The organism is Proteus sp. TJ1640, assembly GCF_003144445.1.
Lineage (GTDB): Bacteria > Pseudomonadota > Gammaproteobacteria > Enterobacterales > Enterobacteriaceae > Proteus > Proteus penneri.
This window is the reverse complement of the sequence record NZ_PENY01000001.1, coordinates 173,015-225,272: the sequence shown is the minus strand read 5'-3', so window position 1 is coordinate 225,272 and position 52,258 is coordinate 173,015. Positions and strand designations below refer to the sequence as shown.

Here is a 52,258-nt window from a genome sequence, read left to right as displayed (position 1 = left end):
GCTCATCGCCGGTCAGTGGATGCGCATTATAGGGAGATCTCGGATTAGCGCAAGTGTTTATTTCAATTTTTTTTCTGTTCGCTTTTTTTTTCAACAAAATAAAGAAAAACGCTCTAATTTTATGCTGATGGCGTAAAATCCGAACAGCTTTCTCTAGCAGACTCACGTAAGATAGAAGATAAATTATGGTATAGGTAACCTTTATTATGCAATTTAGCGAACAACGTTCAGCTTCTCAAAAGAATCTTTCTTATATAGTTGCTGAAAAATTAGGTAAACAAATTCTTTCTGGTCACTATGAGCCTGAATCTTTATTACCTGGAGAAATAGAATTAGCAGAATTACTCTCCGTCAGCAGGACTGTTATTCGAGAAGCAATAAAAATGCTTGCGGCTAAAGGAATGCTTTTACCTCGTCCACGAATAGGTACCCGTGTTACGCCAATGCAAAATTGGAATCTATTAGATAATGATCTTCTTAATTGGTGGATAGACAGTGGTGAATTTAATAAGGTCAGCCATTATTTCCATCACGTTCGTTTAGCTATTGAACCTCAAGCCTGTTATTTAGCCGCATTTAATGCAACCGAAAGTCAAAAACAGTCTCTTGTTTTGTTTGGTAGAGAAATGCTGTTACTTGATGAGAATTTTGATAGACAACATTGGCTAGATATCGATACTCAATTTCACTATCTTATTTATCAAGCAAGTGGCAATCCATTCTTTGCCTCTTTCGGCTCATTATTTCTTTCTGCTTATAAAAAGTATTTTGATCTTATTGTGGGTAATGAAACTGTTCAACCGGAAACACATAACCAAATTGTTCAAGCTATTATTGATGGTGATGGAAATAAAGCACGCGACCTCTGTTTAATCTTATTAACAAGTGATTGAATAGTTTTAATACAAATTTTATAGGTTTTCTGTTTATAATGAAGCGATAATCAAAATATAGAATAAAGACGGTATATGCTTCATGTTGAAATCTGCCAAAAATATGTCTGGGTTGCCTTGGATTGCTGCAATGGCTTTTTTTATGCAAGCTCTCGATGCAACTATTCTTAATACGGCATTACCAGACATAGCAAAAAGCCTTAACCATTCTCCTCTCGCTATGCAATCGGCTGTTATCAGCTATACCTTAACTGTTGCATTATTAATCCCCGTCAGTGGATGGTTAGCTGATAGATTTGGAACGCGTAAAGTTTTTATTATTGCAGTTTCTTTATTTTCAGGTGGATCTTTATTATGTGCACTTTCTCCTAACCTTGCTTTTCTTGTTATTTCACGAATTATACAAGGTATAGGTGGCGCAATGATGATGCCCGTTGCACGCCTTGCTTTATTAAGAGCTTATCCACGTAGCGAATTACTTCCTATTCTCAATTTTGTCACAATGCCAGGATTAGTAGGTCCTATAGTAGGACCTCTTTTAGGTGGGGTATTAGTTACTTATGCCTCTTGGCATTGGATATTTATTATAAATATTCCTATTGGCCTATTAGGTATTTTCTATGCCATAAAGCATATGCCGAATTTTACTATGCCAAAACGCAAATTCGATTTACTGGGTTTTATTTTCTTTGGCTTTGGCTTAGTGATGCTTTCCGTTAGCCTTGATCTTTTTGGTGATAAAAATATTTCTCGCTATATCCCTATAGCCGTTATTTTAGGTGGTTTCTCTCTACTTGGTTTATATATTAATCATGCAAGACGCCACCAGCAGCCTCTGATCCCATTAAATATTTTTAAAACACGGACCTTCTCTGTCGGGATCGCAGGTAATATTGCTACAAGATTAGGAACTGGGTGTATTCCTTTCTTAATGCCACTTATGTTGCAAGTGGGTTTTGGCTACCCTGCAATTGTTTCCGGTATGATGCTGGCACCAATGGCTTTGGGCTCTATTTTAGCCAAATCATTTGTCACAAAGATCTTAGTGAAATTTAGCTATCGCCGAACGCTCTTTGCTATCACTATTATTATTGGTTTGATGATCGCTCAATTTTCACTTCAATCTCCTGACATGTCTATTTACTATCTTGTTATCCCACTCTTTTTATTAGGCGTGGTCATGTCGATACAATTTACGTCGATGAATACAATTTCATTGGCTGACTTAACAGATAATAATGCAAGTTCAGGAAATAGTGTTTTAGCTGTTACTCAACAGCTGGCTATTAGTTTTGGTATTGCTGTCAGTGCGTCTATCTTAGGATATTTTGATACTGAAAAAGTTGGCTCTACCGTTGATAACTTCCACTATACTTTTATTACGGTAGGTATTATTACATTACTGTCCTCCTTCGTATTTTTACTCCTCGATAAACATGATGGTGATAACCTAACGAACAAAAAGAAAAAAGCCTGATAGTTTTGTTCAAACGAAAAAGAGAGCATAAGCTCTCTTTAAGCTCTCTTTTTCTTTATATAGATAGAAAAAATACACTACAAGGATGATGCTAAAAAAGTATCCACTTCATGACGCCAAGGTACTGATGGCTGAGCGCCTGCTCGAGTAACAGCAATGGCAGCTGCAGCATGAGCAAACCTAATCGCTGGCATTATAGATTGCCCCTCTAATAAAGCGGTAATTAATGCGCCATTAAATGTATCGCCTGCTGCGATAGTATCAATAGCTTTCACTTTAAATGCAGGAACAATACAACCTTTACTATTTTGCTCGCTAACCCAAACTCCACGGCTTCCTAATGTAATCAGCACTGTTTTAATACCTTTATGATGGAGAGCATCCGCTGCTTGTTGAGCACTTTCATCATCTATGACTTTAATTCCTGTCAGATATTCAGTTTCTGTTTCATTTGGAGTAATAATATCGACAAGAGATAATAACTCATCAGGTAATGCTTGAGCAGGTGCAGGATTTAGTATTACTTGCACATTTTCTTGTTTCGCTATTTCAGCCGCTTTTAATACAGAATCAAGTGGCGATTCTAATTGCATTAACAGAGCATCAGCTTCTTTTATAATATTCCCATGGCGCTGAACGTAATTTGTATCTAATCGCCCATTAGCACCAGCATGAATACCTATAACATTTTCACCCTGTTGATTAACGAAAATCAACGCAACACCTGTTGCTACATCGTCAATTAACTCAATACTCTTGGTATCAATGTTATCTGTGATTAATTGAGCTTTGGCTTTTTTGCCAATATCGTCATTTCCTAAACAAGCAAGAAAAGAAATATTCGCACCACAACGCCCAGCAGCGACCGCCTGATTAGCTCCTTTACCGCCAAATACCATTTGAAATTGGTTACCTGAAATGGTTTCACCAGGAAGCGGAAAATGGGCGACATTAAGAATATGATCAGCATTAACACTACCTAAAATCACAAGTTTCTTCGCTTCCATGATTTTTCCTTACTCTCAATAATAAATTCTAAATACACTGAATAAATAACATGCAATATTTTAAACCGATCATCTCAGCAACATTAATGAAAAAACGTGATCACTATCGAAACGTTTCGCTAGTAAAACAAAAAAGAACCAAAATAAGCAGTAGGAAGCTGAATCGATTTTTGTTATAAACAATTTGTGTGCTAATAGAATGTTTGACTATATGTCAGCAATCCCTTTCTGATATTTTCAGGGAATAATGAAAATAAGTACCCATTATTAGGAGTGTTTATGCAACTTGCAGAGCGGATTTCACAACTTAGCCAATATCTTGAAACTGGGCTTTATGAGCGACAGTCAGCTATCCGTCTTTGTCTACTTGCAGCACTGAGTGGTGAGAGTGTTTTCTTACTTGGCCCTCCTGGTATTGCTAAAAGCTTAATAGCCAGAAGAATGAAAGAAGCCTTTAAAGAAGCTAAAGCTTTTGAATACTTGATGACGCGTTTTTCAACACCTGAAGAAATTTTTGGTCCTTTATCTATTCAAGCTTTAAAAGATGAAGGGAAATATCAGCGTTTGATTGAGGGATATTTGCCTGATGCTGAAGTTGTCTTTCTTGATGAAATATGGAAAGCAGGACCCGCTATTCTTAATACGTTATTAACGGCGATTAATGAGCGTAAATTTAGAAATGGAGAAACTGAAGTCAGCATCCCAATGCGCTTATTAGTTTCAGCTTCGAATGAATTACCTGATTCAGATAGTAGCCTTGAAGCGCTTTATGATCGAATGCTCATTCGTATTTGGTTAACAAAAGTTCAAGATAAGAAAAACTTTCGCGCTTTACTCGTTAATAAAGAAGTTGGCTCTTTCCATATTCCGGCCCATATTCAAATTACCACAGAAGAATTTTCACGCTGGCAATCAGAATTAGAAAAAATCACATTAGATGACCACTTATTTGATTTAATTTATCAACTTCGTGAGTCTTTAGATAAAAGTGATGCTGCTCCTTATGTTTCTGATAGACGTTGGAAAAAAGCAGTACGCCTTTTACAAGCTAGCGCCTTTTTTAATGGACGTAGTGCTATTTCACCATTAGATCTTATTTTATTAAAAGATTGCCTCTGGCATGACCAAGCATCATTTGCATTGTTAGATAAATTATTACAAAGCCTTTTAACAGAACAAGCTTACCACCAGCTAGAATTGATCAGAAAAACAGAGAGTTTGTGGGCTGAGTGGATGCAATCAACGAGAAGCAAACAAGATCAACAAGCTTTTCGTTTTGAAAAACAAAGTGGAATGTTTGGACGAAATGCACACTTTAGCCTATCAGATAAAATGCAGGCTGATAAATTCACCTTGTTTTTACATATCCCTCTACATATCCATAGTATTCAAGTTAACTTTATTACTCTAGAGAAAAAAGCATTAGAAAACTTTTTGGCTAAAGGGGATGAGTTATTAGCGCGTTTAAATGGTATTGGTTTCCCACAATCAATTAACGCACAAATACGCCAAGATGGTGTATTAGAAATTTTGGATGTGAGTCGTCGAACAACATCTCTTTATCAACAAAAAGAGACAGCACCTGCTGTTCCTATTGAAGATAACCAAGAGTGGCAAGATAAATTAAAAGATCTGGCTCAAGAAATTTATAGTGAGCAAGAAAAATTTAATCATCATCAACCGAATTTATTTATTAATAATGATTGGCTTATTTCCATTGAACAAAGTTTTGTTCAGCTTAATGAAAAATTATCGCAATTAAAAAGCCAAATAAAGTAATGATATTATGCTGACACTTTCAACATTAGATATGCTTTTAGCCATAAATGAAGGGCAGCTTATTGAGGAAGTTATTGTTGCTATACTTGCATCACCTCAATTAGCGGTGTTTTTTGAAAAACATCCAAGACTCAAAAAAGCCTTACTTAAAGATATCCACCAATGGAAAAAAAGCTTACAGCAAAGAGTAAAAGAGACGTTAGTACCTACAATGATTGCTGATGAATTTGCCCTTTATCAACAAACCCAGTCATTAGGTAATGCGATATTTAATCAACAAGTTGAACATATTCTTATTGAGTTAAATAAGTTAGATTCTTCTTTTATTGAAGAAGCCACTCAATTAATCAAAACAAACAAACCTTTTTCTCCAGCTCAACAAGCTTTATTTATGCAACACTGGCGGGTAAGTTTAATTTTCCAAGTCACTGCCTTACACAAAGCCTTATTTGACCAAGAACAAGAGCAACTCCTTGCTGAACTTCAAGAACGTTTAGCGCTAAGTGGAAGCTTAAGTAACACATTTTCAGAAAATGAACGCGCAGCTGGGCGTTTATGGGATATGAGTAAAGGTGTTTTAACAAAAACCCCTTTTGATGAGAAAATTATTCAACGTTATAGCGACTTTCTCGATCAACAACCCGAATTACATAAACTTGCAAGTTTGCTCGGTCGTAGCAAAACAGCTAAATCTCTTCCTGAAGAGAGCGTTATTTTTGAACCGATAACTATTGTTGAAAAAGCACCAGATACCACACCAGAGCAAGTCAATGGAATAGGACTTAGTGATGATATCTTACGTTTGCTTCCCGCAGAACTCGCCTTATTAGGTATTAATGAAATCGAACATGAGTTTTATCGAAAACTTGTAGAGAAGCAGCTCAATACCTATCGATTACAAGGCGATAATTGGCAAGAACGGACGGTATTACGCCCAGTAACTCATCATCATGATGAAGAAAGACCAAGAGGGCCTTTTATTGTATGTATTGATACATCAGGTTCGATGGGAGGATTTAACGAACAGTGTGCTAAAGCCTTTGGATTAGCATTGATGAAAATAGCGCTAGCTGATAATCGTTCATGTCATGTTATGTTATTTTCTACTGAAACTGTGCATTATCAATTGTCATCGTCTAATGGCCTACAAGAACTTATCAAGTTTTTGAATCAGTCATTTAGAGGAGGTACAGACTTAAGTGCTTGTTTAGATAATGTCGTAGAAAAACTAAATAGTCCAACATGGAAAGATGCTGATGCTGTTGTTATTTCTGACTTTGTTGCCCAAAGGTTACCCGAAAACCTAATCAACAAAATCAAAAAAAGCCAACAGCAACAGCACAATCGCTTCCATGCGGTAACCCTATCCAATTACGGTAAACCCAGTATCATGAAAATCTTTGACCATATATGGCGTTTTGATACTGGATTAAAAAGTCGCTTACTTCGGCGCTGGCGCCAATAATTACAGCATATCAGCGAAAGCTAAACGGGTGTCTTTTTCCCACACACCGCACTGTACTTGACCAATATGCTCTTTTTGTAGAAGTAGCATCACTAAACGCGATTGGCCAATACCACCACCAATAGTTTGTGGCATATCGCCATGCATTAATGCTTTGTGCCAATCAAGCTCTAGGCGCTTAGTATCATCGGTTAATGTTAACTGACGCATTAATGTTTCAGGATCGACACGGATACCCATTGATGACAACTCAAAAGCATCTTGTAATACTGGGTTCCAGACTAAAATGTCACCGTTTAAACCTTCAAATCCATCTTCGTTTGGTGTCGTCCAGTCATCATAATCAGGTGCTCTGACATCATGAGATTCACCACTTGAAAGTTTTCCACCAATACCAATTAAGAAAACGGCACCATATTCTTTTGCTATCGCTTTTTCACGACCTTTAGCATCAAGGTCAGGATAACGACGCAATAACTCTTCAGTGTGGATAAATTGAATTTGATCTGGCAGGAACGGTACCAGACCAAATTCTTCGCTGACGGCTTTTTCAGTTTCTTTTATTGCCTGATAAATTTTACCCACTGTCTGCTTAAGATAAGGAACTGTACGATCCTTAGCTTCCATCACTTTTTCCCAGTCCCACTGATCAACATAGACAGAGTGGATCTGAGTTAAGCGATCTTCGTCTGGTCGCAACGCTTTCATATGTGTATAAAGGCCCTGACCAGAACTAAATCCAAAACGACCTAATGTTTTACGTTTCCATTTTGCTAATGAATGGACAACTTCAAAGGTAGAATCTGGTAAAGATTTGACTTTAACTTGTACCGCCTTCTCATGCCCAGATAAGTTATCTTGAGTTCCATCACCAAGGCGACTTAAGATCGGTCCTTGAACTTCAATCAATCCTAATTCTTTTTCCAGCAGACGAGAAAAATATGATTTAACAAAGCTAATTTGCTGTTGAGTCTGAATGAATGATTTTTCCATTTTTATATCCCTAGTGGTGATGTCGTGTTTCGCTGATATAGATTAAGCAACAAAACAGACACTAAATTCAATATACTTCATTAAAAATAGCCTTGCTTGTTTTAAATCGTTAAAAATAGCACTATAAAAATGTATTATCGTTAAAAACAGGAGGAGTTTATGGACAATATTTATCAGATCGATAATCTCGATCGTGACATACTTCGCGCATTAATGGCGAATGCGAGAACACCTTACGCTGAATTAGCCAAAAAATTCGAAGTAAGCCCAGGCACAATTCATGTTCGTGTAGAGAAAATGAAGCAAGCGGGAATTATTACGGGAACACGTGTTGATATCAGTGCAAAACAATTAGGTTTTGATGTCTGTTGCTTTATTGGCATCATTTTAAAGAGTGCAAAAGATTACCATACAGCATTAGATAAATTAGATAAGTTAGATGAAGTCGTAGAGGTGTACTACACAACAGGACAATACAGCATTTTTATTAAGGTAATGTGTAAAAGCATAGAAGCACTACAAGATGTACTTATCAACAAAATTCAGACAATTGATGAAATTCAATCAACAGAAACATTAATCTCACTGCAAAACCCGATAATAAGGACGATCAAGCCATAAGGGTAAATTCTTATTTTTTTTTATAACCACATTATCCACAGGTAGATCCCAAGTGATTCACAGCGTACAATAGCGCGTCTTGAACATAAGGAGATCATTAATGAAAAAAGTCACTCTAATTAGTGGCAGTACCATGGGTAGTGCTGAATATGTCGCAGAACACCTTGCAGAGATCTTATCTGAGGAAGGTTTTGAGACTGATTTACACCATGGCCCTTCACTTAATGATCTTCCTAATGAAGGGATCTGGCTGGTGGTTACTTCCACACATGGTGCAGGTGATATTCCTGACAACCTACAGCCTTTTGCTGATGAGATTTCGGCAGACTCTATTGATCTTAGCAATGTCTCTTTTGGTGCTATAGGTATAGGAAGTAGTGAATATGACACTTTCTGTGGTGCGATCAGGACTTTGGATCAAAAATTAATAGAAAAAGGGGCTACTCGCCTTGGTGATCGTCTCGAAATTGATATTCAAAAGTATGACATTCCGGAAGATCCAGCTGAAGAATGGATAGCTTCTTGGAAAAATTTACTTTAATTTGCACAAAAAAACAGCAAACAGATGTGGATAACTCTGCTTAAAAGCAGGGGTTAACCCGTAGTTATCCATTGTATAAGGCTATATCAAGAAATGACCTGTGCATAAGTCATCATTTTGATCCCAGCTTATCAGCAGATAGATCACGGATCATTCACAGTATATGATCCTTTACAGTTTTATGATCTTTAAATAGAAAATCCACTTATCCACAGAGGATCGCTTCCTTAATAAAAGATCTAATAAAGAGATCTTTAAATAAAAAGATCTTTAAATAATTACCTGCGGATCTGCTCGCTTGTATCTGTCAAAAAGTTGAGTAGAATTCGTTTTCCCAATGCAACACATTCAGCATTCGTAACATTTAAGGTTCACACATGTTTTATCCAGAACACTTTGACGTCATTGTCATCGGTGGTGGTCACGCCGGTACAGAAGCCGCTATGGCTGCAGCTCGTATGGGGCGTCAAACCCTATTACTGACCCACAATATTGATACTTTGGGCCAAATGTCTTGTAACCCAGCTATTGGTGGGATTGGTAAAGGGCATCTGGTAAAAGAGATCGATGCGATGGGTGGATTAATGGCAACTGCAATTGACCATGCAGGGATCCAATTTAGAACCCTTAACGCAAGTAAGGGGCCAGCTGTAAGAGCAACAAGAGCACAAGCAGACCGTGTTCTTTATCGCCAAGCTGTTCGCACTACTCTTGAAAATCAACCTAATTTAATGATCTTCCAACAGCCAGTTGAAGATCTCATTGTTGAAAACGACCAAGTAACAGGAGCTGTTACTCGCATGGGCTTAAAATTCCGTGCTAAGTCTGTTGTTCTAACCGTAGGAACTTTCCTTGATGGAAAAATCCATATAGGTTTAGAAAACTACAGCGGTGGTCGTGCAGGTGATCCACCATCTGTTTCGTTATCACACAGGCTACGCGAATTACCTCTACGTGTAGGTCGTTTAAAAACAGGTACACCACCTCGTATTGATGCAAGAACGATTGATTTTAGCCAATTAGCCGTTCAGTTAGGTGATACTCCAATGCCTGTTTTCTCGTTTTTAGGTAATGTGGATCAGCATCCTGAACAAATGCCTTGCCATATCACATATACAAACGAAAAAACGCACGAAGTTATTCGTAATAACCTCGATCGTAGCCCAATGTATGCAGGTGTCATTGAAGGAATAGGCCCGCGTTATTGCCCATCTATTGAAGATAAAGTGATGAGATTTGCAGACCGTAATTCACATCAGATCTTTTTAGAGCCAGAAGGTTTAACGAGTAACGAAATTTACCCAAATGGTATTTCAACAAGCTTACCTTTTGATGTTCAAATGCAAATCGTAAATTCCATGAAAGGTATGGAAAATGCGAAGATCATTAGACCTGGTTATGCCATTGAATATGACTTCTTCGATCCAAGAGATCTAAAACAAACGCTAGAAAGTAAATTTATCAATGGGTTATTCTTTGCTGGACAAATTAACGGTACAACTGGTTATGAAGAAGCTGCAGCACAAGGTATGCTTGCAGGGCTTAATGCAGCTCGTTATGCCTTTGATCAAGAAGGTTGGTACCCTCGTCGTGATCAAGCATACATTGGCGTATTAGTTGACGATCTTTGTACTCTTGGTACAAAAGAACCCTACCGTATGTTTACTTCTCGTGCTGAATATCGCTTGATGTTACGTGAAGATAATGCTGATTTACGTCTAACAGAAATTGGTCGTGAATTAGGCATGGTTGATGATACTCGCTGGGCCGAATTTAGTGAAAAAGTTGAGCTTGTTGAAAAAGAGCGTCAGCGTTTAAGAGATATTTGGGTTCATCCTCAAGCTGATAATCTCTCAGAAATCAATGAATTGCTAAAAACACCATTATCCAAAGAAGCTAATGGTGAAGATTTGTTACGTCGCCCTGAAATGACTTACAACATACTAAAAAATATCTCTCGTTTCGCGCCTGGTATTGATGATTCAAAACCACAAGCAGCTGAACAAGTTGAAATCCAAGTTAAGTACGAAGGTTATATTAATCGCCAGCAAGAAGAGATCGAAAAGAAACAGCGTAACGAAAACGCGGCATTACCGATAGATCTTGACTACAAACAAGTGAGTGGGTTATCTAACGAAGTTATTGCGAAACTAAACGATCACAAACCTACATCAATCGGTCAAGCATCTCGGATCTCTGGTGTGACACCTGCTGCTATTTCCATTTTATTAGTTTGGTTGAAAAAACAAGGTCTATTACGCAGGAGCGCATCATGAGTGACTTACTTAATCGGCTAAAAAAGCTGGCTAAGCAAGCCAATATAGAGCTTACAGATATTCAAGCTGAAAAACTCACGGGTTATGTCGCTATGCTTGATAAATGGAATAAAGCTTACAACCTCACATCCGTGAGAGATCCGCAGCAAATGCTTATTCGTCATATTTTGGATAGTATTGTTGTGAGCCAATATCTTGAAGGTGAAAAATTTATTGATGTGGGGACAGGACCTGGATTACCGGGTATTCCACTGGCAATAATGCGTCCCGATCACCATTTTGTCTTATTGGATAGCTTAGGTAAACGCGTTCGCTTTATGAAGCAAGTTCAGCACGAACTAGGACTTGATAATATCGAGCCAGTTCAATACCGTGTTGAAGAATACCAAACAGAACAGCCTTTTGATGGTGTTATCAGCCGAGCATTTGCCTCCATGAATGATATGCTTTCTTGGTGCTCTCATTTAGTGACTGAAGAACACGGTCGTTTTTATGCATTGAAAGGACAAATTCATCAAGAAGAGTTAGATGAACTTGCTGATAATGGATTAAAAATGCCTGAAAAAGTGATTAGTTTATCTATACCTGAATTGAATGAACAAAGACATTTGGTGATTATTTAATCATTTTTTTGTGTCTCATCGATCATTTTTTCATTTTTTGTGCTCTGGCGATAATATTTACAATGTTATCGCCATTTGTTTTATGGGGAATTATAGAAAGTATTAAATTTTACCTTGTTGAAACAATAAAATAACATTTTATTATCTTTTATGTTAATTCACTTTGTAGCCTAAGTTTTCCTTATTTTATTTCCAAAATAAATTAATAATTCTGTGCATTATAAAAATATTGAATTTATTTTATTGAAAATGGGTCAATTCTTTTCTAATTGACACTAAATTGTTCATAAAACGGCAGTTAATTGTTAACTTAGTTATATATTTTATGAAATAAGCTTTATTTATACTTTTATATTTGTGATGTATGTCACGCTATTTATTTTATTCGGCTCTATTATTTTTACTCTTTTTGTTCTTAATCATTTTTCATAAATGGAACCTTGGTAATAAATTTAAATTAATCTTCACTTTTTCGCTACTTATTGATTGAATTCATTGCCACGCCCCGTATAATTTGCTCGTTTTTGTCACTTGACACTTTATAGCAAAGACAGTTTGATACATCATTCAGTAATACCTTTTACGATAGCTAGGTCTGGAGAATACAAACGTCATGTCTGTCTCCCTCTACAACGGGAAAGTTGCACTGAAACTGTTATTTTTGCAGTTTATGACTTTTGTTATTCTCAGTGCGAGTTTCTTATTAAAGAGTACAGACTGGAGTTTTTCGGCTTTTTTAGGCGGGTTGGCATGTTGGTTACCCAATATTGCTTTTCTTTTGTTAATGCGCTTACAAAAGGTCAACGAAGAAAAAGCTCCAGTTCGCATAAACTGGCTTTTTGCTTTCAGTGAAGGGTTGAAGGTTATATTATCAATAACCTTGCTGATTGTTGCTTTAGGAGTGTTTAAAGCGGCATTTGCACCACTGGTCATGACCTACTTAGCGGTGCTTGTTATGCAGGTCGTTGCACCAGCCGTCATTAACGGTTAGCGTTTTTAACAACAAAAGGGTAATTGGCATCATGTCTGCATCAGGAGAAGCATTAACCACTAGAGACTACATAGGTCACCACCTGAATAACCTTCAGTTGGACCTACGTACTTTCGAGTTGGTCAATCCCCATGCTGAAAATGCGCCATCATTCTGGGTGTTAAATATTGACTCACTTTTCTTTTCAGTACTGATGGGCGCTTTATTCCTATGGCTGTTTAGAAAAGTAGCAGTAAAAGCAACCAGTGGCGTACCGGGAAAATTCCAGACTGCAGTAGAAATGATCATCGGTTTCGTTGATAGCAGCGTCCGTGATATGTATCACGGAAAGAGCAAGGTCATTGCACCTTTGGCATTGACTGTGTTCGTTTGGGTGCTGTTAATGAATGCCCTGGATTTATTACCAATCGACTTCATCCCTTATATCGGTGAACACATCTTAGGGTTACCTGCGTTACGCATCGTTCCGACTGCGGACGTGAGTATTACTCTTTCGATGGCAATTGGTGTATTTATCCTGATCCTTTTCTATAGCATTAAGATGAAAGGCATAAAAGGGTTTACTAAAGAGCTGACTTTACAGCCTTTTAATCACCCAATTTTTATTCCTATCAACTTAATCTTGGAAGGGGTAAGCCTGCTATCAAAACCTGTTTCACTCGGTCTTCGACTGTTTGGTAACATGTATGCAGGTGAACTGATCTTTATTCTTATTGCTGGTCTGTTACCGTGGTGGTCACAGTGGTTATTAAGCCTTCCTTGGGCGATATTCCACATACTGATTATTACGTTACAAGCCTTTATTTTCATGGTTCTAACGATTGTTTATCTGTCGATGGCATCTGAAGAACATTAATTATTAACTCTTTGAAGAAATAACTGAAACAAACTGGAGACTGTCATGGAAAACCTGAGTATGGATCTGCTGTACATGGCTGCCGCTATTATGATGGGTTTAGCTGCAATCGGTGCTGCAATCGGTATCGGAATCCTCGGAGGCAAATTTTTAGAAGGTGCTGCTCGTCAGCCTGATCTGATCCCTCTTCTGCGTACACAGTTCTTTATCGTTATGGGTCTGGTTGACGCCATCCCAATGATTGCTGTGGGTCTGGGCCTTTATGTGATGTTTGCTGTTGCCTAATGATGGTAATGAGCAGTAAAAGCATCAAGTTAGTTTATAACCAAGAAAGAGGTATTGTGCTGTGAATTTAAATGCAACAATCCTCGGCCAGGCCGTCGCATTTGTCCTGTTTGTTTTGTTCTGCATGAAATTCGTATGGCCACCAATTATGGCGGCCATTGAAAAACGTCAAAAAGAAATTGCTGACGGTTTATCATCTGCAGAACGTGCTAAAAAGGACTTAGATTTAGCGAAAGCCGATGCAGGCGATCAGCTAGCGAAAGCAAAAGCAGAAGCTCAAGCAATCATTGAATCAGCGAATAAACAACGCACACAAATGATTGAAGATGCTAAAGCAGAAGCAGAGCAAGAACGTAGTAAGATCGTTGCACAAGCTCAATCCGAATTGGATGCAGAGCGTAAACGTGCTCGTGAAGAACTTCGTAAACAAGTCGCAATGCTGGCTATCGCAGGTGCCGAGAAAATTATTGAACGTTCCGTGGATGAAGCTGCTAATAGCGACATCGTTGATAAACTGGTCGCTGAACTGTAAGGAGGGAGGGGCATGTCTGAAATAGCAACGGTAGCTCGCCCCTACGCCAAAGCAGCTTTTGACTTTGCTGTGGAAAACCAGGCTGTCGATAAATGGCAGGTTATGCTGGCGTTCACCGCTGAAGTAGCACGCAATGAGCAGGTAACCGAATTACTTTCTGGTTCTTTAGCATCAGAAAAACTGGCTGACATCTTTGTTGACCTTTGTGGCGAACAATTAGATGGTCATGCTCAGAATTTAATTCGTGTTATGGCTGATAATGGCCGTTTATCAACGTTGCCTGAAGTATTGAGCCAATTTATTCAATTGCGCGCAGTACTCGAGTCAACGGTTGACGTTGAAGTAACTTCTGCCATTGAGCTAACTAAACAGCAGCTAGCTAACATTTCTGCAGCGATGGAAAAACGTCTATCACGCAAAGTGAAGCTGAATTGCAAAATTGATAAGTCTGTTATCGCAGGCATGATTATACGCGCCGGTGACCTCGTCATCGATGGCAGTATTCGTGGCCGTTTAGAGCGATTAACTGACGTCTTGCAGTCTTAAGGGGACTGGAGCATATGCAACTGAATTCCACTGAAATCAGCGAACTGATCAAGCAGCGCATTGCTCAGTTCAATGTAGTGAGTGAAGCTCACAATGAAGGTACGATTGTATCCGTTAGTGACGGTATCATTCGTATCCACGGTTTAGCCGAAGTTATGCAGGGTGAGATGATCGCACTGCCGGGTAACCGTTTCGCTATCGCACTGAACTTAGAGCGCGACTCTGTTGGTGCGGTTGTGATGGGTCCTTATGCTGACTTAGCAGAAGGCATGAAAGTTAAATGTACAGGTCGTATTCTGGAAGTACCTGTTGGGCGTGGTCTGCTTGGCCGAGTGGTAAATACACTGGGTGAGCCGATTGATGGTAAAGGTGCAGTAGAGCATGATGGATTCTCACCTGTTGAGATGATTGCTCCTGGTGTTATCGACCGTCAATCAGTTGATCAGCCTGTACAAACAGGTTACAAATCCGTCGATGCCATGATCCCAATCGGTCGTGGTCAGCGTGAATTGATTATCGGTGACCGTCAAACAGGTAAAACTGCTCTGGCTGTCGATGCGATCATCAACCAACGCGACTCTGGCATTAAATGTATTTATGTCGCTATCGGTCAGAAAGCCTCTACTATTTCGAACGTTGTTCGTAAATTAGAAGAACATGGCGCGTTAGAAAACACCATTGTTGTTGTTGCTTCTGCATCAGAATCAGCAGCACTGCAATACCTCGCTCCTTATTCAGGTTGCGCAATGGGTGAATACTTCCGTGACCGTGGTGAAGATGCCCTGATTATTTATGATGACCTGTCTAAACAGGCTGTCGCATACCGTCAAATTTCACTGTTACTTCGTCGTCCACCTGGACGTGAAGCATACCCTGGTGACGTTTTCTATCTGCACTCCCGTTTACTAGAGCGTGCTGCTCGTGTTAATGCTGAGTACGTAGAAGCTTTCACTAATGGTGAAGTTAAAGGTAAAACCGGCTCTCTGACTGCGTTACCAATTATCGAAACGCAAGCAGGGGACGTTTCTGCATTCGTTCCTACGAACGTAATCTCTATTACCGATGGTCAGATCTTCTTAGAATCTAACCTGTTTAACGCAGGTATCCGTCCAGCTGTTAACCCAGGGATCTCCGTATCTCGTGTTGGTGGTGCAGCTCAGACTAAGATTATGAAGAAACTTTCTGGTGGTATCCGTACTGCTCTTGCGCAGTATCGTGAGCTGGCAGCATTCTCACAGTTCGCTTCCGATCTGGACGATGCTACCCGTAAACAGCTGAACCACGGTCAGAAAGTGACTGAATTGCTGAAACAGAAACAGTACGAACCTATGTCTGTCGCACAACAGTCTTTATCACTGTTTGCAGCAGAACGTGGTTATCTGGAAGATGTTGAAATTTCAAAAGTTGTGCCATTTGAAGCGGCTTTATTAGCTTATGCCTCTCGTGAACATGCTGATTTATTGAAAGAAATCAACCAGACTGGTACTTACAACGAAGAAATCGAAGCGAAGCTGAAAGGCGTGCTAGAAAACTTCAAAGCGACTCAGTCCTGGTAATAACTATTCGGCCTAATAGTTAAACATTAGGCCGTCTGGTTCATGAGGAGAAGCAGAAATGGCCGGCGCAAAAGAGATACGTTCGAAGATCGCCAGTGTGCAAAACACACAGAAGATCACTAAAGCGATGGAGATGGTCGCCGCGTCGAAAATGCGTAAAACGCAGGAACGCATGGCAGCCAGCCGTCCTTATGCAGAAACCATGCGCAGTGTGATTGGTCACCTTGCGTTAGGGAATCTGGAATACAAACATCCATACCTCGAAGAGCGTGAAGTTAAACGTGTCGGGTACCTGGTTGTTTCGACCGACCGTGGTTTGTGTGGTGGTTTGAACATTAACTTGTTCAAAAAACTGCTGGCAGACATGAAAGAGTGGTCTGAAAAAGGTGTGCAGGTAGATTTAGCGCTAATCGGTTCTAAAGCCGCTTCATTCTTTGGCTCAGTAGGCGGGAATGTTGTTGGTCAAGTAACGGGTATGGGTGATGATCCAAAACTGTCAGACCTTATCGGTCCAGTCAATATCATGTTGCAGGCTTATGACGAAGGTCGTTTAGATAAACTGTATGTGGTGGCAAATAAGTTCATCAATACCATGGCTCAAGAGCCTAAAATTCTTCAGGTTTTACCATTACCACCAGGTGATGATGAAGAGCTGAAAGAAAAATCTTGGGATTATCTGTACGAACCTGATCCTAAGGCGTTACTGGATACTTTACTGCGTCGTTATATCGAATCGCAGGTTTACCAGAGCGTCGTAGAGAACTTAGCGAGTGAGCAGGCCGCCCGAATGGTTGCGATGAAAGCCGCTACAGATAACGGTGGTAACCTGATTAAAGAACTGCAATTGGTGTACAACAAAGCACGCCAAGCAAGCATTACTCAGGAACTTACAGAAATTGTGTCTGGTGCAGCCGCGGTATAACAGCTAGGTTTACGAATTACGTAGAGGATTCAAGATGGCTACTGGAAAGATTGTCCAGGTAATCGGCGCCGTAGTGGACGCCGAATTCCCTCAGGATAGCGTCCCTAAAGTATACGACGCTCTTGAGGTTATGAATGGTAAAGAAAAACTGGTGCTGGAAGTTCAGCAACAGTTAGGCGGTGGTATCGTTCGTTGTATCGCAATGGGTACATCAGACGGTTTAAGCCGTGGCTTAAAAGTTGAAGATTTAGGCCACCCAATTGAAGTACCAGTAGGTAAAGCAACACTGGGACGTATCATGAACGTTCTGGGTACACCTATTGATATGAAAGGTGATATTGCAACTGAAGAACGTTGGTCTATTCACCGTGAAGCACCAACCTACGAAGAGTTATCAAACTCACAAGAACTGCTTGAAACCGGTATCAAAGTAATGGACTTAATCTGTCCGTTTGCTAAAGGTGGTAAAGTAGGTCTGTTCGGTGGTGCGGGTGTGGGTAAAACAGTTAACATGATGGAATTGATCCGTAATATCGCGATCGAGCACTCAGGTTACTCTGTATTTGCTGGTGTTGGTGAGCGTACTCGTGAGGGTAACGACTTCTATCATGAAATGACAGATTCTAACGTTCTTGACAAAGTATCGTTAGTTTATGGTCAGATGAATGAGCCACCAGGAAACCGTCTGCGTGTAGCACTGACTGGTCTGACTATGGCTGAAAAATTCCGTGATGAAGGCCGTGACGTACTGTTATTCGTCGATAACATTTATCGTTACACTTTAGCCGGTACAGAAGTATCAGCACTGTTAGGTCGTATGCCATCAGCGGTAGGTTACCAACCAACATTGGCTGAAGAGATGGGTGTTCTGCAAGAACGTATCACTTCAACCAAAACAGGTTCAATCACCTCTGTACAGGCTGTATACGTACCTGCGGATGACTTAACTGACCCATCACCAGCAACAACGTTTGCTCACTTAGATGCGACAGTTGTACTGAGCCGTCAAATTGCTTCATTAGGTATCTACCCTGCGGTTGACCCACTGGATTCAACCAGTCGTCAGTTAGACCCACTGGTAGTTGGCCAAGAGCACTATGATGTCGCTCGTGGTGTTCAGTCTATCCTGCAACGTTATCAGGAACTGAAAGACATCATCGCTATCTTAGGTATGGATGAACTGTCAGAAGAAGATAAACTGGTTGTTGCGCGTGCGCGTAAGATCCAGCGCTTCCTATCTCAGCCATTCTTCGTTGCTGAAGTATTTACCGGTTCACCAGGTAAGTTCGTTTCCCTGAAAGACACTATCCGTGGCTTTAAAGGTATTCTGAACGGTGATTATGACCACCTGCCAGAGCAGGCGTTCTACATGGTTGGTACTATCGAAGAAGCAGTAGAAAAAGCTAAGAAGCTTTAATACGGCTGACGGGAGGTTGATATGGCCGATACATCGTTCCACCTGAAAGTTGTCAGCGCTGAAAAGCAGTTATATGACGGCGAAGTCAAACGAATTCAGGTAACTGGTAGCGAAGGTGAGCTCGGTATTTATCCGCAGCATACCCCGTTATTAACTGCCATAAAACCGGGCATGGTACGTGTCGTAAAAACATCGGGCGAAGAAGAGGTTATCTACCTTTCAGGTGGTATTCTCGAAGTTCAGCCGACAGGCGTCATTGTACTGGCAGATACAGCTATCCGTGGTCGTGATTTGGATGAAGCGAAAGCGTTGGAATCTAAGCGTAAAGCTGAAGAACACATTCAATCCTCTCATGGTGACGTTGATTATGCTCAAGCATCAGCAGAATTAGCCAAGGCGATTGCAAAACTACGTGTAATCGAACTGACTCGACGTTGATGTAAATAGGCAGTCTATGAATAAAAAAGCCAGTTGGTTCTTTGCTAACTGGCTTTTTTGCGTCATGAAATATTTTGTGTGACGAAATATGTAGTATTATTTGGCATAAACAGGTTTACTTGCCATTCTTTACGGGAGTTATCGGGTTAATTATGTCTAATTCAGCTAAAAGCGTTGTTATTCTTGCTGCGGGAAAAGGCACCCGCATGTATTCACAGTTACCTAAAGTTCTTCATAAACTTGCGGGTAAATCCATGGTTCAACATGTGATTGATACTGCAAAGTCATTAGGTGCTCAACAAACACACCTTGTCTATGGGCATGGTGGTGAACTAATGAAAGATAAATTAGGCTCACAACCTGTTAATTGGGTACTACAAGCAGAGCAACTAGGAACAGGTCACGCAATGCAACAAGCCGCGCCTTTCTTTGCTGATGATGAAGATATCCTGATGCTTTATGGTGATGTTCCACTTATTACCAAAGAAACGTTAGAGCGTTTAATTGACGTCAAACCAGAAGGCGGTATTGGTTTATTAACGGTTATTTTAGATAACCCAACTGGCTATGGTCGTATTGTTCGTGAAAATGGCGAAGTGACAGGCATTATCGAACAAAAAGATGCTTCTGAAGAACAACTCAAAATTACTGAAATCAATACCGGTATTTTAGTCGCCAATGGTGGTGATTTAAAACGTTGGTTAGGTAAACTCGATAATAATAATGCACAAAAAGAGTATTACATTACTGACATTATCGCGTTAGCGCATAAAGAAGGTCGTAAAATTGAAACGGCTCATCCTCGTCGCCATAGTGAAATGGAAGGTGTCAATAACCGTCTACAACTGGCTGCATTAGAGCGTATTTACCAAACCGAACAAGCAGAGCGCTTATTATTAGAAGGTGTTATGTTGCTTGATCCTGCTCGCTTTGATTTACGTGGCACATTAACTCATGGTAAAGATGTGGTGATTGATACCAACGTTATCATTGAAGGTAATGTGACATTGGGAAATAACGTTGAAATTGGTACAGGTTGTGTTCTAAAAAACTGTGTAATTGGTGATAATTCTATTATTAGTCCATATACGGTGATCGAGGATGCAAATTTAGCACAATCGTGTACGGTTGGCCCATTTGCACGCCTTCGCCCAGGTAGTGAATTAGCGGATAAAGCTCACGTTGGTAACTTTGTTGAGATGAAAAAAGCCAGCTTAGGTGTTGGCTCTAAAGCAGGTCATCTGACTTACTTAGGCGATACAGAAGTGGGAGCTAACGTTAATATCGGTGCAGGTACTATCACTTGTAACTACGATGGCGCGAATAAATTCAAAACCATTATTGGTGATGATGTCTTTATTGGTTCAGATACCCAATTAGTGGCACCCGTTACTGTTGCTAATGGTGCAACCATTGGTGCAGGAACAACACTCACTAAAAACGTGAATGAAAATGAATTAGTGATCAGCCGAGTTAAGCAAACTCATATCAGTGGATGGAAACGTCCAGTGAAGAAAAAACAATAATTTTAAGAGAAGGGCGTATATTTAATTAGCGCCCTTTTCTTGTACGCTATTATTCTAAAAACAAAAAATATCCCCACTTTCTACAATGGCTTGGGGAATAAACCAATCAGGTATAAGACATCCAAGTGCGAATAAACGCACAGTTTTAGGAATAACACAATGTGTGGAATAGTAGGTGCAGTTGCACAACGCGATATCGCTGAAATCTTAATTGAAGGCTTACGTCGCTTAGAATACCGCGGTTATGATTCTGCGGGTTTAGCGGTTGTGGATAATGACTGTAAAATGACACGTCTACGTGAAGCTGGCAAAGTACAAATGCTGGCTGAAGAGGCAGAAAAAACACAAGTGATTGGTGGTACAGGTATTGCTCATACACGTTGGGCAACACATGGTGAACCTTGTGAAGATAATGCGCATCCTCATGTATCGGGTACAATTGCGGTTGTACATAATGGCATTATCGAAAACTACCAAGAACTGAAAGCAGAATTAATTAAAAAAGGGTATCAGTTTGCATCTCAAACAGATACCGAAGTGATTGCTCACTTGGTAAACTGGGAACAGCGCCAAGGCGGTACGTTACGTGAAGTTGTACAACGCGTTATTCCTCAATTACGTGGTGCTTACGGTACTGTAATTATGGATAGCCGTACTCCAGAGTTATTAATCGCAGCTCGCTCTGGTAGTCCGCTGGTGGTTGGTCTTGGTGTGGGTGAAAATTTCCTTGCTTCTGACCAATTGGCATTATTGCCAGTGACTCGTCGCTTTATCTACCTTGAAGAAGGGGATATTGTTGAAATCACACGCCGTCATGTTCATATTTTCGATGTGAATGGCAATGAAGTTAATCGTGATACGATTGAATCTAACGTTCAATATGATGCGGGTGATAAAGGCGTTTATCGTCACTACATGCAAAAAGAGATCTACGAACAGCCTCTGGCGATTAAAAATACCCTTGAAGGTCGTTTAAAATCAGATTCGATTGATCTCAGTGAATTAGGCCCTAAAGCTGAAGAGATCTTATCTAAAGTTGAACACATTCAAATAGTAGCTTGTGGAACGTCTTATAATGCGGGGATGGTTTCTCGCTACTGGTTTGAGTCTTTAGCGGGTATTCCTTGTGATGTCGAAATTGCATCAGAATATCGCTACCGTAAACCGGCAACTCGCCGTAATAGCTTATTAATCACATTATCCCAATCAGGTGAAACAGCGGATACATTAGCGGCTCTGCGTTTATCTAAAGAGTTAGGTTATTTATCTTCTTTAGCTATTTGTAATGTGGCTGGCTCTTCTTTGGTTCGTGAGTCTGAATTTGTTTTAATGACTAAAGCTGGCGCTGAAATTGGCGTTGCATCAACCAAAGCATTTACAACACAGTTAACTGTTCTATTAATGCTGGTGGCATATATGGGACGAATTAAAGGTGTTGCAACACTAGAGCACGATGTTTCAACGGCATTACACGCATTACCAAGCCGTATTGAAAGCATGTTATCGAAAGATAAGGTGATTGAAGCGTTAGCTGAAGATTTCTCAGAAAAAAGCCATGCTTTATTCTTAGGTCGTGGCGACCAATACCCAATTGCGGTAGAAGGTGCATTAAAGCTAAAAGAGATCTCTTATATTCATGCAGAAGCTTATGCTGCGGGTGAATTAAAACATGGTCCATTAGCATTAATTGATGCGGATATGCCGGTTATCATTATTGCGCCAAATAACGAATTATTAGAGAAATTAAAATCTAATATCGAAGAAGTACGCGCTCGTGGTGGTTTACTGTATGTGTTTGCTGATCAAGACGCAGGCTTTGAAGAAAACGAAACGATGAAGTTAATTTCTTTACCGCATGTTGAAGAGCTGATCGCACCGATTTTCTATACCGTACCATTACAGTTGTTGTCTTATCATGTTGCCTTAATTAAAGGTACCGACGTAGACCAACCTCGTAACTTAGCTAAATCAGTGACTGTTGAGTAATATTATTTGATAGTCAATTGCTAATGTAGAAGAGTCATTAAAGTCTCATAATAAAATGGTGGCGATAACATTGTTACGCTACCATTTTTAAATCTAACATACTCCAAAATGTCTGTGGAAAAGAATCTGGTAGTTGTTGAACAGAGCAATGAGAACGTATTCATCGTTCAACTCTATATTTGATCTTTGTGATAGATCTACTCGTTATTAGCCACTTAAAAATTTATAAATCAAATTTAAATTTTCATAAAACTTTCATCATTGTCGCTTAATATCTAGTCAATCATCATAATTTGGCGTGGTAAGCGATATGTTACAGTTCACTACAAACTCACAAAATGGCTCAATGCCACATATTCGTGTAGAAAATATTCAAAAAAGATTTAATCAGTTTATTGCTCTAGATGGTGTTTCTTTAGATATTCAACAAGGCGAGTTAGTTTGCCTATTAGGGCCTTCTGGATGTGGCAAAACCACATTATTACGTTGTATTGCCGGATTAGAAACGCAAGATCACGGTAATATCTTTAATTACGATAACAACATCTCACACCTTCCACCACAAGCCCGTGATTATGGGATCTTATTTCAGTCATATGCATTATTTCCTAACCTGACGGTACAGCAGAATATTGCTTATGGTTTAGCAGGTCAGCCTCGTAATGTGATTAAAAATCGCGTTAATGAAATGCTTGAGCTCGTTGGTTTACAAGACCGAAAGAAAAAATACCCAGGAGAATTATCTGGCGGTCAACAACAGCGAGTGGCGCTCGCTCGTGCTTTGGCACCAGCCCCTTCTTTACTCTTACTGGATGAGCCGATGTCGGCATTAGATGCACAAGTGCGTGAACATTTGTGTGTTGAACTACGTAATTTACAGCAAAGCTTAAATATTACTACATTAATGGTCACTCATAATCAAGATGAAGCCATGTTGATGGCCGATAGGATAGCCGTTATGAATAACGGTAAGGTTGAACAGTATGGCAGTAGTGAAGAGATTTACAACCATCCACAAACGCCATTTGTTGCGGAGTTTGTAGGAAAAGGCAACTGGTTACCTTTCAATAGAAATCAGCATGGTGAGGCGATGATTGGCTCACGAGAAGTCCAATTAAAACATGCTGCGATACCTCATAACCAAGGGCGTATCTTTTGTCGACCTGAATCAATTGAAATTAATCCGATACAAAACAAACATAATCAATACGACGCCAATGTACAAAATGTGGTGTTTTTGGGGAGTCGTTGCATTATGAAGTTTGAATTAGACCATTTGCCGGGGCATTTATTACAAGCTGAGGTATCTGCTGCTGAGCTACATCGTATTCAAAACGGTAAAGTGAAAGTGACCTTACCAGCTAACGAACTACACATATTTGCGTAAGGTGGCTAGATAATGTCAGTGATAGTACCTACCAAATCTATTAATCGTTTAGATAGTTTTTTTGTTGCTGGTGGTAAGCTATTTATTATTTGCTTACTTACACTTGGCGTTTTATTGCCTTTATTAGCCATTTTCTGGCGTGGTTTTAGTCCTGATATATCACAAGGCGGTGGTTTTCAGGCTGCAATAAACTTGTTCACTAGTGCTCATTTTCTGTGGTTAGTTGGTAATAGTATTAGCGTTTCGCTAAGTGTTGCTGTTATTACGGTGCCACTGGCTTACCTGTTTGCTTATGCTTTACATCGCACCTTGATCCCCTTCAAATCATGGTGGCGTGGAATATCACTATTACCCTTACTTGCTCCCTCTATGCTACCAGGCATTGCATTGGTCTATCTATTTGGGAATCAAGGGCTATTACGTAGCTTACTTCCAGATAGTATTTATGGCTATTGGGGGTTAGTGTTTGGCGAGGTGATCTACACTTTTCCCCATGCACTTATGATCTTACTCTCCGCGTTATCTATGTCTGATGCTCGTTTATTTGATGCTGCATCTAGCTTGGGCGCTTCTTCTTGGCGCACTTTTCGTAGTGTCACTTGGTCATCGAGCAGACACGGGATCTTCGCTGCACTGTGTTTGGTATTTACGTTAACTATTACTGACTTTGGTATTCCGGTTGTAGTCGGAGGAGATTATCAAGTACTGGCGTTAGAAGCCTATAAAGCAGTACTTGGTCAGCAACAATTTGGTCGCGGTGCCTTAATTGGTATGTTGTTATTATTGCCTGCATTGTTGACCTTCAGTGTCGATGTTTGGTTACGTAAACGCCAACGTGATGCAATGAGTTCGCGCGCTCAACTCTATTTACCAAAAGCTAATTTTCAGCGTGACACGCTTTATCTAATATTTGTGATGCTGATCTGTGCACTATTTTTACTGGTATTTGGTACGGCGGTTTACTCCTCGTTTATTCAGTTCTGGCCTTATAACTTATCGTTTTCGTTACGTCACTATAACTTTGAAGGATTACCCGGTGGTTGGTTAGCTTATACCAACAGTATTATTTTGGCATTTTTCACCGCGACTATCGGCAGTTTGCTGATCTTTATGGGGGCTTACTTAATAGAAAAAACCGCTTCCCACTCTTGGCTTAACAATTTGCTACGTATGCTAAGTTTTGTACCGATGGCCGTTCCTGGGTTGGTGTTGGGATTAGGGTATGTATTTTTCTTTAATTTGCCAAATAATCCACTTAACTTTTTATACGGCAGTATGACGTTATTAGTGTTGTGCTCCATTGCACACTTTTTCACTACCGCCTATATGACGGCAAATACTGCACTGCGCCAGTTAGATAAAGAATTTGAGGCGGCTTCATTATCATTAAAAGCACCTTTATATCGTCACTTTTGGCGGATCACCATTCCTCTTTGCTTACCTGCATTATTAGATATTTATCGTTATCTATTTGTTTCTGCTATGACAACCGTTTCCGCAGCGATCTTCCTTTATAGTCCAGACACTATTTTAGCCGCGGTTGCGGTATTGAATATGGATGATGCAGGCAATATTGGTGGCGCGGCGGCTATGTCGACATTGATTTTAACCACCTCGGCAGGGGTATCGATATTGTTATCTATTGCTTCCAAAGGTGTTATTCGGCGTACACAAGCATGGCATCAGCGTGAAGCTAAGCCATAAATTTAAAGATCCAATACTCTCACATAGCAATACTAGGAAAATCGCATGATGTTAAAAAAACTGATACTTGCCACCAGCTTATTATTCTCTGCGGGGACGGTCTTTGCGGCGACTGAAATTACGGTATACACCGCAATAGAAAGTGAACAATTACAAGCTTATAAACAAGCACTTGAGGCTAAATATCCTGATATAAAAATAAAATGGGTAAGAGATTCAACTGGTATTATCACCGCTAAATTATTAGCAGAAAAAGATCGTCCTCAAGCTGATATTGTGTGGGGATTAGCCGCATCAAGTTTAGCGATATTAAAAGCGCAAAATATGCTTGAGCCTTATGCTCCGGCGCAATTAGATAATATTGATGTGAAATTTCGTGATAGCAATAATCCACCAACTTGGGTTGGTATGGATGTATGGGCGGCAACCATTTGCTACAACACCATAGAAGCAAAAAAATTAGGGTTATCTAAACCTGCTTCTTGGCAAGATCTTACTAAGCCAGAGTACAAGGGCAAAATCGTGATGCCAAATCCGGCATCATCAGGAACTGGATTTTTAGATGTCAGTGCTTGGTTACAACTATTTGGTGAACAAGATGGATGGGCATATATGGATAAGTTGCATCAGAATATTGGTCAATATGTTCATTCTGGCTCTAAGCCCTGCAAAATGGCCGCATCGGGTGAATACCCGATAGGCATATCCTTTGAATATCCGGCGATCCAATTGAAACGACAAGGGGCACCACTGGAAATCATATTACCGCAAGAAGGATTAGGTTGGGATATTGAAGCAACAGCCATCATCAAAGGCACTAATAAGCTAGATGCAGCGCAAAAATTGGCTGATTTCTCCACCACAGAGGAAGCCATGAAACTTTACAGTGCTAATTTTGCCGTATTAGCCAATACCAATGTGCCAGTAAGCCAAACAGAATTACCTAGTGATTATGCCCAACGTTTAATAAAAAATGATTTTATTTGGGCCGCTGAAAAACGCGACACCATCTTAAACGAATGGCGTAAGCGCTATGACGGTAAGAGTGCAAAATAATTATTTTTACTTCATTCATTTATGGATAGGGCGCGGTGCGCTCTATCTTGTTTAGGGTGTCATATGAAATTTGATATTGCTATTATTGGTGCGGGTATTATTGGTTTATCTCATGCGTATGCTGCGGCTCAGCGAGGTTTACGCGTTGCTATTTTTGAGCGTAGTTACACGCCTGTGGGAGCTTCTGTACGTAATTTCGGTCACGGATTAATTTTGGGTCAAGCGCCGGGTAAAATGCTAGATTTAGCGAAAAATAGCCGTGAGATTTGGGCAAATATGGCCAAACAAGCTAAGTTTTTAGCTCGCCAAAAAGGGACTTACCTCTTAGCGCGTACGCAGTCTGAACAAGCTGTTCTTGAAGCCTTTGTCGATGGTCGAGCTAAAACCTATGGCTATGATTGTGAATTACTTTCTAAACCACAATTAGCGACGGTTTATGGTGGACAATTACAACACCATCGCGCGGCGTTACATGGCAAAGAAGATCAGGTGCTGTTTTCACGAGAAGCCATTCCACAGTTGGTGGCTTATCTAGACAGTTTAGCTAATGTGAATAGCTATTTTTCAACATTAGTACGGGATATTGATATTGATACAGGAACATTGATCACCAGCAATGGAACATTTTGTGCAGAGAAAATTGTTGTCTGCTCAGGGCACGATTACCAAACATTGCTGGCTGATGAAATAAAAAAACTTGATCCGATAGTTTGTCGCTTGCAGATGTTGCGAGTGACCCCAGAGCAAAATATGGGATTAGAGCATGCGCTCATGACAGGGTTAAGTTGCACTCACTATGGGGCATTTGCTGATTTACCTGAAGCGCAGGCTTTAGCGAAAGAAATTAAAGCGCAATCACCATTACTTGAGCAGTATGGTATTCATTTATTAATTACCCCGACCCCTTATGGCGATCTTATTATTGGTGATTCACACGAATATAGCTTAGATGCACAGCCTTTTAACAGTGAAGAGGTTGATAACCTCTTGATTGAGTTAGCTGAGCACACATTAGGTTGCTCGATCCAAGTAAAAGAGCGTTGGCAGGGGGTCTATGGGGCAAAAGGAAAAGAGCCGATTTCGATTTTAACGCCGAGTGAAAAAGTCACCGCAGTATTGATGCGCACGGGGTTAGGAATGAGTGTCGGGCCCGGTTTAGGAGAGCAAAACATCCGTCAAATTTTTGATTAGCTCCTTTTGGGGATATAAAGAGATTGTTTGATCCTAACGATCACTTTACGAATCGACGCAAAAAGAGATGTTTATTATTTACACATCTCTTTTGAAATAACATATTCATTTGGTGTAACAGTAGATGACTTATAACATCTATAATAGCCTTTAGAGGTTAAATCGAGACCGATATAAATTGAAAAGAAAAAGCTAAATAATATCCATTTTACAGGTTCTATTTTAACCATAACTAATTTTTACCCACTGAGAAAAATGAACTTGGAAGCTAAGAAAAGTCAGATATAGAAAGAATATTAATATTAATAAAAAACAAAATATAGAAATATAAAAATTTTTGAGTGTTATTTTTATATAAAAGAAAACTTAGAAATTTTCTTATATTTGCTTTAAAAGAAAAAATTATCACAGAAGAGGTCTGTTGTAAGTAAAGCTAGATTTAATGTCAATTGATTTATATTATCTATCTACTAATTACGCCCATTAATCCTTTATTGGGCGTTGGTATTAGATAATAGTTACGGCTTTTGATTATTAGCGAGTCGCTGATTAATATCTTCTATCACCGCGGGTAAATCGGCAACAGTATCAATAATATAATGAGCACCTGCGATACGGAGTTTATTTTCTGCAATGCGCTTACGGCTTTCTATTTCTGCTTGTTCCATTGTTTGGTATTGTTCAAAGGTGGCACCAAACTCATTGCCTGAAACAGATAACCCGACAGTCCACATACCCGCATTTAGCCCTTCGGCAATACCTGTTACCGCATCATCGACTTTAACGCAGTGCGCTACAGACATCACGCCAAGTTCAATCACATTCTTTAATGCCATCCACGGGCCAGGGCGAGAGCCGGCGGCAATTTCATCGCTAGCAACCACACAATCAGGCTGATAACCATATTTAGCGGCTTCGGGCACTAATACATCCATCACGGCTTTAGGATAACCAGAGCAAGAGCCGATTTTAATCCCTTGTGCTTTAATGGTGGTGATTGCCTCAAGTACTCCCTCTATCGGTTTAGCAAAATGTACCACTTGTGCAATTTGTAAAGGCATAAAGGTGTGATAGATATGCTGTGCATCTTCTTCACTTGGCTCGTTACCAAATTGCGCGATCCAGCGAGTGTGAATATTAGGCTGGTTAAGTAACGTACGAATATGATCGATTTTACCCATTCCCATAGGGCCACGAGCTTCTGATAAACTTATTTTAAAGTTAAAGGCTTGAGCAAAAGCATCGACAAAAATTTGAGTGGGTGCAAAAGAGCCAAAATCTACCACGGTACCAGCCCAATCTAAAATCACTGCTTCAACTGATTTATTCATATGTTTAGACCTACTATGTGAAATCACTAAAAATGGCGAAATGGGGAGAACGTAGAACATTCAACCTTAAAAAATGCGTCATTGTGATGTCAATTTTAGAGGGGATTTATGACATAGGTATGTCATAACAATAAATACGATAGTGAAAGTGGGTTAGTTCTCAAAGTCATATACGAAAAAAAGTAAATAAAACTAATATAAAAAACGATATTAAGATCATAATGTAACGAATAAAAAGAGAGTGATTGTTTTTTATTAATCAATAAACTTTATTAGATAAGATAAAATATCTTTTATTATCATGAATATTTTATATTGTATGATAATTTTATTACCGAGTTTTATCGTGTTATTCTTTTTTAAAATAAAATTGATAATAAATATTTTTATTTTAATAAGAGAGCAATTTTTCTTAATTTAGTCTGTTTGAAGGTTATTTTATTGTTTTTATTGTTTTTTTGATAAGAAATAGTTTGGTTTTATTTTTGTTTTTTAGGTTTTATCAAAAAATAAATAAAATTTATTTAAAATAATTCTCTCTAAAAATAAGATAAAACAGTAAAAAGTATTTTATCTTTAACCTCTTTTTTATTTTTTAATGATCACATTATATTTAGATTGTTTTATCTATTCCTATCATGTTACTTCTAGCAGATCTTATTCTATTTAATTAATTGTTATTATGATTTTAAAAAATGGATGCAATAATATTAAATATATGTAAGGTTTAATGTGATGTTATTGATAAATAAATCCACATTTTATTTTAATGCTAATGCTTTTTATCAAGCATTTTATTGCAGTTGATAAAGGCTATCTTGATTTAAATATCTAGCTAAAAAAGACAAATTATAATTACAAGAGGTAAATCAAATGCAAAACACAATTAATTCACAATACGGTGAAATGGTTGATTTTTTGAAAGAATTAGTGAACACAGAAAGTGGCTCTTATGATAAAGAAGGGGTTGATGCAGTCGCTGATCTTTTAATTCAACGTTATGAAAAACTAGGTTTTGTTGTTGAAGTATTTGAAAATGAAAAACTAGGAAATAACTACCGCTTAGTTCATAAAGATGCCACTGATCCGCAAATCTTCATTGCGGCACATTTAGATACCGTCTTCCCTAAAGGAACTGTGGCAGCGCGTCCATTTAGTATCGAAGGTAGTCGTGCTTATGGCCCTGGCGTTATTGATATGAAAGCGAGTCATGTTCTGACTTATTACGCTATTAATGCACTTATGCAATCAGGCAATAATGCTTATAAGAATGTTGAAATTTTTCTAAATTGTGATGAAGAAATTGGCTCAAAAACTTCTCGTGGCCTGATTGAACAGTATGCCAAGAATAAATCTTATGCCTTAGTGATGGAGCCCGCTCGTGCCAATGGAGCGATTGTTAGTGCGCGTCGAGGTGTGGGAACTTATGAACTTTTAATTGAAGGTAAAGCATCTCACTCCGGTATTGCGCCAGAAGCAGGAATTAGTGCCATTCAAGAGCTTTCATACAAAATTCAGGCACTACATGCGCTTTCTCGCCATGATGAAGGTCTTTCTGTCAATGTCGGACTGATTTCTGGTGGTACATCAGTCAATACCGTTGCACCTAATGCTCGTGCTGAGATTGACGTTCGTATTTCAACCGATGAGCAAGGTGTTGAAATTGATAAGCTTGTAAGAGAAGTATGCAGTAAACCTATCTTAGAAGGGATTAAGCTAACACTTAATGGCGGTATCAATCGCCCTCCAATGGTTAAAACACCTGAAAGTGGTGCATTAATTGACATCATCAAAGAGCAAGCCCGTCTGCTTGATTTTGATATTGAAGATATTTCAACTGGTGGTGGTTCTGATGCTTCTTTTACCGCCGGAGTTGGCACGCCAAGTGTAGATGGCTTAGGCCCTATCGGTGGTTATCAACATAGTGATAAAGAGTATCTCGATTTACCGTCATTGACCGAAAGAACGGTGCTATTTGCCAATATTTTAAAGCGCTTGTCTCAATAAGGTGAATGTATGGATAAGAATAAAAAAATAAAATGGGCTATGCCTGATGCTTTTATTATTATTTTTGGCATCGTTATCTTAGCCGCTATTGCGACTTATTTAATCCCTGCAGGAACTTATGAACGTGAAACAGTTAATGGGCTAAATCGTGTTGTACCAGGTAGTTTTGGTTATGTTGATCAAAATCCAGCCTCATTAATGGATATTTTCTATGCTATCCCTGTGGGATTAAAGCAGTCAGCAAGTATTATTTTTCTGATCTTTATGATTGGTGGTGCGATTGCTATTTATGATAGAACACGCGCTATTGATTCAGGGATTAATGCATTAATTGTCAAAACAAAAGGTAATTACCAAGCGCTGATTATTACCGTTGCATTTATATTTGGGATGCTTTCATCATTAGGATTGGCCGCAAACGCAGTTATTGCTTTTATTCCAATAGGAATAGCCCTTTCGCGTTCGATGAAATTAGATGCCATAACGGGGGTTGCTGTTGTTTACCTCGGATATTATGCAGGAAATGCTGTCGGCGTTTTAGATCCTACTATTTTAGGTACAGCACAAACGTTAGCTGAAGTACCTTTATTTTCAGGTGTAATTTTTAGAATTGTATTATTCTCAGTTCTGATTATGGTCACTATTGCTTATATTGTTTGGTATGCAAGACGTATCGCTAATAATCCAACCAAAAGCTATATGTATGGACTAGCAACTGATGATCCTGATTATGATGCCCATAAAGATCAAACAATGGACGGCAATTTCTCTTTAATGCAGAAATTGAGTCTAGTGGTTTTTATTGCATTTATTGGATTATTTTTATACGGAGCATTTGAATATAAGTGGGGAATTGAGCACTTATCTGCCATCTTTATTATGATGAGTATTGTCGTTGCTGCGATGTTTAAAATTGCGCCTAATGACTACATTAAAACCTTTATGAAGGGTGCTCAATCCTTAGTTTATGGTGCATTAGTCGTCGGTATTGCAAGAGCCGTGATTGTTATTTTAGATGAAGGACGTGTGCTGGATTCTATTGTTCAAGCCACATTAGTTCCATTACAGCAAACTTCTCATTTTTGGGGAGCTCAGTTACTTTATTTCTTTAATTTATTATTCAATTTATTAGTAACATCAGGAACTGGACAAGCTTCTATTGTGATGCCAATCATGGTACCTATCTTAGATATCTTGGATCTAACTCGCCAAACAGGTGTTTTGATCCTTAAATTAGGTGATGGATTTACTAACATTATTACACCAACATCTGGCGTATTAATGGCAGTATTGGCGGTAGGTAAAGTGCCTTGGACTCGTTGGGTTAAATTTGTTTTTCCTATTTTAATGATTTGGGTAGTGATAGGTATGGCTGCGATTGGTATTGCAACAGCAATTAATTATGGTCCAGTCTGATTTATAAGATAATCATAAAACCACCTGTAAAATGGGTGGTTTTATGTGTCTGGCTAAAGCCTTAATAAAACGCTGTCTGTAAACTGAATATAGGCAGAGGAAAATAGCTAGTTGTAAGACTTAAATAGAGATTGGTTACCTGATTTATCAAAGGCGATAACTTGGTAAGGCTCTTTGTAATCCCCCGCATACATACCTAAACTTCCCGCAGGCATTCCTGCTACCGCAATACCGGATTTAGATTTATTCACTAAGTCAATATTTTTTAAGCTATCAACAGGGATATGTCCGACTAAATCTTTACCTTGATAAGTCGCAAAGTGGCAACTTAATAAATTATTTGGTACACCTGCTTGTTGATATTTTTTCATTAATTGTGTTTCTGAAACAATATTCACTTTGACGTTAAAGCCAGCTTCTTTCACACCATCAGCCCATAAAGTACAGCATCCGCAACTTTCTGTTTTATATACCTCAACAACATTATGATTAGAAGCATACGCTGTACTTGTAAAAGCAGAGATTGCAATGATAGAAGGCAGTAATAATTTTTTCATTGTTCATTCCTTTCATTAAGTTGATAGGCGAAACAATAATCTTTCCCCCTACGGGAAGGTCAATTTAATAAAGGTATAAACACGTAGAGTTTTGTAAAAGAATATTTATAGAAAACAAAGGTATAAAGAATACTTTGTGTATCTTTCTTTATGTTTTTATAGAGGATATTACTGGATATAAAAAGAAAAATAAAAAGCTAATATATTGAAATATATTAGCTTTTTAAATAATCAGGATGTTTAATGTAAAGATAAATTATTTGATAATGGTAATTTGTTTTACATCGATCTCAGTACTTGTCCACTCTTTATCAACTTTACCTTCAATTCTGACGGTATTATCTGGGGTGACTGTCTGTCCACGCCATCTTTTATTATCAATATCTACATTGATACCACCGGTGCTATCTTCAAAAACATACAGCTCATCACCAATTTTTTTGGTAATTTTGCCCGTTAAGATAACCCAAGTATCATCAGAAAGATCTTTGGCTTTTACAACGGTGGTTTCGCTAATTGAAGGGCCTTTAAATCCCCCTTGATCTGCACTTGATTGGATAGTGCCTTGAGGAGAAACAAAGCCACCATTATTATGAGAGGTTGTATTGGCTTGAGATGCAAAAGCCAACGTACTACCAATTAATAATACTAGAATTTTTTTCATAACAAACTCACTTATAGGTTAATAATTCAACTAATTAATGTATTAGATTTTATTTCACTTTAATGTATAAAACCGCATATTAAGGTAAATTTCAGTATTAATATATCAACTGATTGATATTACTCTTAAAATTATAGTTCTTTATTTTTCTTTGTGTTTTTTATTGATATAAGCATCTATCACTAAATACTTCTTTTCTCTAAGTTAAATCCACTGGTTATTTCCCATTAGGATCAGTGTAGGCTGTTATTCAAAAATATACCCTGCAAGATCATTGTTTTTAGATGTATTACCTCTTATCATCCAGCGCCTTCAAATTTTTTTTAATTTTCCCCTATTATTTTTAGAGGTTTTATGACTAACGAACGCATTGCCAATCCGGGTCCATTAGGTTTAATGGGTTTTGGTATGACAACGATTTTGTTGAATATACATAATGCTGGTTTTTTCCCAGTAGTCTCCGTCATTATGAGTATGGGAATTTTTTATGGTGGGATCGCTCAAGTTATTGCTGGTATTTTTGAGTTCAAAAAAGGCAATACTTTTGGTGCAACCGCATTTACCTCTTATGGTTTCTTTTGGGTAACATTGGTAGGAATTTGGTTATTACCCGTGATGGGCTTAAGTGAGCCAACAACACCTCTCTTTTTGGGCGTATTTTTAGCGCTATGGGGAATTTTTACCTTTTTCATGTTTATTGGCACCTTAAAAGCTAATCGAGCACTCCAATTTGTTTTTTTAAGCCTGACAATTTTATTTGCTTTGCTGGCAATCGGAAATATCACAGGTAATGCTCTAATTTTAAAAATTGCAGGTTTTGAAGGTATTATTTGTGGTGCCAGCGCTTTTTATCTGGCAATGGCTGAAGTATTAAATGAGATGTATGGCAGAACAATACTGCCAATTGGTCATAAATAATCGTTTTATAGAGAAGTGGCTATTTAGCCACTTCTACTACTTGGCTTTTACGACGAATTAGCTTTCTTGCGCACCATGCATAAAGTAATCCTGCAACCACACCTGCAATATGTGACTCAGTCGATACACCTAATTGGCCTGGAATTAACCCATAGGCCATTGATCCATAATAAAATAAAACGAAAAGGGCAATGACAATATCGATAATTTTACGTCGAGTAAAAGCGTGAGCAATCAATAAAGACCATAATCCAAAGATCCATCCACTTGCACCAACGTGAATAGCACTTCGTCCAAAAATCCAAACTAATAAACCACTTACGATAATAATAAATATGCTGGATAACACATATTCTCGTAGAGATTGTGTCATAGATAAAAAGCTAAGAATAAGAAATGGGAGTAGATTACTAAATAGATGAGACCAAGATCCATGGATGAAAGGCGCGATAAAAATACCCATTAAACCTTCACCCGTTCTTGGAATAATACCCCATTGAAGAAGAGATATGGAAAAGAGTGAGTTAATAAGTTGAAGTAAGACTAATATGATAGTTAACCCGCCAAGAAAGGAGAGTCTTTTTTTAAACCAAACTTTATCCATAATGGTAGCCTTAATAATGTGATGACGCTGATAAAACGCTATAAATAGAAGAGCCCTTAATAAAAAAGAAGAAGGCTCTTTTTTATTTATCAGTCTAATAAATTAAGGCAAGCAGCTCCACGAGCGCCACCTGCATCACCATGACGAGCTTTTTCTATTAATGGAATTTGTGCATTTCCGTAAACACAGTGTGAGAGATATTCAGGTAATAGCTCATACAGTGCGTTAAATTGTGATAGTCCACCACCAATAACAACTAAATGAGGGTCAAGTACCGTAAGAATATTGCTAAGGTAAATCGCAAGTACTTTCATATAGCGATCGACATGCTCTTGAGTCTTTTTATCGCCCGCATAATATTGCTCAACAATATCAACCGCTCTTTGTGGTGCATCATTGAAGGCTTTATACATACGTTCAAAACCACGGCCTGATAAATAGGTTTCAAAACAGGCTTTTTTACCACAACCACAAATAATTTTTGGCATCGTTTCGCCGATCACGTTATCTGCATCCACATTCAGATTCATATGACCGATTTCCCCAGCAATCCCATTCTTGCCAGACAAGACTTTACCATCAATAACAAAACCACCACCCACGCCAGTTCCTAATATGAGACCTAGTACAGAAGGGTAATGACGAAATTCAGGATCCCAAGCTTCCGATAAGGCAAAACAGTTAGCATCATTTTCAACTTTAACGGGTCTATTGAGTATATGCGAGAGATCGTGAACCATAGGCTTATATTTAGCTGCTGGAACATTAGTAGTAAATACGGTTCCTTCTTTAGCATTCACAATACCAGGAATACCAACCCCCACCTTTCCCTTATAACCTAATTCATTGTCAGCTTCTAAAGTCAGTTCTTTAAAAACATTCAATAATGCTTGATAGTCGTTTTTAGGTGTTGGAACACGCTTCTGCCATACTTGAGTGAGATCTTTATCAAAAACGGCAAGCTCAATTTTGGTGCCGCCCATATCAAAACCATAATACATATCAGTCTCTTAATTATTCTGTAAATATTATTTATAGCAACGACAAGGTTGTCGTTACGTGGTCATTTCTATTTCAGTCAATACTTAAGTTATCTCTACTGCTTATATACACTAGGTTAAAGAAGAACAGTGATTGGTGACAGTTGAGTTTTCTTTATCTATTGATGACTACTTTCAATCAAAATACTACGTACTTTCATTAGAGCAAAACCTAATAAATTTAATCCTTTCCAAAGAAGGGGATTGTTAATCTCGTTGTCTTGCTCACTTAAACCGACCCCCCATATTTTATCAACAGGGCTTGCTTCAACAAGCACTCGATTGCCTGTTGAAATCAGAAAGTTACCGAGTTCTTTATTTTGGGAAAACTTAGCGATATTGGCACGAATAACAATATCCATACGGTGTTGCTCCCAAATATCTTGATCAAATCCTTTTACTTCTCTGCCTAATGCTTTTGCTGAGCCTGGATTAGATGCAGTAATAATGCGCTTTCTGACGTCTATATCATTAAATAGCTTCGCTTTTTCAGCCATCATATAGTGCTCAGCGCTGGCATAACGCACATCATCTAATATAAAAGGTGCTGGATACCATTGGCTAAAGCAACTTTTTGTGATGTCATTACCTTTACTTTGGTGTCCCCAAAAGTAGATGTACTTTATTTTCTTTCCTGCACGAAATTCTTTTTTTAATTGTTCTAAATCCATCTTTTTTCCCATTATGTTGAATATTCCTAATTCACATAATAAAGATAGCATAGAAGTAAAGAAGGATTGAGTGCCTTTTTGCGATTCTGTGAGTAGGTGAAGCGATTCCGCTATTTTGATTTATTCTTATTAAATTTATCTTAATTTGATTGGCTTTTTTTAATAACAAATAAACTTTAATCTATGATCTAAGAATAATTTATTTAATGATATTTATGCTAAGGTTATCCTAATAGCTTGATAGTATTATTAATATAATTTCTCATCAATGATAGGGTGGATAAATGAAAGTTTCAGCACGCAATCAGTTAGTCGGTAAAGTTGTTGATATTATTGAAGGTGCCGTTAATAGCGAAGTGATTTTATCTTTAGCACACGGTGAGAAACTAGCGACAATCATCACCAAAGAAAGTTGTGAAAGCTTAAATATTAAAAAAGATGGTGAAGCTATTGCCATTATTAAAGCGCCGTGGGTTGTATTAGCACTGCCTGATTGCGGTTTAAATTTCTCTGCGCGTAACCAATTTGCAGGAAAAGTGACTCAAATCGTACAAGGTGCGGTGAACTCTACTGTTCATTTAGAAACGGCGAAAGGTTTAGCACTGACTGCGGTTATTACCAATGAAAGCTTACAAGAAATGAAATTGGCAAAAGGCAGTGATGTTTTAGCATTAGTAAAAGCATCAAGTGTGATTGTGGCAACACGCAAATAATTGTACGTTTGTTTCTTGAAATAAAAAAGAGGCTAAATAGTTAGCCTCTTTCTTTTTGATATTACTTATCTTTTTGGATTTATCATCCCGATCATCGTTTATTCAAGTAATAATAATTAATTATCTGTATTGCCTGCAATTTTCAGTTTGTCATAGATATAATTTTTATAACTGTTAACTAATTTCTCATCTTCACAGTCATTTAATTTACCTTCACATAAGTGGCGCATTTGAATATTTGCTTTGTAGAAAGGAGATAATGGCAAACGAGCGCGCTCTAAGATCATGCCACCTAAGAAGCTAATATCAGTTAATTCACCCGTTGTTATTGGTGCACCTTGCGATAGGTTATCTCTTAAGGCGAACTGAGTAATATATGCAGGGTTATTAAAAGGTGACTGATAATTTTTGAGCTCAATATTGGGTTGATGATCACCAAAATAGAGGAACATCGTCGGTTTTTCTCTTTGGGCGACAAAATTAGAGAAATCTTTAATTGCCGGATCACTGGTGATGATTTTTTCCATATAGTGGCTAAATTTGCCTGGTGCATTACTGCTTTCTGTATGGCCTGTAATTTGGTACATATCTCTGTGTGATTCATCATAAGGGCCATGCTCATACATGGTTAATGAGAATATAAACAATGGCTTGTCAGTACGCTTTTTTAGTACCTCTTCAACGTAACCCAGCATATCTGCCGTCGATATTTTCCAGAGGTTTTCTTCTAATGTTCCCGGATAACCCAGCTCTTGAGGTTGAATGATTTCATCAATTCCCATTTTTTCATAAGCGTAACCGGCATGGTAAGCACTACGATTAAATGGAGTCAGTAAAACGGTGTAATAACCTTCGGCTTTTAGTTGACGGAATAAACTCTCATTAAGATTATCGACAACAAAATAGAATACCGAGTTTTTACGTGCACCAAAATCATCCGTATTTAACCCTGTTAATACAGAAAATTCAGAAAGCCAAGTACCACCACCAAAGGTTTGTACACGTAAAGGGCTTTGTGCACTGACACCTTCATCTTTTTGAAACATAAATAAATCAGGCAGTGTAACATCGGTATCAAATTGATAAATATCAGGATTAACCGTCGATTCTTGTAATAAAACGACAATATCAGGTTTTATGTCTGTCTGTGTTTCAGGCAATACGGTTTTGTTCGCTTGTTCCAGAAAGTAATCCGCATTTTCATTGAAATAAGGAGGATGGTACGCCGTTTGGTAGCCAGACATGATTAAATTAGTCACAGTACCTCGTCCTCCTGGAAGTGTACCCTCCCATTCAGCTTGCCACTTTTCTACGGTGAAATGGATTGTAGTAAATCCAATGGCCATTAAAAGTAAGCCACTGATACGCAAGCTTGGGCGTGATTTTTGGGAAAAATGCCAAGCAATAGACATATTGATAAGAAGCCATATTAGCATCGCAATCAATGCAACACCGGCTTCCCAATAATGGCCTAATGTCCCTAAATTAGAGCTATCAAAAGCCAAATCAAAGTCAGAGAACATTAATGTTTCTTTGTAATAATGGACTTTGAGTTGATTAATAAACTTAGTTATAACGAAGAGGGTGCCAGTGGTAATAGCTGAAAATAAGATACGAGCTGATAAAATAAAGCAAAGAGAAAAAAGAATAAAATAAGCACCGACTGAAATAAGTGCAGTATAAATAAACGTTGCTTTCTCAAAAACAATAAAAAATGAGGCAATAAGAATAAGTGCAAGATAAGCACTTCCTAAATATTTTTTCATATCTCTTCCGAGTATAGCTATAAAGAATAAAGGGGATATTTTACAAAAATTGTAGGCGATAATCTTAAATAGGCTAAATAACTTTATTTAGCCTAAGTTAACATCTGTTTTTAGAATAAACCTTTGTCTCGTAAAATATGAAGATCTTTTTTACGACGAGTAAAACCAGTACGGTCAAAATACTCTAAGATTTGTACTGCTAACTTACGCCCAACAGATAACTCATCACGAAAGTCCGCGGCAGTGACACTACCATTACTCTCATTATATTTCACAATGATAGATGCAAATTTTTCCATTGATTGGTGTGTATAGTAGCGGTCGGCAATAATTGGAATAATTAAACCTAATTGTGCCGCTTTACGTAATAATGAGCGGATCACTTTCTCATCATTTTTCATTTCATTGGCGAGATCACGCACCCACCAAGGTTCAGATTGCTCAAAATAGAGTTTAGCATGTTGCCATAGCGCATCTTGTTCTGGTGAAAAAGCAAGACCATGGGTGGGGAGGTGAAGCCAACCGCGACTTTGACTAATTGCACCCTCTTTTCGTAACTGATCAATTAGGTGATAAACCAATTCATCATGATAAGTAGGTAGTGCCATCCGTTTTAAACGAGAACGACCCACACCCATTTGATCATTATGTTGTTGGTGATATTCCTCAAGTGTATCGAGTAATTTCTGTTTCGCTTTATCCGCATTTTCTTTAGAAAGAATAACGCCAGCAACGTTAATTAGGTCAAATGTTTCTAGTAGCTGAGTGAGTGCATTTTCAGTTAATTGCTGAGCCCAAGCAAACTGATTTAGAGATAATTCACCTTTTGGTAAACATAACGCTAACTTGGCGCTGACACTATCAGCATTATCAATTTGATGTAGCCAAGATAAGAACTCACTTTGTCGTTTGCCTCTACGTGGCGAATGCAAATGTAAGACTTTCGCTGCGGCTAAGGTGCGTTGAGCACTGATATCACGCAAGATAAGCCTGTCGTTATCCACCAGCCAAAGGGGTTCATCAAGAATAAGCTCTGCTAACTGTGGTGTTTCATTCGCATCATTTAAGAGCGCAACACGGCCTGTAATATGGCGAGTACCGTGATGAATATGTACTGGCTGCCAATGCTTTAAAGGTTCATCAGCGATTAAACTGACTAAGACTTTATGGGCTTGGTAGTTAGGCTCTTGAGAGAGTAACCAATCGCCACGAGAGACATTATCTTTACTGACATCTCCAGTGATATTAATGGCAATACGATGACCGGCTCCAGCTTTTTCTACTGGTTGATTTTGTGCGTGTAACGCTCTGATCCTTACTGGTTTATCCGCACCTGTTAGCCAAAAAGTATCACCAATGGCTATTTGTCCAGCGAGGGCGGTACCCGTCACGACTAATCCCGCCCCTTTAATACTAAAAACACGGTCTATCGCTAAGCGAAAGCGTTTATGCCATTGGGGGTGTTGTTGTTCTTGTTGATGAAGGTTAACAAGATAGTCACGAAGCGCAGGGATCCCTTCGCCAGAAGGTGCTGAGGTGACAAAAACATCAGGTTGTTGCCAGCCTAAGTTGGCCAATACATCCGTTGTTTGTGAACGAACTTCTTTAATTCGTTCAGGCGTAACACGATCTGCTTTAGTGAGAATAACGGTGACTTGAGGACAGCCAGCAAGGCGTAAAATAGAAATATGCTCAATGGTTTGGGCCATAACACCATCGTCACAAGCGACAATTAACAGTGCATGAGAGATCCCACCAACACCCGCAAGCATATTGGAAAGAAATTTTTCATGACCGGGCACATCGACAAAACCAATAGACGTCCCATCATCTTGACGCCAATAGGCATAACCTAAATCAATGGTCATGCCTCGTTTTTTCTCTTCAGGTAGATGGGTAGTATCTACCCCAGTAATAGCCTGTATCAGTGTGGTTTTTCCGTGGTCTACGTGACCTGCCGTTGCAAAAATCATAGTAAAAGTGCCTGTATTAATGCATTTTCATCCTCAAGACAGCGCAGATCGAGCCACAGACGACCATCAGTAATTCGACCAATAATCGGCTTTTCTAAATTACGCCAATGGGTAGCTAACGCATCTAACTGGCTACCTTTTCCATCTTTGGCTTCAAAGGTAAGTGCTGCACTCGGTAAACTTTCAATAGGTAATGAACCACTGCCTATTTGAGAAGCGCATGAGGATATCGTGATATGGTAATTTTCTCCATAATATGCCTGAAAATGAGGCAATAACCGTTGCGCCATGTCATTAATTTCTGTTTGTGTCCGAGTTAACAAACGTAATGTTGGAATTTCAACAGCCATTTTTTCAGGTTGCTGATAAAGACGTAATGTGGCACCTAATGCCGCTAATGTCATTTTATCAACACGTAATGCGCGCTTTAAAGGATGGCGCTGAATAGCTTCAATCCATGTTTTTTTGCCTAAGATTATGCCCGCCTGAGGGCCACCTAATAATTTATCACCAGAGAAGGTAACAAGATCGATACCTTGCTGTAGATAATCTTGAGGCATCGGCTCTGAAGGTAAACCCAAGGCGGCTAAATTAGTCATTGAGCCACTGCCTAAATCGATAGCGGTAGGTAAGTTCATCTCTTTACCAAGTGCGGCAAGTTCGTCGCCATGTACTTCTGCTGTAAAGCCTTGAATACAATAGTTGCTAGTATGAACTTTCATTAACAAACCGGTATTCTCATTAATGGCGTTACGATAATCTTTAAGGTGAGTGCGGTTTGTTGTTCCTACTTCTTTGAGTGTACAGCCTGCCTGAGTCATCACATCAGGGATACGAAAAGCGCCGCCAATTTCCACTAATTCACCACGAGAAACCACGACTTCTTTATTGGGCGCAACCGTTGCGAGCATCAGCAAAACAGCAGCTGCGTTGTTATTAACAATACAGGCATCTTCAGCGCCTGTTAATTCACATAACAAATCAGCGATAGCGCGATCACGGTGTCCTCTTGAAGCACCATCAAGAGAATACTCTAAGGTTGCCGCTGAGCGCATAACTTGGCTAACCGCTTCAATGGCGGACTCGGCCATTAATGCTCGGCCTAGATTGGTGTGTAAAACCGTTCCTGTTAAATTGAAAACAGGTTTAATTGACGATTTTCGTTGTAATGTAATGCGATTTTGTAATTCATTCGCCCACTGGTTATGCCATGCAGGCAGGTCATTATCTTGGCGAATAATGATACGCGCTTCTTCTTGTAACTTTCGTAAATGCTCAGTAATAAATGTCTGACCATAAGAAGCAACTAAAGCCTGAATTTCTTCTTGATGCAGTAACTTATCAATGGACGGAAGCTGGCTATAAAGTGAGCGCGTATTATTTGTCATGCTAATACCTAATTATTATTCATTTGGGAACAGGAATGGGTTAATGCTACTACGAGCAAAGCCTTCTTCTTCCATTTTTGCATCAAGGACAATAGACGCTAAATCGTCAGCGACAGCATCTACATTGGCATCTTTTTCTTGATATAAAATTTTTAGATAGCTTCCACAATCACCGCAACTTTCTGCTTTCACGGGAGCATTTTCGCTGTCTAATGACCAGTAATTTAATTTACCTGTTAATTCACAGTTGGTGCATTTAATGCGTACAACATGCCACTCGGTTTCACATAAATTACAGTGTAAATAGCGTAAACCTTGGGTTGTGCCGATTTGTACCATGCTTGCCACAGGCATACTGTTACAAACTGGGCAGAATTGACGATTTTCACCGTATTCTGTTTTAGCCTTACTTGGAATATTTGCCGCTAATTGTGCCCAGTAAAGAGACAACGCTGCCCAAATAAAGACGGATTTATCTGCTGAAACTTTTGAATACTCATCATTGAGTAATGCCGTTGCCATCTCTTCTAATTCAGTTTCAGACGCTTTAGCGAGATTTTCTAAAGTGATAGTGGCACTTTCAGGCACAACTGGACGTAATTCAGCAATAATCGAGGCTAATAAAGCATGCCAATGTTTACTGCGTTTGAATGTTTTTCTATCTAAAGGTGCTACACCAATTTGCTGTGTCAGGAGTGGGGCAAGATCAATGGTAAGTGGATTATCATGAAGTGCTTTTTCTTGAGCTTTCACAATTTCTGCTGCAAATTCAAGGTAGTCTGCGAAAGGATTATCTTTTGCTAGTGTTTGAAAACGTTCAGCACGACGTTGATAAAGGTTTTTCAGATTAGGGAATAATACAGGTGGAATAAAGCTAATCCCTTTTTCTGATTGATCTTTACCTAATTGCTCTTTAGGAACGATGCGAATACTCATAACGTTCTATCTTCCTATTATCATAAATTTTATAGTGAATACCCACAGGATTTGACTTCAGAATAAATCAAAAGCAAACATGAAGCCATGACAGTGGGTAATAATAGTGTGTTATTGTTCTTTTACGTCTTAAAAGTGGGCGTAAATTGAATAAAAAACGGAGGCTAATCAAGCCTCCGTTTGTTCAGAAATACACTTTAAGGCATTATTTCTGTGACTTCTTTTCGGCTTCTTTTTTCTCTTCTTCGAGAATTTCACGATACCAACGAGGATGGTGCTTTTTAGCCCAACCGCGAGTTACCCAGCCTTCAACCATGCTACGAATTGAACCTTTTACCCAGAATGCCGCATAAGCGTGAACAATTACGGTGATTATCAGTAATATTGCTGATAATGAGTGAACTAATAAGGCAATTCTAATAACTGGGATCGAGAAATATTCTGCGAAATAAGGACGCCAAATGATAATGCCACTGACTGTTAGTAAGATAAGGCTGATACTTAACATCCAGTAAATGCCTTTCTGACCTAAATTGTAGTGACCGATATCGCCAGCTTCTTCATTTTGTAGCACTTTATGAATATTTTTAGCCCAGACTAAATCATCTTTATCAATAAAGTTATACTTCAAGTATCTGAAGAACATAAAGATAAAGAGAATTGCCATAGCACTACCCACAAACGGGTGTAACAGACGTGACAGTTCTGGTGTACCTAAAATATTCATGAACCAGTTCAGAGATGGGAAGAAGAAACCCAATCCGCTGATTGCTGTGAACAGAAAGACAATCACAACGACCCAGTGGTTTATACGCTCTGATGCGGTATGGCGAAGAATTTTATCACCTTTCTTCTTCATCATTTCTGCTCCTCCTTATTCACAGAGGTCTGTGTTTTAGAAGATGCTTCCATCTCTTTGAGTGCTTCTTCTTCATCTTCTTCAGTTGTACGGTTTGGACCGACACCTAAATAGTGGAAAATAGCGCCCGCGAAGGTTGCGGCAAAACCAACAGCAGCCAATGGTTTCCAGATGCCTTTCCAGAATTTAACCGTTGAGCTAATTTCTGGGTTTTCTGGTAAACCATGATACAGGTTTGGTTTGTCAGCATGATGGAGAACATACATTACGTGTGTACCACCCACACCTTGTGGATCGTAAAGACCCGCGTTGTCATAGCCACGAGTTTGCAGCTCTGCAACACGTTCACCAGCAAGATTGATCATCGCTTCTTTCGAACCAAAATGAATCGCACCTGTTGGGCACGTTTTCACACATGCAGGCTCTTGGCCGACTTCAACACGGTCAACACATAACGTACATTTGTAAGCACGGTTATCTTCTTCGTTAATGCGAGGCACGTCAAAAGGACAACCTGCAATACAATAACCACAACCAATACAGTGTTCTGATTGGAAATCAACAATACCGTTAGCGTATTGAATGATAGCACCTTCTGCTGGGCAGGCTTTTAAACAGCCCGGATCAGCACAGTGCATACAACCATCTTTACGAATTAACCATTCCAGTTTGCCGTTCTCTTCAACTTCAGAGAAACGCATCACTGTCCATGATTTTGCGGTTAGATCAGTTGGGTTATCGTAAACACCGACGTTAGTGCCAATTTTATCGCGAATATCGTTCCATTCAGAACAAGCTACCTGACAGGCTTTACAGCCGATACAGGTTGTTACGTCGATAAGTTTTGCCACTTCTTCCTTGTAATCCCGCACCTGAGGCGCGGGAGTAAGGGAATTGGTGGCAGAGCGACGAATAATGTCTTGGGATTGCAGTGACATAATTTATCTCCTTACACCTTTTCCACATTAACAAGGAACGCTTTAAACTCCGGCGTTTGTGTATTCGCATCACCAACGAATGGCGTTAACGTATTCGCAATAAAGCCTTTCACTGCAACACCTTCAAAGCCCCAGTGAATAGGAATACCAATGGTATCCACTTTGCGCCCATCAACATCAAGGGTTTTAATACGTTTAGTGACCACCGCTTTCGCTTTGATATAACCACGTTTTGAGCTGACTTTAACGGTATCGCCTTGAACAATGCCTTTCTCGGCGGCTAAACGCTCACCAATTTCAATAAATTGTTGTGGCTGAATAATCGCATTTAAGCGCGCGTGTTTAGTCCAGAAGTGGAAATGTTCTGTCAGACGATAAGTTGTACCGACATATGGGAAATCTTCTGCTTTACCCATATCTTCCCAGTCATCTTTAAAGATACGCGCCGCTGGGTTTGAAACGACATTTGGATGCAGTGGGTTAGTACCCAATGGTGTTTCAATTGGCTCATAGTGCTCAGGGAATGGACCTTCTGCCATCTTATCGATAGCAAACAGACGTCCCATACCTTCCGGCTGCATAATAAATGGACCAACATCAGAACCCGGTGCAGCGTTGCTATAGTCAGGTACATCAATACCCGTCCATTTGCTGCCATCCCATTCGATTAATTTACGTTTAGGATCCCATGGTTGACCTTGTGGGTCTGCTGATGCGCGGTTATAAATAATGCGACGGTTAAGAGGCCATGCCCATGCCCAACCTAATGTATTACCCAACCCTGATGGATCGGAGTTATCACGGTTAGCCATTTGGTTGCCTTTCTCTGTCCAGCTACCTGCGAAGATCCAACAGCCACTCGCCGTTGTACCATCATCACGTAACTGAGCAAACGAGCTAAGCAGTTGACCTTTTTTCAGAATGATATTGCCATCAGCGTCTTTTAAGTCGACTAATGCTTTACCATTACTTTCTTGTGCAACTTCTGCGGATGTTGGATTATCAGGATCAAAGTAATCCCAAGTCATATTCAACACCTGCTCTGGCATCGCACCGCCTTCTTCTTTGTAGAGTTGGCGTAAACGATGGAAAATACCCGATAAAATCTCAGCATCAGGGATAGCCACACCAGGGGCATCACCCCCTTTCCAGTGCCATTGTAACCAGCGACCAGAGTTAACGATAGAACCGTCTTCTTCTGCGAAACAGGTTGTTGGCAGACGGAAGACTTCTGTCTGAATATCGGCTGTTTTAACGTCGTTCTCTTCACCGTGGTTCTGCCAGAAACACGCAGTTTCAGTGTTTAGCGGATCCATTGTGATAAGGAATTTCAGTTTTGATAATGAGCGAACAACTTTGTTTTTATTCGGGAATGAGGCAACAGGGTTAAAGCCTTGGCAGATATAGCCGTTGACTTCACCTTTATCCATCATATCGAAGTATTGTAGAACGTCGTAAGGTTTGTCCCACTTAGGTAACAGTGAGAAGCCCCAATCATTATCACGTTGAGCATTATCACCATAGAATGTCTTCATCATACTCACGAAGAATTTAGGATAATTGCCCCAGTAGTTAACTTGTCCCGGTACTGTCGCTTTTGGCGTATTCGCAGCTAAGTAGGTTTCTAATGTAGTCTGCTTTTCAGAAGGCAGAGTTAGATAGCCTGGTAAGCTTTGAGATAATAGACCGAGGTCAGTTAAGCCTTGAATATTAGAGTGACCACGTAGTGCGTTAACACCACCACCAGCCATACCCATATTACCTAACAGTAATTGGATCATTGCCATGGTACGAATGTTTTGAGCACCAACAGTATGTTGAGTCCAGCCTAATGCATACAGGAAAGAGGCTGTTTTATCTTTCGCTGCTGTTTCAGCAATATATTCACAGACTTTTAAGAAATCATCTTTTGGTGTACCACAAATCTGAGTCACCACATCAGGCGTGTAACGGCTAACGTGTTGTTTTAACAGATTCCAGACACAGCGAGGATGTTGTAATGTGGTGTCGCGTTTTGCGAAACCATTTTCATCCATCTCGTAGTTCCAAGTGGTTTTATCGTATTTACGTTTTTCTGCATCATATCCGCTGAATAAACCATCATCAAAATGATAGTCTTCACGGACAATCAAGCTCGCATTGGTATAAGCCTCAACGTATTCTTTTTGATATTTCTTATTTTCGAGCAGATATAAGATAACGCCCGATAAGAACGTAATATCAGTACCAGAACGGATTGGCGTATAGAAATCCGCAACAGCCGCAGTACGGGTGAAGCGAGGATCAATAACAATGAGCTTGGCGTTATTATGGATTTTAGCTTCCATCGCCCAGCGGAATCCCACAGGATGTGCTTCTGCCGCATTACCGCCCATAACGACGATAAGGTTGGCATTTTTCATATCAACCCAGTGGTTGGTCATCGCACCGCGACCAAATGTTGGAGCAAGACTTGCTACCGTTGGTCCGTGTCAGACACGCGCTTGGTTATCGACAGCCAGCATTCCAAGAGCTCTTGAGAATTTCTGAGTTAAAAACCCAGTTTCATTGCTTGCTGCAGAGGCGCAAAGCATACCCGTTGTTAACCAACGGTTGACTTCTACACCTTCTTTATTGAATTTCTGGAAGTTGGCATCGCGGTCTTTTTTGATTAAGCGCGCAATACGATCAAACGTTTCTTCCCATGAGAGTTTTACCCATTTATCCGAGCCGGGTGCACGGTATTCTGGGTGTTTTAAACGACCTTCACTGTGAATGAAATCCACAAGACCAGCACCTTTAGGGCATAATGCACCGCGGTTTACTGGATGGTCTGAGTCACCTTCAATATGAAATATCGTTTCTTTTGCGTTTTTGGCGCCATCGCCCAGACTATACATTAATAGTCCACAACCGACAGAACAGTACGTACAGGTATTGCGGGTTTCGCGGGCTCTCAGTAATTTATACTGACGTGAGCCTGCTAGCGCAACTGCTGGTGCAAAACCAAGCGCTGCCGCTGTAGTACCTGCCATACCGCCAGCACAGATCTTAAAGAACTGTCTTCTGCTGACCTGCATGGGGTCTCTCCTCATCATACATTGCTTTTACTGACTCTAATTTTCTTCACGAAAATGGAGCTGATTGTTTTTTTATCCCTATTATCCCTAATAGGATCAGGTTCATTGCCTGATAGGTAGTGTAAAATCGTTTTTACCCGTATTGTTATTATGTATTAATAAATTTAGGAATTCATCTTATGGATGAAACAAAATCGACAAAATTGTTAACTAAACGTGTAATCGTTGGCGTAGATCAAACAATTGTGCAACACAAGGGATCTCTAAACAGACAAGAAGACGATTATATTGCACTCGAAGTTCCTGTTGCATTAGTGTACAACGGAATATCTCATGTCGTTATGATGGCTAGCCCTAAAAATTTAGAGTTGTTTGCTGTCGGATTTTCTTTATCCGAAGGCATTATAGAATCTTCTAATGAAATTCGCAGTATCGAAATTATGGAAAGTTGTAACGGCGGTATTGAAGTTCAAGTTGAATTATCAAGCCGACGTTTTATGGGATTAAAAGAGCGACGCCGTAATATGACGGGGCGTACTGGCTGTGGTATTTGTGGAACTGAACAACTAGAAGAGATTTTTCGACCCATTACTCCGTTACCTTTTACACAAACATTTTCACTTTCAAATCTTGATAAAGCCTTAGAGCAGATGACAACCGTTCAAGAAATTGGTGAATTAACTGGCTGTACTCATGCGGCTGTTTGGTTATCACCAGAGGGTGAAATGCAAGGGGGATGTGAAGACGTTGGTCGTCATGTTGCGCTTGATAAGCTTTTAGGTATGAAAGCACAAGAAAAGTGGAATGAAGGCGCGGTATTAGTCTCTAGTCGAGCAAGCTATGAAATGGTACAGAAAGCCGCAATGTGTGGCGTAGAAATTTTATTTGCTGTTTCTGCAGCAACCTCTTTAGCGGTTGAAGTTGCTAATAAATACAATGTCACGCTGGTGGGTTTTTGTCGCCGCGGAAGAGCAACGGTATTTACTCATCCACAACGACTGACAGATTGACATCATAAAATGAAATTTTTAAAAATGGGTGTAATCGTTTTATGTAACGATTTACACCTATTTAATTTTCTCTTTTATGACCACAATGCACCTAATTTGTAATCCCATTCTTTAGGTTTGATGGGGATACGCCCTGCATTTGGGGTAAAGGTCATTTCGCTAAAGATAAGTCTATTTTCAGACATTAAAAAATCAACTCGACAATAATTAAAGCCATTTGCCAGTTTAGCGGCTAATTGCAACATGATTTCAAATTGCGTTGGTTTTTCAATAAGTTTGGGTGTGTTGGGATCTTCTAATGTGATGGGTTGTAACTGCCAATTTGTATCATACACATTTATATACCCATTCCCTTTGGTATCAGAAATATCAATTTCCGCATAATGAGGTTGACCATTAAAACAGTGAAGACGACAAGTCGTTGGTATCATTGGATTTTGTGTATCAAATAAATCAATATATTCTTCACAGATGATTTGAGCGTTGATGTTTTTATAGTGCCATTCACGGGTAACAGGATAGAGATTACGTTTTAAATGAAATTGCAGCTTTTTCTTTGCTTTTTCAATATCAAAAGTTGCTTTATCAAGGCAGATGATTGTACTACCGCTATCGTGATTACATTTGAGTACAAAACGTGAAGGAAGTTGAGTGATATCGATTTCATCAGGATGAGAATAGGTGTTAATGATAGGAACCAGATAGTGTGGACCAATCTTTTCTATCACATAATCTCTTACTTTGATTTTATCTGCTAAGCGCGTATAAATTGGATTTCTATCAAATAGCATACGTGCATTGATTTTTTCATTAAGTGATGTCGGTATTTTAAAGTTAGGTTGATAACCTAAGTTACGAATAAACTTATTCTTTAAATACACACGATCAGGCAATACGATAGTTCGAAACAGTTTGAAATAATATTCTATGATTTTCATAAGCTAATGATTATTTTAAATAGATAAGTGAAATAAAAACTAACTTTTCTTTGAATTAAATTTCTATAAAGAAATAACTAAATTAGATAGAAATTAAGAGAGTTATGCCAGTTATTGATATTCTTATCGTTTTTATTTGTATAAATTTAGAAAGTATTAATGTGAGTTAATATTCAAAGTATTTATTTTAATAAAAGAAAACGTGGCGACATTAAGAGAGAGTTAACAAAAGGGAATATTGATTAAGAATATATTAATTTGATGACCATTTAGTTATATGAATTGGCTTATCCCAATTATTAAAGCGTAATCCTTTGCCTGTTCTATTTCCGTGAGCATCTAATATCTCATAGTACTCTTCAACGATTTGGCTACGACCTCGTTGCCATTCATTGGTTGTTGCAAAAGGATCAATTAAATAGATATCACCCACAACAGTATATAACTCGCCTAAATAGCGAATTTTTTTCGTACTACTATTTGAATAGTGAGAAAACATGATTTGGTAGGTTTTATAATGTTCTGGCTGACCATAAGGGCCATACTTCATTGCAATATAACGAATACCTTGATGATCAGAATGGCTTGCACCACCCGGAACAGGCATATCTGGCGTGATATTAAAAAGGGTATATCGAGAGGTTGCGGCCGGTTGTCTTAATGCTTGTCGATAACTTTGAGTATTTAATCCTGAAGCTGTCCATGTTCTATCCACTAAGCCATCTCCTGCCAAACAGGAAGCGGATAATCCTAATAATGAAAGAATTATAAATAGTGACTTAGCAGACATAAATACTCCTTTATTGCCATTATGATGCCAGAAAATAAGGTGCTTATTCCGTGAAATAGAGCGATAGAACCTTGTCATTTCTTGCTGTTATCTTAATTTCATTCCAAAGAGTTATCGGAAGTAGCGAATAAGTGATTATCTTTTAAGCAATAAATACGTTTTTATATTGAAGAGATATATGGCTTAACAGGTGAAAACGTATGAACACATCTAAAACATTACGCGTTGCTACAGTGCAGTTTCAACATAAAGCAAACGACAAAATTTATAATTTAGCGAAAATTCATCAGTTTATAGATAAAGCAGCGACTGAAAAGGTGAATGTATTAGTGTTTCCTGAAATGTGTATTACAGGATATTGGCACGTTCCTAAATTATCAGACCAATCAGTGTATGCATTAAGTGAACGAGTCTCTGACAGTGGATCTTTAGCGTTAATAAAACAAAAAGCGATAGCGCATCAAATGGCGATAGGTGTCGGACTTATTGAGCGAGCAGAAGACAATACACTCTATAATACATGGGTTGTTTGTATGCCTGATGGCTCTTTGCATAAACATCGGAAATTACATGCCTTCGAACATCCGATCATCAAAAGTGGTGAGCAATATA

At 39.1% G+C, this 52,258-nt stretch carries 47 protein-coding genes (1 of these 47 only partly in view); 29 read left to right on the top strand and 18 right to left on the bottom strand.

The window, feature by feature from the left end; all coding sequences use genetic code 11:
- The first annotated feature begins 206 nt into the window (after positions 1–206).
- Both DK861_RS01085 and mdtD read left to right on the top strand, forming a co-directional pair.
- On the top strand, positions 207–893 hold the full coding sequence (locus DK861_RS01085; protein WP_072065236.1) for a FadR/GntR family transcriptional regulator: 687 nt from the start codon (positions 207–209) through the stop codon (positions 891–893).
- Positions 894–975: 82 nt separating this feature from the next.
- The gene (gene mdtD / locus DK861_RS01080) at positions 976–2,370 is read left to right on the top strand and encodes a multidrug transporter subunit MdtD (protein WP_109399006.1); all 1,395 of its coding nucleotides are present in this window, start codon (positions 976–978) and stop codon (positions 2,368–2,370) included.
- A 77-nt stretch (positions 2,371–2,447) separates the two neighbouring features.
- Here the strand turns inward: mdtD and rbsK are convergent, their stop codons facing one another.
- Positions 2,448–3,377, bottom strand: coding sequence for a ribokinase (gene rbsK / locus DK861_RS01075; protein WP_006534360.1), 930 nt, complete (start codon positions 3,375–3,377; stop codon positions 2,448–2,450).
- Between the two features lie 279 nt (positions 3,378–3,656).
- Between rbsK and ravA the strand changes: the two genes are divergently transcribed.
- Together ravA and viaA are read left to right on the top strand one after the other, a co-directional pair.
- Complete coding sequence (gene ravA / locus DK861_RS01070) at positions 3,657–5,156, top strand: ATPase RavA (protein WP_109399005.1); 1,500 nt, start codon at positions 3,657–3,659, stop codon at positions 5,154–5,156.
- Positions 5,157–5,163: 7 nt separating this feature from the next.
- Positions 5,164–6,621 carry an ATPase RavA stimulator ViaA gene (gene viaA / locus DK861_RS01065; RefSeq protein WP_109399004.1) on the top strand — a complete coding sequence of 486 codons (1,458 nt, stop codon included), beginning with the start codon at positions 5,164–5,166 and terminating at the stop codon, positions 6,619–6,621.
- On the opposite strand, the gene asnA is transcribed toward viaA, so the two are convergent.
- On the bottom strand, positions 6,622–7,614 hold the full coding sequence (gene asnA / locus DK861_RS01060; protein ID WP_109399003.1) for an aspartate--ammonia ligase: 993 nt from the start codon (positions 7,612–7,614) through the stop codon (positions 6,622–6,624). It abuts the gene before it with no gap.
- Positions 7,615–7,773: 159 nt separating this feature from the next.
- Here asnA and asnC point away from each other — a divergent pair, with 159 nt between their 5' ends.
- The 19 genes from asnC to DK861_RS00965 all read left to right on the top strand — a co-directional run bounded on the left by asnC (position 7,774) and on the right by DK861_RS00965 (position 28,068).
- Entirely contained in the window at positions 7,774–8,235 is a 462-nt protein-coding gene (gene asnC / locus DK861_RS01055) for a transcriptional regulator AsnC (RefSeq protein WP_109399002.1), read from the top strand.
- Between the two features lie 100 nt (positions 8,236–8,335).
- A complete protein-coding gene (gene mioC, locus DK861_RS01050) occupies positions 8,336–8,776 on the top strand; it encodes an FMN-binding protein MioC (protein ID WP_006534353.1) in 441 nt (146 codons plus the stop codon).
- A 377-nt stretch (positions 8,777–9,153) separates the two neighbouring features.
- Positions 9,154–11,052 carry a tRNA uridine-5-carboxymethylaminomethyl(34) synthesis enzyme MnmG gene (gene mnmG / locus DK861_RS01045; protein ID WP_109399001.1) on the top strand — a complete coding sequence of 633 codons (1,899 nt, stop codon included), beginning with the start codon at positions 9,154–9,156 and terminating at the stop codon, positions 11,050–11,052.
- Positions 11,049–11,675 (top strand): 16S rRNA (guanine(527)-N(7))-methyltransferase RsmG, encoded by a 627-nt coding sequence (gene rsmG, locus DK861_RS01040; RefSeq protein WP_072065229.1) that lies wholly within the window; start codon positions 11,049–11,051, stop codon positions 11,673–11,675. The genes mnmG and rsmG overlap by 4 nt, the downstream gene beginning before the upstream one ends.
- A 613-nt stretch (positions 11,676–12,288) precedes the next feature.
- Complete coding sequence (gene atpI, locus DK861_RS01035; RefSeq protein ID WP_072065228.1) at positions 12,289–12,666, top strand: F0F1 ATP synthase subunit I; 378 nt, start codon at positions 12,289–12,291, stop codon at positions 12,664–12,666.
- A 31-nt stretch (positions 12,667–12,697) separates the two neighbouring features.
- Complete coding sequence (atpB, locus tag DK861_RS01030; protein WP_109399000.1) at positions 12,698–13,522, top strand: F0F1 ATP synthase subunit A; 825 nt, start codon at positions 12,698–12,700, stop codon at positions 13,520–13,522.
- Between the two features lie 45 nt (positions 13,523–13,567).
- The gene (gene atpE, locus DK861_RS01025) at positions 13,568–13,807 is read left to right on the top strand and encodes a F0F1 ATP synthase subunit C (protein WP_004246596.1); all 240 of its coding nucleotides are present in this window, start codon (positions 13,568–13,570) and stop codon (positions 13,805–13,807) included.
- 61 nt (positions 13,808–13,868) lie between these two features.
- On the top strand, positions 13,869–14,339 hold the full coding sequence (atpF, locus tag DK861_RS01020) for a F0F1 ATP synthase subunit B (RefSeq protein WP_036914499.1): 471 nt from the start codon (positions 13,869–13,871) through the stop codon (positions 14,337–14,339).
- A 12-nt stretch (positions 14,340–14,351) separates the two neighbouring features.
- Positions 14,352–14,885, top strand: a complete 534-nt coding sequence (gene atpH / locus DK861_RS01015) for a F0F1 ATP synthase subunit delta (protein ID WP_006534344.1) — start codon at positions 14,352–14,354, stop codon at positions 14,883–14,885.
- 14 nt (positions 14,886–14,899) lie between these two features.
- On the top strand, positions 14,900–16,441 hold the full coding sequence (gene atpA / locus DK861_RS01010; protein ID WP_006534343.1) for a F0F1 ATP synthase subunit alpha: 1,542 nt from the start codon (positions 14,900–14,902) through the stop codon (positions 16,439–16,441).
- Positions 16,442–16,499: 58 nt separating this feature from the next.
- The gene (gene atpG, locus DK861_RS01005) at positions 16,500–17,363 is read left to right on the top strand and encodes a F0F1 ATP synthase subunit gamma (protein ID WP_006534342.1); all 864 of its coding nucleotides are present in this window, start codon (positions 16,500–16,502) and stop codon (positions 17,361–17,363) included.
- A gap of 34 nt (positions 17,364–17,397) precedes the next feature.
- Positions 17,398–18,780, top strand: a complete 1,383-nt coding sequence (gene atpD / locus DK861_RS01000; protein ID WP_006534341.1) for a F0F1 ATP synthase subunit beta — start codon at positions 17,398–17,400, stop codon at positions 18,778–18,780.
- Positions 18,781–18,801: 21 nt separating this feature from the next.
- Complete coding sequence (locus tag DK861_RS00995) at positions 18,802–19,218, top strand: F0F1 ATP synthase subunit epsilon (RefSeq protein WP_006534340.1); 417 nt, start codon at positions 18,802–18,804, stop codon at positions 19,216–19,218.
- A 152-nt stretch (positions 19,219–19,370) separates the two neighbouring features.
- Positions 19,371–20,744, top strand: a complete 1,374-nt coding sequence (gene glmU, locus DK861_RS00990; RefSeq protein ID WP_109398999.1) for a bifunctional UDP-N-acetylglucosamine diphosphorylase/glucosamine-1-phosphate N-acetyltransferase GlmU — start codon at positions 19,371–19,373, stop codon at positions 20,742–20,744.
- Positions 20,745–20,903: 159 nt separating this feature from the next.
- Entirely contained in the window at positions 20,904–22,730 is a 1,827-nt protein-coding gene (gene glmS / locus DK861_RS00985) for a glutamine--fructose-6-phosphate transaminase (isomerizing) (protein WP_072065226.1), read from the top strand.
- Between the two features lie 310 nt (positions 22,731–23,040).
- On the top strand, positions 23,041–24,117 hold the full coding sequence (locus DK861_RS00980; protein WP_006534334.1) for a putative 2-aminoethylphosphonate ABC transporter ATP-binding protein: 1,077 nt from the start codon (positions 23,041–23,043) through the stop codon (positions 24,115–24,117).
- Between the two features lie 12 nt (positions 24,118–24,129).
- A complete protein-coding gene (locus tag DK861_RS00975; protein WP_006534333.1) occupies positions 24,130–25,821 on the top strand; it encodes a putative 2-aminoethylphosphonate ABC transporter permease subunit in 1,692 nt (563 codons plus the stop codon).
- A gap of 45 nt (positions 25,822–25,866) precedes the next feature.
- Positions 25,867–26,877 carry a putative 2-aminoethylphosphonate ABC transporter substrate-binding protein gene (locus tag DK861_RS00970; RefSeq protein ID WP_204101237.1) on the top strand — a complete coding sequence of 337 codons (1,011 nt, stop codon included), beginning with the start codon at positions 25,867–25,869 and terminating at the stop codon, positions 26,875–26,877.
- 63 nt (positions 26,878–26,940) lie between these two features.
- Positions 26,941–28,068 (top strand): TIGR03364 family FAD-dependent oxidoreductase, encoded by a 1,128-nt coding sequence (locus DK861_RS00965; RefSeq protein WP_109398998.1) that lies wholly within the window; start codon positions 26,941–26,943, stop codon positions 28,066–28,068.
- A gap of 74 nt (positions 28,069–28,142) precedes the next feature.
- On the opposite strand, the gene DK861_RS00960 is transcribed toward DK861_RS00965, so the two are convergent.
- Together DK861_RS00960 and phnX are read right to left on the bottom strand one after the other, a co-directional pair.
- The gene (locus DK861_RS00960) at positions 28,143–28,298 is read right to left on the bottom strand and encodes a DUF1240 domain-containing protein (protein WP_109398997.1); all 156 of its coding nucleotides are present in this window, start codon (positions 28,296–28,298) and stop codon (positions 28,143–28,145) included.
- A gap of 288 nt (positions 28,299–28,586) precedes the next feature.
- A complete protein-coding gene (phnX, locus tag DK861_RS00955; protein ID WP_109398996.1) occupies positions 28,587–29,399 on the bottom strand; it encodes a phosphonoacetaldehyde hydrolase in 813 nt (270 codons plus the stop codon).
- Between the two features lie 873 nt (positions 29,400–30,272).
- Between phnX and DK861_RS00950 the strand changes: the two genes are divergently transcribed.
- Together DK861_RS00950 and DK861_RS00945 are read left to right on the top strand one after the other, a co-directional pair.
- Positions 30,273–31,406: a M20 family metallopeptidase gene (locus DK861_RS00950; protein ID WP_109398995.1), complete on the top strand. Its 1,134-nt coding sequence runs from the start codon at positions 30,273–30,275 to the stop codon at positions 31,404–31,406.
- Positions 31,407–31,415: 9 nt separating this feature from the next.
- Positions 31,416–32,822 (top strand): AbgT family transporter, encoded by a 1,407-nt coding sequence (locus DK861_RS00945; RefSeq protein ID WP_109398994.1) that lies wholly within the window; start codon positions 31,416–31,418, stop codon positions 32,820–32,822.
- Positions 32,823–32,929: 107 nt separating this feature from the next.
- On the opposite strand, the gene DK861_RS00940 is transcribed toward DK861_RS00945, so the two are convergent.
- A complete protein-coding gene (locus DK861_RS00940) occupies positions 32,930–33,379 on the bottom strand; it encodes a DUF411 domain-containing protein (protein WP_072065222.1) in 450 nt (149 codons plus the stop codon).
- Positions 33,380–33,635: 256 nt separating this feature from the next.
- Positions 33,636–34,043 (bottom strand): NirD/YgiW/YdeI family stress tolerance protein, encoded by a 408-nt coding sequence (locus tag DK861_RS00935; protein ID WP_072065221.1) that lies wholly within the window; start codon positions 34,041–34,043, stop codon positions 33,636–33,638.
- A 354-nt stretch (positions 34,044–34,397) separates the two neighbouring features.
- Between DK861_RS00935 and satP the strand changes: the two genes are divergently transcribed.
- Positions 34,398–34,961 (top strand): acetate uptake transporter, encoded by a 564-nt coding sequence (gene satP / locus DK861_RS00930; RefSeq protein ID WP_072065220.1) that lies wholly within the window; start codon positions 34,398–34,400, stop codon positions 34,959–34,961.
- A 19-nt stretch (positions 34,962–34,980) separates the two neighbouring features.
- On the opposite strand, the gene DK861_RS00925 is transcribed toward satP, so the two are convergent.
- The 3 genes from DK861_RS00925 to DK861_RS00915 all read right to left on the bottom strand — a co-directional run bounded on the left by DK861_RS00925 (position 34,981) and on the right by DK861_RS00915 (position 37,276).
- Entirely contained in the window at positions 34,981–35,565 is a 585-nt protein-coding gene (locus DK861_RS00925; RefSeq protein ID WP_109398993.1) for a rhomboid family intramembrane serine protease, read from the bottom strand.
- Positions 35,566–35,654: 89 nt separating this feature from the next.
- Positions 35,655–36,566 carry an N-acetylglucosamine kinase gene (gene nagK, locus DK861_RS00920; protein ID WP_109398992.1) on the bottom strand — a complete coding sequence of 304 codons (912 nt, stop codon included), beginning with the start codon at positions 36,564–36,566 and terminating at the stop codon, positions 35,655–35,657.
- Between the two features lie 158 nt (positions 36,567–36,724).
- On the bottom strand, positions 36,725–37,276 hold the full coding sequence (locus tag DK861_RS00915) for an NADAR family protein (protein ID WP_006534319.1): 552 nt from the start codon (positions 37,274–37,276) through the stop codon (positions 36,725–36,727).
- A gap of 284 nt (positions 37,277–37,560) precedes the next feature.
- Between DK861_RS00915 and DK861_RS00910 the strand changes: the two genes are divergently transcribed.
- Positions 37,561–37,989 carry a TOBE domain-containing protein gene (locus tag DK861_RS00910; protein WP_006534318.1) on the top strand — a complete coding sequence of 143 codons (429 nt, stop codon included), beginning with the start codon at positions 37,561–37,563 and terminating at the stop codon, positions 37,987–37,989.
- A gap of 116 nt (positions 37,990–38,105) precedes the next feature.
- Here DK861_RS00910 and DK861_RS00905 read toward each other — a convergent pair whose 3' ends face one another.
- From DK861_RS00905 to fdnG, 7 genes are all read right to left on the bottom strand, one after another.
- A complete protein-coding gene (locus tag DK861_RS00905; protein WP_109398991.1) occupies positions 38,106–39,755 on the bottom strand; it encodes an LTA synthase family protein in 1,650 nt (549 codons plus the stop codon).
- Positions 39,756–39,865: 110 nt separating this feature from the next.
- Entirely contained in the window at positions 39,866–41,728 is a 1,863-nt protein-coding gene (gene selB, locus DK861_RS00900; RefSeq protein ID WP_109398990.1) for a selenocysteine-specific translation elongation factor, read from the bottom strand.
- Positions 41,725–43,116: an L-seryl-tRNA(Sec) selenium transferase gene (selA, locus tag DK861_RS00895; protein WP_109398989.1), complete on the bottom strand. Its 1,392-nt coding sequence runs from the start codon at positions 43,114–43,116 to the stop codon at positions 41,725–41,727. The genes selB and selA overlap by 4 nt, the downstream gene beginning before the upstream one ends.
- A gap of 15 nt (positions 43,117–43,131) precedes the next feature.
- Positions 43,132–44,052: a formate dehydrogenase accessory protein FdhE gene (fdhE, locus tag DK861_RS00890; protein WP_109398988.1), complete on the bottom strand. Its 921-nt coding sequence runs from the start codon at positions 44,050–44,052 to the stop codon at positions 43,132–43,134.
- A 205-nt stretch (positions 44,053–44,257) separates the two neighbouring features.
- Positions 44,258–44,914: a formate dehydrogenase cytochrome b556 subunit gene (gene fdoI / locus DK861_RS00885; protein ID WP_072065213.1), complete on the bottom strand. Its 657-nt coding sequence runs from the start codon at positions 44,912–44,914 to the stop codon at positions 44,258–44,260.
- A complete protein-coding gene (gene fdxH / locus DK861_RS00880; protein WP_109398987.1) occupies positions 44,911–45,849 on the bottom strand; it encodes a formate dehydrogenase subunit beta in 939 nt (312 codons plus the stop codon). The genes fdoI and fdxH overlap by 4 nt, the downstream gene beginning before the upstream one ends.
- Positions 45,850–45,860: 11 nt before the next feature.
- Positions 45,861–48,908 (bottom strand): formate dehydrogenase-N subunit alpha, encoded by a 3,048-nt coding sequence (gene fdnG / locus DK861_RS00875; RefSeq protein ID WP_162556745.1) that lies wholly within the window; start codon positions 48,906–48,908, stop codon positions 45,861–45,863.
- Positions 48,909–49,087: 179 nt separating this feature from the next.
- Here fdnG and fdhD point away from each other — a divergent pair, with 179 nt between their 5' ends.
- Complete coding sequence (gene fdhD / locus DK861_RS00865) at positions 49,088–49,918, top strand: formate dehydrogenase accessory sulfurtransferase FdhD (protein ID WP_109398985.1); 831 nt, start codon at positions 49,088–49,090, stop codon at positions 49,916–49,918.
- A 74-nt stretch (positions 49,919–49,992) separates the two neighbouring features.
- Here the strand turns inward: fdhD and DK861_RS00860 are convergent, their stop codons facing one another.
- A complete protein-coding gene (locus DK861_RS00860) occupies positions 49,993–50,856 on the bottom strand; it encodes an ATP-grasp fold amidoligase family protein (RefSeq protein ID WP_109398984.1) in 864 nt (287 codons plus the stop codon).
- A 253-nt stretch (positions 50,857–51,109) separates the two neighbouring features.
- Entirely contained in the window at positions 51,110–51,646 is a 537-nt protein-coding gene (umoA, locus tag DK861_RS00855) for a UmoA family flagellar biogenesis regulator (RefSeq protein ID WP_006534301.1), read from the bottom strand.
- A gap of 200 nt (positions 51,647–51,846) precedes the next feature.
- Between umoA and DK861_RS00850 the strand changes: the two genes are divergently transcribed.
- On the top strand, positions 51,847–52,258 hold the 5' portion of the coding sequence (locus tag DK861_RS00850; RefSeq protein ID WP_109398983.1) for a nitrilase family protein. Its footprint extends 557 nt past the window's final position; the window shows 412 of its 969 coding nt (coding positions 1–412); it begins with the start codon at positions 51,847–51,849; its stop codon lies beyond the right edge, outside the window.

Bases quoted from the DNA above. Each gene is read 5' to 3' on its own strand.
- DK861_RS01085 (WP_072065236.1), top strand. From the start codon at position 207: ATGCAATTTAGCGAACAACGTTCAGCTTCTCAAAAGAATCTTTCTTAT.
- mdtD (WP_109399006.1), top strand. From the start codon at position 976: ATGTTGAAATCTGCCAAAAATATGTCTGGGTTGCCTTGGATTGCTGCA.
- rbsK (WP_006534360.1), bottom strand. From the start codon at position 3,377: ATGGAAGCGAAGAAACTTGTGATTTTAGGTAGTGTTAATGCTGATCAT.
- ravA (WP_109399005.1), top strand. From the start codon at position 3,657: ATGCAACTTGCAGAGCGGATTTCACAACTTAGCCAATATCTTGAAACT.
- viaA (WP_109399004.1), top strand. From the start codon at position 5,164: ATGCTGACACTTTCAACATTAGATATGCTTTTAGCCATAAATGAAGGG.
- asnA (WP_109399003.1), bottom strand. From the start codon at position 7,614: ATGGAAAAATCATTCATTCAGACTCAACAGCAAATTAGCTTTGTTAAA.
- asnC (WP_109399002.1), top strand. From the start codon at position 7,774: ATGGACAATATTTATCAGATCGATAATCTCGATCGTGACATACTTCGC.
- mioC (WP_006534353.1), top strand. From the start codon at position 8,336: ATGAAAAAAGTCACTCTAATTAGTGGCAGTACCATGGGTAGTGCTGAA.
- mnmG (WP_109399001.1), top strand. From the start codon at position 9,154: ATGTTTTATCCAGAACACTTTGACGTCATTGTCATCGGTGGTGGTCAC.
- rsmG (WP_072065229.1), top strand. From the start codon at position 11,049: ATGAGTGACTTACTTAATCGGCTAAAAAAGCTGGCTAAGCAAGCCAAT.
- atpI (WP_072065228.1), top strand. From the start codon at position 12,289: ATGTCTGTCTCCCTCTACAACGGGAAAGTTGCACTGAAACTGTTATTT.
- atpB (WP_109399000.1), top strand. From the start codon at position 12,698: ATGTCTGCATCAGGAGAAGCATTAACCACTAGAGACTACATAGGTCAC.
- atpE (WP_004246596.1), top strand. From the start codon at position 13,568: ATGGAAAACCTGAGTATGGATCTGCTGTACATGGCTGCCGCTATTATG.
- atpH (WP_006534344.1), top strand. From the start codon at position 14,352: ATGTCTGAAATAGCAACGGTAGCTCGCCCCTACGCCAAAGCAGCTTTT.
- atpA (WP_006534343.1), top strand. From the start codon at position 14,900: ATGCAACTGAATTCCACTGAAATCAGCGAACTGATCAAGCAGCGCATT.
- atpG (WP_006534342.1), top strand. From the start codon at position 16,500: ATGGCCGGCGCAAAAGAGATACGTTCGAAGATCGCCAGTGTGCAAAAC.
- atpD (WP_006534341.1), top strand. From the start codon at position 17,398: ATGGCTACTGGAAAGATTGTCCAGGTAATCGGCGCCGTAGTGGACGCC.
- DK861_RS00995 (WP_006534340.1), top strand. From the start codon at position 18,802: ATGGCCGATACATCGTTCCACCTGAAAGTTGTCAGCGCTGAAAAGCAG.
- glmU (WP_109398999.1), top strand. From the start codon at position 19,371: ATGTCTAATTCAGCTAAAAGCGTTGTTATTCTTGCTGCGGGAAAAGGC.
- glmS (WP_072065226.1), top strand. From the start codon at position 20,904: ATGTGTGGAATAGTAGGTGCAGTTGCACAACGCGATATCGCTGAAATC.
- DK861_RS00980 (WP_006534334.1), top strand. From the start codon at position 23,041: ATGTTACAGTTCACTACAAACTCACAAAATGGCTCAATGCCACATATT.
- DK861_RS00975 (WP_006534333.1), top strand. From the start codon at position 24,130: ATGTCAGTGATAGTACCTACCAAATCTATTAATCGTTTAGATAGTTTT.
- DK861_RS00970 (WP_204101237.1), top strand. From the start codon at position 25,867: ATGATGTTAAAAAAACTGATACTTGCCACCAGCTTATTATTCTCTGCG.
- DK861_RS00965 (WP_109398998.1), top strand. From the start codon at position 26,941: ATGAAATTTGATATTGCTATTATTGGTGCGGGTATTATTGGTTTATCT.
- DK861_RS00960 (WP_109398997.1), bottom strand. From the start codon at position 28,298: ATGGTTAAAATAGAACCTGTAAAATGGATATTATTTAGCTTTTTCTTT.
- phnX (WP_109398996.1), bottom strand. From the start codon at position 29,399: ATGAATAAATCAGTTGAAGCAGTGATTTTAGATTGGGCTGGTACCGTG.
- DK861_RS00950 (WP_109398995.1), top strand. From the start codon at position 30,273: ATGCAAAACACAATTAATTCACAATACGGTGAAATGGTTGATTTTTTG.
- DK861_RS00945 (WP_109398994.1), top strand. From the start codon at position 31,416: ATGGATAAGAATAAAAAAATAAAATGGGCTATGCCTGATGCTTTTATT.
- DK861_RS00940 (WP_072065222.1), bottom strand. From the start codon at position 33,379: ATGAAAAAATTATTACTGCCTTCTATCATTGCAATCTCTGCTTTTACA.
- DK861_RS00935 (WP_072065221.1), bottom strand. From the start codon at position 34,043: ATGAAAAAAATTCTAGTATTATTAATTGGTAGTACGTTGGCTTTTGCA.
- satP (WP_072065220.1), top strand. From the start codon at position 34,398: ATGACTAACGAACGCATTGCCAATCCGGGTCCATTAGGTTTAATGGGT.
- DK861_RS00925 (WP_109398993.1), bottom strand. From the start codon at position 35,565: ATGGATAAAGTTTGGTTTAAAAAAAGACTCTCCTTTCTTGGCGGGTTA.
- nagK (WP_109398992.1), bottom strand. From the start codon at position 36,566: ATGTATTATGGTTTTGATATGGGCGGCACCAAAATTGAGCTTGCCGTT.
- DK861_RS00915 (WP_006534319.1), bottom strand. From the start codon at position 37,276: ATGGATTTAGAACAATTAAAAAAAGAATTTCGTGCAGGAAAGAAAATA.
- DK861_RS00910 (WP_006534318.1), top strand. From the start codon at position 37,561: ATGAAAGTTTCAGCACGCAATCAGTTAGTCGGTAAAGTTGTTGATATT.
- DK861_RS00905 (WP_109398991.1), bottom strand. From the start codon at position 39,755: ATGAAAAAATATTTAGGAAGTGCTTATCTTGCACTTATTCTTATTGCC.
- selB (WP_109398990.1), bottom strand. From the start codon at position 41,728: ATGATTTTTGCAACGGCAGGTCACGTAGACCACGGAAAAACCACACTG.
- selA (WP_109398989.1), bottom strand. From the start codon at position 43,116: ATGACAAATAATACGCGCTCACTTTATAGCCAGCTTCCGTCCATTGAT.
- fdhE (WP_109398988.1), bottom strand. From the start codon at position 44,052: ATGAGTATTCGCATCGTTCCTAAAGAGCAATTAGGTAAAGATCAATCA.
- fdoI (WP_072065213.1), bottom strand. From the start codon at position 44,914: ATGATGAAGAAGAAAGGTGATAAAATTCTTCGCCATACCGCATCAGAG.
- fdxH (WP_109398987.1), bottom strand. From the start codon at position 45,849: ATGTCACTGCAATCCCAAGACATTATTCGTCGCTCTGCCACCAATTCC.
- fdhD (WP_109398985.1), top strand. From the start codon at position 49,088: ATGGATGAAACAAAATCGACAAAATTGTTAACTAAACGTGTAATCGTT.
- DK861_RS00860 (WP_109398984.1), bottom strand. From the start codon at position 50,856: ATGAAAATCATAGAATATTATTTCAAACTGTTTCGAACTATCGTATTG.
- umoA (WP_006534301.1), bottom strand. From the start codon at position 51,646: ATGTCTGCTAAGTCACTATTTATAATTCTTTCATTATTAGGATTATCC.